General features: G+C 61.2%; 58 protein-coding genes and 1 tRNA gene (2 of these 59 running past the window's edge). 29 read left to right on the plus strand and 30 right to left on the minus strand.

Annotation, left to right across the window (positions count from 1 at the left end):
- The 8 genes from JV241A_RS17890 to JV241A_RS17925 all read left to right on the plus strand — a co-directional run.
- Positions 1-319: the end of a VOC family protein gene (locus JV241A_RS17890; protein WP_134063781.1), read on the plus strand. 647 nt of this gene lie to the left of the window's left edge; 319 of the gene's 966 nt are visible here — the last part of the coding sequence; its start codon lies beyond the left edge, outside the window; its stop codon occupies positions 317-319.
- A gap of 13 nt (positions 320-332) precedes the next feature.
- Entirely contained in the window at positions 333-1475 is a 1143-nt protein-coding gene (locus tag JV241A_RS17895; RefSeq protein WP_115088237.1) for an FAD-dependent monooxygenase, read from the plus strand.
- Positions 1476-1484: 9 nt separating this feature from the next.
- Positions 1485-1802, plus strand: a complete 318-nt coding sequence (locus JV241A_RS17900) for a hypothetical protein (RefSeq protein WP_134063783.1) — start codon at positions 1485-1487, stop codon at positions 1800-1802.
- 1 nt (position 1803) lies between these two features.
- On the plus strand, positions 1804-2031 hold the full coding sequence (locus JV241A_RS17905; RefSeq protein WP_115088239.1) for a recombinase-like helix-turn-helix domain-containing protein: 228 nt from the start codon (positions 1804-1806) through the stop codon (positions 2029-2031).
- 20 nt (positions 2032-2051) lie between these two features.
- The gene (locus tag JV241A_RS17910; protein ID WP_115088240.1) at positions 2052-3083 is read left to right on the plus strand and encodes an aromatic ring-hydroxylating dioxygenase subunit alpha; all 1032 of its coding nucleotides are present in this window, start codon (positions 2052-2054) and stop codon (positions 3081-3083) included.
- Complete coding sequence (locus JV241A_RS17915; RefSeq protein ID WP_115088241.1) at positions 3083-3520, plus strand: Rid family hydrolase; 438 nt, start codon at positions 3083-3085, stop codon at positions 3518-3520. Before JV241A_RS17910 ends, JV241A_RS17915 begins: the two co-directional genes overlap by 1 nt.
- Positions 3521-3523: 3 nt before the next feature.
- Positions 3524-4483 carry a PDR/VanB family oxidoreductase gene (locus tag JV241A_RS17920; protein ID WP_115088242.1) on the plus strand — a complete coding sequence of 320 codons (960 nt, stop codon included), beginning with the start codon at positions 3524-3526 and terminating at the stop codon, positions 4481-4483.
- A gap of 477 nt (positions 4484-4960) precedes the next feature.
- Positions 4961-6196: a hypothetical protein gene (locus JV241A_RS17925; protein ID WP_134063785.1), complete on the plus strand. Its 1236-nt coding sequence runs from the start codon at positions 4961-4963 to the stop codon at positions 6194-6196.
- Positions 6197-6235: 39 nt separating this feature from the next.
- Here JV241A_RS17925 and JV241A_RS17930 read toward each other — a convergent pair whose 3' ends face one another.
- The 3 genes from JV241A_RS17930 to cysK all read right to left on the minus strand — a co-directional run bounded on the left by JV241A_RS17930 (position 6236) and on the right by cysK (position 9600).
- A complete protein-coding gene (locus tag JV241A_RS17930; RefSeq protein WP_134063787.1) occupies positions 6236-7126 on the minus strand; it encodes a DMT family transporter in 891 nt (296 codons plus the stop codon).
- A 402-nt stretch (positions 7127-7528) separates the two neighbouring features.
- Positions 7529-8464, minus strand: a complete 936-nt coding sequence (locus JV241A_RS17935; RefSeq protein ID WP_115088245.1) for an aspartyl/asparaginyl beta-hydroxylase domain-containing protein — start codon at positions 8462-8464, stop codon at positions 7529-7531.
- Positions 8465-8625: 161 nt separating this feature from the next.
- Positions 8626-9600 carry a cysteine synthase A gene (gene cysK / locus JV241A_RS17940; RefSeq protein ID WP_134063789.1) on the minus strand — a complete coding sequence of 325 codons (975 nt, stop codon included), beginning with the start codon at positions 9598-9600 and terminating at the stop codon, positions 8626-8628.
- 130 nt (positions 9601-9730) lie between these two features.
- Between cysK and JV241A_RS17945 the strand changes: the two genes are divergently transcribed.
- The 3 genes from JV241A_RS17945 (at position 9731) to JV241A_RS17955 (ending at position 12982) form a co-directional block, all read left to right on the plus strand.
- On the plus strand, positions 9731-10804 hold the full coding sequence (locus JV241A_RS17945) for a DUF748 domain-containing protein (protein WP_134063791.1): 1074 nt from the start codon (positions 9731-9733) through the stop codon (positions 10802-10804).
- Between the two features lie 137 nt (positions 10805-10941).
- On the plus strand, positions 10942-11787 hold the full coding sequence (locus JV241A_RS17950; protein ID WP_115088248.1) for a MoxR family ATPase: 846 nt from the start codon (positions 10942-10944) through the stop codon (positions 11785-11787).
- A gap of 16 nt (positions 11788-11803) precedes the next feature.
- Complete coding sequence (locus JV241A_RS17955) at positions 11804-12982, plus strand: VWA domain-containing protein (RefSeq protein ID WP_010223112.1); 1179 nt, start codon at positions 11804-11806, stop codon at positions 12980-12982.
- Between the two features lie 96 nt (positions 12983-13078).
- Here the strand turns inward: JV241A_RS17955 and JV241A_RS17960 are convergent, their stop codons facing one another.
- The 4 genes from JV241A_RS17960 to JV241A_RS17975 are packed head-to-tail and all read right to left on the minus strand — an operon-like array spanning position 13079 to position 16761.
- Positions 13079-13999 carry a biotin-dependent carboxyltransferase family protein gene (locus JV241A_RS17960; protein WP_134063793.1) on the minus strand — a complete coding sequence of 307 codons (921 nt, stop codon included), beginning with the start codon at positions 13997-13999 and terminating at the stop codon, positions 13079-13081.
- Positions 13996-14700: a 5-oxoprolinase subunit PxpB gene (gene pxpB, locus JV241A_RS17965; RefSeq protein WP_134063795.1), complete on the minus strand. Its 705-nt coding sequence runs from the start codon at positions 14698-14700 to the stop codon at positions 13996-13998. Before pxpB ends, JV241A_RS17960 begins: the two co-directional genes overlap by 4 nt.
- Complete coding sequence (locus JV241A_RS17970; protein WP_095161870.1) at positions 14697-15449, minus strand: 5-oxoprolinase subunit PxpA; 753 nt, start codon at positions 15447-15449, stop codon at positions 14697-14699. Before JV241A_RS17970 ends, pxpB begins: the two co-directional genes overlap by 4 nt.
- A gap of 25 nt (positions 15450-15474) precedes the next feature.
- Positions 15475-16761: an MFS transporter gene (locus JV241A_RS17975; RefSeq protein ID WP_095161868.1), complete on the minus strand. Its 1287-nt coding sequence runs from the start codon at positions 16759-16761 to the stop codon at positions 15475-15477.
- Positions 16762-16903: 142 nt separating this feature from the next.
- On the opposite strand from JV241A_RS17975, the gene JV241A_RS17980 reads away from it, so the two are divergent.
- Positions 16904-17815 carry a LysR family transcriptional regulator gene (locus tag JV241A_RS17980; protein WP_095161866.1) on the plus strand — a complete coding sequence of 304 codons (912 nt, stop codon included), beginning with the start codon at positions 16904-16906 and terminating at the stop codon, positions 17813-17815.
- Here JV241A_RS17980 and JV241A_RS17985 read toward each other — a convergent pair.
- From JV241A_RS17985 to JV241A_RS17995, 3 genes are read right to left on the minus strand one after another with little or no spacing between them, the layout of a single operon-like run.
- Entirely contained in the window at positions 17812-18333 is a 522-nt protein-coding gene (locus JV241A_RS17985; RefSeq protein WP_095161864.1) for a DUF2937 family protein, read from the minus strand. The two genes, JV241A_RS17980 and JV241A_RS17985, sit on opposite strands and share 4 nt — an antisense overlap.
- A gap of 10 nt (positions 18334-18343) precedes the next feature.
- Complete coding sequence (locus JV241A_RS17990) at positions 18344-19120, minus strand: class II glutamine amidotransferase (RefSeq protein WP_134063797.1); 777 nt, start codon at positions 19118-19120, stop codon at positions 18344-18346.
- A gap of 21 nt (positions 19121-19141) precedes the next feature.
- Complete coding sequence (locus JV241A_RS17995; RefSeq protein ID WP_134063799.1) at positions 19142-19633, minus strand: MFS transporter; 492 nt, start codon at positions 19631-19633, stop codon at positions 19142-19144.
- A gap of 84 nt (positions 19634-19717) precedes the next feature.
- Here JV241A_RS17995 and JV241A_RS18000 point away from each other — a divergent pair, with 84 nt between their 5' ends.
- Both JV241A_RS18000 and JV241A_RS18005 read left to right on the plus strand, forming a co-directional pair.
- Positions 19718-21769 carry a S9 family peptidase gene (locus JV241A_RS18000; protein ID WP_134063801.1) on the plus strand — a complete coding sequence of 684 codons (2052 nt, stop codon included), beginning with the start codon at positions 19718-19720 and terminating at the stop codon, positions 21767-21769.
- Positions 21770-21906: 137 nt separating this feature from the next.
- Complete coding sequence (locus tag JV241A_RS18005; protein WP_115088253.1) at positions 21907-22380, plus strand: cyclic nucleotide-binding domain-containing protein; 474 nt, start codon at positions 21907-21909, stop codon at positions 22378-22380.
- On the opposite strand, the gene JV241A_RS18010 is transcribed toward JV241A_RS18005, so the two are convergent.
- On the minus strand, positions 22377-22649 hold the full coding sequence (locus JV241A_RS18010) for a hypothetical protein (protein WP_115088254.1): 273 nt from the start codon (positions 22647-22649) through the stop codon (positions 22377-22379). The two genes, JV241A_RS18005 and JV241A_RS18010, sit on opposite strands and share 4 nt — an antisense overlap.
- 126 nt (positions 22650-22775) lie before the next feature.
- Between JV241A_RS18010 and JV241A_RS18015 the strand changes: the two genes are divergently transcribed.
- The 3 genes from JV241A_RS18015 to JV241A_RS18025 all read left to right on the plus strand — a co-directional run bounded on the left by JV241A_RS18015 (position 22776) and on the right by JV241A_RS18025 (position 24112).
- Positions 22776-23147, plus strand: a complete 372-nt coding sequence (locus JV241A_RS18015) for a YajD family HNH nuclease (protein ID WP_038996595.1) — start codon at positions 22776-22778, stop codon at positions 23145-23147.
- A 62-nt stretch (positions 23148-23209) separates the two neighbouring features.
- Entirely contained in the window at positions 23210-23680 is a 471-nt protein-coding gene (locus JV241A_RS18020) for an RNA methyltransferase (protein WP_010223125.1), read from the plus strand.
- A gap of 66 nt (positions 23681-23746) precedes the next feature.
- Positions 23747-24112 carry a DUF2892 domain-containing protein gene (locus tag JV241A_RS18025; protein WP_038996596.1) on the plus strand — a complete coding sequence of 122 codons (366 nt, stop codon included), beginning with the start codon at positions 23747-23749 and terminating at the stop codon, positions 24110-24112.
- Here JV241A_RS18025 and JV241A_RS18030 read toward each other — a convergent pair.
- Positions 24109-25329 carry a hypothetical protein gene (locus JV241A_RS18030; protein WP_134063803.1) on the minus strand — a complete coding sequence of 407 codons (1221 nt, stop codon included), beginning with the start codon at positions 25327-25329 and terminating at the stop codon, positions 24109-24111. The genes JV241A_RS18025 and JV241A_RS18030 overlap by 4 nt on opposite strands.
- A gap of 50 nt (positions 25330-25379) precedes the next feature.
- Positions 25380-25829, minus strand: a complete 450-nt coding sequence (locus JV241A_RS18035) for a YcgN family cysteine cluster protein (protein ID WP_045193480.1) — start codon at positions 25827-25829, stop codon at positions 25380-25382.
- Between the two features lie 148 nt (positions 25830-25977).
- Between JV241A_RS18035 and JV241A_RS18040 the strand changes: the two genes are divergently transcribed.
- A complete protein-coding gene (locus JV241A_RS18040; protein WP_115088257.1) occupies positions 25978-26571 on the plus strand; it encodes a nitroreductase family protein in 594 nt (197 codons plus the stop codon).
- 90 nt (positions 26572-26661) lie between these two features.
- Here JV241A_RS18040 and JV241A_RS18045 read toward each other — a convergent pair whose 3' ends face one another.
- The 5 genes from JV241A_RS18045 to JV241A_RS18065 all read right to left on the minus strand — a co-directional run bounded on the left by JV241A_RS18045 (position 26662) and on the right by JV241A_RS18065 (position 31353).
- Entirely contained in the window at positions 26662-27594 is a 933-nt protein-coding gene (locus tag JV241A_RS18045; RefSeq protein ID WP_134063805.1) for a D-2-hydroxyacid dehydrogenase, read from the minus strand.
- 66 nt (positions 27595-27660) lie between these two features.
- Positions 27661-27954, minus strand: a complete 294-nt coding sequence (locus tag JV241A_RS18050; protein WP_115088258.1) for a YcgL domain-containing protein — start codon at positions 27952-27954, stop codon at positions 27661-27663.
- Positions 27951-29084: a ribonuclease D gene (gene rnd / locus JV241A_RS18055; RefSeq protein WP_134063807.1), complete on the minus strand. Its 1134-nt coding sequence runs from the start codon at positions 29082-29084 to the stop codon at positions 27951-27953. Before rnd ends, JV241A_RS18050 begins: the two co-directional genes overlap by 4 nt.
- Before the next feature lie 99 nt (positions 29085-29183).
- Positions 29184-30818, minus strand: coding sequence for a phosphoethanolamine--lipid A transferase (locus tag JV241A_RS18060; RefSeq protein WP_134063809.1), 1635 nt, complete (start codon positions 30816-30818; stop codon positions 29184-29186).
- Positions 30819-30987: 169 nt separating this feature from the next.
- Positions 30988-31353: a 5-carboxymethyl-2-hydroxymuconate Delta-isomerase gene (locus JV241A_RS18065; protein ID WP_115088261.1), complete on the minus strand. Its 366-nt coding sequence runs from the start codon at positions 31351-31353 to the stop codon at positions 30988-30990.
- Positions 31354-31473: 120 nt separating this feature from the next.
- Here JV241A_RS18065 and JV241A_RS18070 point away from each other — a divergent pair, with 120 nt between their 5' ends.
- Positions 31474-31698: a DUF465 domain-containing protein gene (locus tag JV241A_RS18070; protein WP_115088262.1), complete on the plus strand. Its 225-nt coding sequence runs from the start codon at positions 31474-31476 to the stop codon at positions 31696-31698.
- An 84-nt stretch (positions 31699-31782) separates the two neighbouring features.
- On the opposite strand, the gene JV241A_RS18075 is transcribed toward JV241A_RS18070, so the two are convergent.
- Complete coding sequence (locus tag JV241A_RS18075; RefSeq protein ID WP_134063811.1) at positions 31783-32586, minus strand: phytanoyl-CoA dioxygenase family protein; 804 nt, start codon at positions 32584-32586, stop codon at positions 31783-31785.
- Positions 32587-32789: 203 nt separating this feature from the next.
- Here JV241A_RS18075 and JV241A_RS18080 point away from each other — a divergent pair, with 203 nt between their 5' ends.
- Entirely contained in the window at positions 32790-34187 is a 1398-nt protein-coding gene (locus JV241A_RS18080) for an amino acid permease (protein ID WP_134063813.1), read from the plus strand.
- Here the strand turns inward: JV241A_RS18080 and JV241A_RS18085 are convergent, their stop codons facing one another.
- The 8 genes from JV241A_RS18085 to JV241A_RS18115 form a co-directional block, all read right to left on the minus strand.
- Positions 34188-35084: a LysR substrate-binding domain-containing protein gene (locus JV241A_RS18085; protein ID WP_134063815.1), complete on the minus strand. Its 897-nt coding sequence runs from the start codon at positions 35082-35084 to the stop codon at positions 34188-34190.
- 42 nt (positions 35085-35126) lie between these two features.
- Positions 35127-35783, minus strand: a complete 657-nt coding sequence (locus JV241A_RS18090; protein WP_134063817.1) for a DUF1266 domain-containing protein — start codon at positions 35781-35783, stop codon at positions 35127-35129.
- Positions 35784-35793: 10 nt separating this feature from the next.
- Entirely contained in the window at positions 35794-37014 is a 1221-nt protein-coding gene (locus tag JV241A_RS18095) for a hypothetical protein (RefSeq protein WP_134063819.1), read from the minus strand.
- The gene (locus JV241A_RS18100; RefSeq protein WP_134063821.1) at positions 37005-39332 is read right to left on the minus strand and encodes a hypothetical protein; all 2328 of its coding nucleotides are present in this window, start codon (positions 39330-39332) and stop codon (positions 37005-37007) included. The genes JV241A_RS18095 and JV241A_RS18100 overlap by 10 nt, the downstream gene beginning before the upstream one ends.
- A 192-nt stretch (positions 39333-39524) precedes the next feature.
- On the minus strand, positions 39525-39902 hold the full coding sequence (locus tag JV241A_RS18105; RefSeq protein WP_134063823.1) for a type 1 fimbrial protein: 378 nt from the start codon (positions 39900-39902) through the stop codon (positions 39525-39527).
- 245 nt (positions 39903-40147) lie between these two features.
- Positions 40148-40293: transfer RNA gene (locus tag JV241A_RS27480), tRNA-OTHER, on the minus strand.
- A 166-nt stretch (positions 40294-40459) separates the two neighbouring features.
- A complete protein-coding gene (locus JV241A_RS18110; protein ID WP_166675717.1) occupies positions 40460-44026 on the minus strand; it encodes a transporter substrate-binding domain-containing protein in 3567 nt (1188 codons plus the stop codon).
- A gap of 195 nt (positions 44027-44221) precedes the next feature.
- Positions 44222-45415, minus strand: coding sequence for an EAL domain-containing response regulator (locus JV241A_RS18115; protein WP_134063825.1), 1194 nt, complete (start codon positions 45413-45415; stop codon positions 44222-44224).
- Between the two features lie 214 nt (positions 45416-45629).
- Here JV241A_RS18115 and JV241A_RS18120 point away from each other — a divergent pair, with 214 nt between their 5' ends.
- The 9 genes from JV241A_RS18120 to JV241A_RS18160 all read left to right on the plus strand — a co-directional run bounded on the left by JV241A_RS18120 (position 45630) and on the right by JV241A_RS18160 (position 53065).
- The gene (locus tag JV241A_RS18120; RefSeq protein WP_100783445.1) at positions 45630-46256 is read left to right on the plus strand and encodes a response regulator transcription factor; all 627 of its coding nucleotides are present in this window, start codon (positions 45630-45632) and stop codon (positions 46254-46256) included.
- Positions 46257-46431: 175 nt separating this feature from the next.
- On the plus strand, positions 46432-46986 hold the full coding sequence (locus JV241A_RS18125; RefSeq protein WP_134063827.1) for a fimbrial protein: 555 nt from the start codon (positions 46432-46434) through the stop codon (positions 46984-46986).
- Between the two features lie 71 nt (positions 46987-47057).
- Complete coding sequence (locus JV241A_RS18130) at positions 47058-47603, plus strand: fimbrial protein (RefSeq protein WP_134063829.1); 546 nt, start codon at positions 47058-47060, stop codon at positions 47601-47603.
- Positions 47604-47647: 44 nt separating this feature from the next.
- Entirely contained in the window at positions 47648-50137 is a 2490-nt protein-coding gene (locus JV241A_RS18135) for an outer membrane usher protein (RefSeq protein ID WP_134063831.1), read from the plus strand.
- Between the two features lie 20 nt (positions 50138-50157).
- A complete protein-coding gene (locus tag JV241A_RS18140) occupies positions 50158-50916 on the plus strand; it encodes a fimbria/pilus periplasmic chaperone (RefSeq protein WP_134063833.1) in 759 nt (252 codons plus the stop codon).
- Between the two features lie 35 nt (positions 50917-50951).
- Positions 50952-51530 carry a fimbrial protein gene (locus JV241A_RS18145; RefSeq protein WP_134063835.1) on the plus strand — a complete coding sequence of 193 codons (579 nt, stop codon included), beginning with the start codon at positions 50952-50954 and terminating at the stop codon, positions 51528-51530.
- Positions 51523-52023 carry a fimbrial protein gene (locus JV241A_RS18150; RefSeq protein WP_134063837.1) on the plus strand — a complete coding sequence of 167 codons (501 nt, stop codon included), beginning with the start codon at positions 51523-51525 and terminating at the stop codon, positions 52021-52023. The genes JV241A_RS18145 and JV241A_RS18150 overlap by 8 nt, the downstream gene beginning before the upstream one ends.
- A complete protein-coding gene (locus JV241A_RS18155) occupies positions 52020-52523 on the plus strand; it encodes a fimbrial protein (RefSeq protein WP_134063839.1) in 504 nt (167 codons plus the stop codon). The genes JV241A_RS18150 and JV241A_RS18155 overlap by 4 nt, the downstream gene beginning before the upstream one ends.
- Positions 52524-52531: 8 nt before the next feature.
- Positions 52532-53065: a fimbrial protein gene (locus JV241A_RS18160; protein ID WP_134063841.1), complete on the plus strand. Its 534-nt coding sequence runs from the start codon at positions 52532-52534 to the stop codon at positions 53063-53065.
- Between the two features lie 1011 nt (positions 53066-54076).
- Here the strand turns inward: JV241A_RS18160 and JV241A_RS18165 are convergent.
- The 3 genes in view from JV241A_RS18165 to JV241A_RS18175 are tightly spaced (at most 52 nt apart) and all read right to left on the minus strand, a layout consistent with a single transcriptional unit that may run on beyond the window.
- A complete protein-coding gene (locus JV241A_RS18165; RefSeq protein WP_134063843.1) occupies positions 54077-54592 on the minus strand; it encodes a DUF2514 domain-containing protein in 516 nt (171 codons plus the stop codon).
- Positions 54589-55209 carry a glycoside hydrolase family 19 protein gene (locus JV241A_RS18170; RefSeq protein WP_134063845.1) on the minus strand — a complete coding sequence of 207 codons (621 nt, stop codon included), beginning with the start codon at positions 55207-55209 and terminating at the stop codon, positions 54589-54591. Before JV241A_RS18170 ends, JV241A_RS18165 begins: the two co-directional genes overlap by 4 nt.
- Before the next feature lie 52 nt (positions 55210-55261).
- A protein-coding gene (locus JV241A_RS18175) for a tail fiber assembly protein (protein WP_134063847.1) crosses the window boundary here: on the minus strand, positions 55262-55375 show its 3' end. The gene runs 495 nt beyond the window's last position; only the last 114 of its 609 coding nucleotides appear in the window; its start codon lies off the right edge, out of view; its stop codon occupies positions 55262-55264.

The raw sequence follows: 55375 nt of genomic DNA on the forward strand, positions 1-55375 counted from the left end.
CACCGTGCGCGACCTGCACGAAGTGTTTGGCGGCGGCATGCACATCTCGCGCAGTGGCTGGGCCACCGAGATCGGCCCGGGCCGCCACCCGGTGTCGTCGGCGTTCTTCTGGTACTTCAAGAACCCGGCCGGCGCCCTGGTCGAGTACTACGCCGACGAAGACCAACTGACCGGCGAATGGCAGCCGCGCGAGTTCGAACCGGGCCCGACGGTGTTTGCCGAATGGGCGATTGCCGGCGGCATCGATGGCAATACCCGGCGTCAGCAGCATGTCGAGGCGCCGCAAGGCAAGTTCCTTACCGACAAACCCAAACCCTGAGCAGGAGTCGTCCATGTCTTCGCTGAACATTGCCATCAACGGTGCCGGCATCGGCGGCCTCACCGCCGCCATTGCCCTGCGCCAGGCCGGTCACCAGGTCACGGTATTCGAACAGTCCAAAGCGTTTTTGCGGGTTGGTGCCGACATCAACCTCACGCCCAATGCCGTGCGCGCCCTCGACGGCCTCGGTGTAGGCCCGGCCGTGCGTATCCCGGCAGCGCGCCCCACCCATCGCATCAGCCGCCTGTGGAACACCGGCGAAGAAACCTCGCGCCTGGAGATGGCCGATGCCGCCGAAAGCCAGTATGGCGCCCCGCAACTGACCATCCACCGCGCCGACCTGCTGGCCGCCCTGGCCGAAGTGTTCCCGCTGCAGAACGTGCAGTTCGCCAAGCGCGCCGAACAGGTGCTGCAGGATGCCAGCGGCGTCGAGTTGCGCTTCAAGGATGGCAGCCACCATCGTGCCGACCTGCTGATCGGCGCCGACGGCATTCACTCGGTGGTGCGCAACGCCCTGTTCGGTGAAGAGCAGCCACGCTTCACCGGCGTGGTCGCCTACCGCGCCGTGGTCCCGGCCAGCCGTGTGGCCCAGGTGCCGAACATCCAGGCCTTCACCAAATGGTGGGGGCCGAACCCGCAGAGCCAGATCGTCACCTTCCCGCTGAACCAGGGCCGCGACATCTTCATCTTCGCCACCACCGCCCAGGACAGCTGGCACCTGGAGTCCTGGACCACCGCCGGTGACGCCGCCGAGCTGCGCAGCCACTACCAGGACTTCCACGCCGACGCCCGGGCCCTGCTCGACGCCTGCGACGACGTCCTCAAGACTGCGCTGTACGAACGCGACCCGCTGCCGTACTGGTCCGAAGGCGCGATCACCCTGCTCGGTGATGCCTGCCACCCGATGATGCCGTTCATGGCCCAGGGCGCCGGCCAGGCCATCGAGGATGCGGTGGTGCTGGCCCGTCATCTGCAGAACGTAAACAGCCCTGCGCAGATCGCCAGCGCGCTGCAGGGTTATCAGCTGGCACGCCTGGAGCGTACCAGCCAGATCCAGATCGGTTCGCGCGGCAACCAGTGGCTCAAGGCCGGCGGCAACGCCGACTGGGTCTACGGCTATGACGCCTGGGCCGTACCCACCGCCAGCGCCGCCTGAGGCCTGAACATGAGCGAAACAATGCAACTGACGGTGCTGCTCAGGCACGACCAGTCAAAGAACCTGGAAGAGATCCAGGCGCACATGAAAACGATGGGCTGGTGGGACAGCTTCCCGCCTGCGGGCGTCGAGCTGGTGTCCTGGACCGTGGCCATGGGCCTGGGCCAGATCGTCACCCTGCGCCTGCCGCCGAGCCTGCTCGGCAAGGTCAATGTGGAACTGGAGCGCGCCGCCTGGGGCGTGTTCCGCACCGAATGCTATCCGACGTACGACTTTGTCCCGGTCCGCGAAATGATCCGCGAACGGGTCCGCAATGGAGGTCAATGACATGAGCAACAACCAACCGTACCTGGAGCCCCATCAGGCGCGCAAACGGCCCAACACCCCGTTCGAGGAGCTGCTCGGCGACTCCATCGAGCGCGCCTACGGCAACGGCGTGACCCAACTGCCCGAATTGCTGGCGCACCTGAACCTGGCCGGGCCGCCCTGCCCGCTGACCAGTGGCGAGTGGACCGAAGATTCCTATAAAACCCTGATGGCGCGGCTGGGCGCATGACCCGCCGGAGGTAAAACAAGATGAATATGCAATTCACCGTCGATCCTGTTGAGAACCACCTGGCCAACGGCCTCAAAGACCTCTGGTTTCCTGTGTTGCCCTCGCAGCTGCTTGGCGAGAAGCCGGTGTCGGTGCGCCGCCTGGGCTACAAGATCGCCCTGTGGCGCGACAACGATGGCAGCGTGCATGCCCTCGAAGACCACTGCCCGCACCGTGGCGCGCCGCTGTCCCAGGGCCCGGTGCTGGGCGACCGCCTGCAGTGCCCGTACCACGGCGTCGAAGTGCGCTGCGACGGTACCGTGACCAAGGTCCCCGGCAGCCCGGGCTGCAAGCTCGAAGGCAGCCGCCCGACGCGCATGTTTCACACCCGTGAAGCGGCCGGGGCGATCTTCCTCTTCAACGCTACCGAGCCGCACCTGGACACCCCGCCGGAACTGGTGCTGCCCGAGCAGCTGACTTCGCCCGAGTGGAGCAGCTTCCTCTGCTACACCGAGTGGCAAGGCGATTACCGCTACGTGCTCGACAACGTCATGGACCCGATGCACGGCACCTACCTGCACAAGATGTCGCACTCGATGAGCGAAGGCGAAGCCACCGCCAAGTTCGTCACTCGCGATACCGAGCAGGGTTTCTTCTTCGAGAAGGAAGGCCAGCGTGGGGTCAACTTCGACTGGACCGAATTCCTCGACAACGGCTGCCACTGGCTGCGCCTGGAAATTCCTTACCCGAAGACCGGCGGCCCGGGCGGCAACTTCACCATCATCGGCAGCTACACCCCGAGCAGCCGCAGCCTGTCGGCGGTGTTCCACTGGCGCGCGCGGCCACTGACCGGCTGGCAGCGCGACACCTGGCGCTTCCTCTACAAGAACCGCCTGGAAGCCCGTCACTGGGCGGTGCTGGAACAGGACCGGGTGCTGCTGGAGTTCATGGAGTACGACGCCAACCAGCGCGAGAACCTCTACCAGCATGACCTGGGTGTGGTGCGCCTGCGCCGCTACCTGAAAGGCAAGGCCAAGGAACAACTGGCGCTGATCGAAGCGAAACAGCTGTGATGAACCTGGCCGTACAACGTATCCAGGCCCAGGGCTTGACCGAGCCGGCCAGTGCCAGTTGGTCCAACGCCCTGCTGCTCGGCAACGACCTGGTGATGTCCGGCATGACCGGTCATCCCGCCACCCGTCAGGCCGTCGAGCGCGGCACGCCACTGGGTGCTTACCAGCAGACCCTGGTGGTGCTGGACAAGGCCCGGGCACTGGTGGAAGCGGCAGGCGGGCACATCGGCAATATCTATCGGCTGACGGTGTACCTCACCGACATTGCCGACAAGGACGAAGTGGGTCGCGCCCGCCGCGACTTCTTCACAGGTTTTGCCTGCTACCCCACCTCCACCCTGGTTGCAGTGAGCGCCCTGGTGTTCCCTGAACTGCTGGTGGAAATCGAAGCCAGCGCCCGGCTCGACATTGACTTGCGCACTGCGCCATTGAGGTGACCGATGTCCAACTCCTCTACCATCACCGCGCTGGTGCACACCCTGCGCCACGAAGCCGAAGGCATCATCAGCGTCGAACTGCGCCCGTGGGGCGATACCGTGTTCGCGCCGTTCGAAGCCGGCTCGCACATCGACCTGCACCTGCCCAACGGCCTGGTGCGCAGCTATTCATTGCTCAACTCGCCGAGCGACCAGGGCCGTTATGTGGTCGGCATCCTGCGTGATCGCAACAGCCGCGGCGGCTCGGCGTTCGTCCATGAGCAACTGCGCGTTGGCACGCAACTGAACATCTCGCCGCCACGCAACAACTTCGCCCTCGACCCGCACGCCAGCCACAATGTGCTGGTGGCCGGGGGTATCGGCATCACGCCGATCTACTGCATGTTTCGCCAGTTGCTGGCCCTGGGTAAATCCGCCGAGCTGGTCTACTGCGCCCGCTCACGCAAGGAAGCGGCGCTACTGGAAGAGCTCAGCGGGGTCGATGCCAAGGTGCTCTACCACTTCAACGACGAGAAGAACGCGGTGCCGGACCTGGCTCACTACCTGGCCGGGCAGCCCAGTGATACGCACTTCTACTGCTGCGGCCCGACGCCGATGCTCGATGCCTTCGAGAGCACCTGCGAAAGCCTGGGCTACCCCCATGCCCACATCGAACGCTTCACCGCCGCCGAGCTGCCGCCTTCGGAAGATGCCCAGGACAGCTACAGCGTCGAGCTGAAAAAGTCCGGCAAGACGCTGAACATCGAGCCCGGATTGAACCTGCTCGATGTGCTGCTCGAAGCCGGTTGCGATATCGAATACAGCTGCCGCGAGGGTGTATGCGGCTCGTGCGAGACCCGGGTGCTGGAGGGTGATATCGACCACCGCGATGGTGTACTGACCAAGGCCGAACGGGCGGCGAATACATCGATGATGGTCTGTGTGTCGGGCTGCAAGAGCCGGCGCATGGTGCTTGACCTGTAACTGTTGCAACACGCGCAATTGGCCGGCACCGGGTGTGCCGGTTTTTTTTGCGCGGCTTTCAGGACCTGTGGGAGCTGGACTTGCCAGCGATGGGCCGCAAAGCGGCCCCAAAACAGTCAATTACTTATTCATTGATAAAACAACCCACGCACTGTCAACGCGCGCTGTGCAGTTAAACCGCACTGCCATTGCCCACTGCTGTTACTTAAATCCCGGGCTGTTCCACCCACGGCACAACTTCATGTGTTTCAGATATAAATAATTGTTTTACATGATATTTATCTGACAACAAACCGTTTATCCGCACTGGCACAGTTCCTGCTCTTTCCCTCTCGAGTTCAAATATAAAAACAACGTACCACCTATAAAACAATAAAAACCCACCGATGCGCCACCGCTGACTCTCGCTTAACGCCTTGCTCAAGGCGGCGGACAGCTGTTGCCCACAGAAACTGCTCAACCTTGCGGGGCATTGATATGAACAAGTACGTGATAAGCCTGGGCCTGATCATCAGCAGCGCCGCCAGTTTCGCTTCCGAGCCCGGCCCTGCGGCGCCGGACCAGCCGCCAGCAGTGAAAAAACCATTCCCGCACATTGCCTGGCGCAGTGACGACGGCCAGAGTTCGCTGGATATCGGCGGCGCGCTGCGGGTCAACTACCGCGATGAACACTGGGACACCACCGAGAACAACGGGCGTTTCCTCTTTGATACGTTCCGCCTGGATGTCCAGGCCACCCACAAACAACTGTTCAGCGATGTCGGCTACTGGTTCCAGGATGATGGCAAGCGCTCGATCGACCGCGGCTACGTCGGTTATCGCTTCAATACCAATTCCAACGTGCAACTGGGCGCGCCGTTCAAACCCTTTGGCCTTGAGCCGTACCCGCAGTTTGGCTGGAGTTACCACATCCCGTTTTTCATGGGCTATGGCGTCAGCGCCGGCACGGGCCTGAAATACAGCTACAAGGACAAGGACAAGGACTGGGACCTGCAACTGGGCTACTTCCCGCGCATGCTGCCCAGCGGCATTCGCTACTCGCCGGAAGTCGGCCGTTATAGCGATCTCGACGACAACGCCGTGGCCTTCACCCAGTCGCGCCAGGACAACGAGAAGCGCAACCAGGTCAATGCCCGGGTCGCCCGGACTTTTACCGGTGACGGCTGGAAAACTGAAATCGGTGCCTCGCTGGCGGCGGCCGAACTGTACAACGCCACTACCCGTGACGATGGCGACTACTGGGCAGGCGGCGTGCATGCGATCGTCAACGCCGGCAACTGGACCGTGACCAGCCAGGCCATACGTTACGAATACGATCCAGAGAACCCCGACGGCGTCAGCAATGACTCGGTGCTGATGGGCGGCAACGGCCTGACCCCGGCCTACCTGATCGCCTCCAAGGCCACCATCGGCTCGATCAACGTCGGCTACGACATCTTCACCCCGAGCCTGGGCCAGTTGAAGAAGATCAAGGTGTACAACGACTACAGCCGCATGATGAAAGACAAAAGCGGCTGGGATGATTCGCAGATGTTTACCGTGGGCGCGCAGTTTCTGGCCATGCCGATCATGGCCTGGGTCGACTTCACCTGGGCGAAGAACGCCAACCCCTTCGGTGGCGCCGAGAACGGCACGGGCTGGACCAACACCAACTCGGTCGGCAGCAACGACTGGTACTACCGCACCAACATCAACATCGGCTACTACTTCTGAGGGCAGACCGCCCGGCGTTGTGCCGGGCGGCCTGCAGTGCTAGTCAGCTTGCAGTTGCGCCTGTGCGGCAGCCGGCTTGCGGAACACGAACAGCAGGCCAATGACGATCAGCCCCATGCCCAGCAAGCTGAGTGCCGCCAGACGGTTGCCGAAGATCAGGTAGTCCATCACCGCAGTGACGGCCGGCACCAGGTAGAACAGACTGGTGACATTGACCAGATTGCCCTTGGCGATCAGCCGGTACAGCAGCAAGGTCGCCAGCAGCGACACCACCAGTCCCATCCACAACAAGGCGACGATGAAGCTGTCGGTCAGCTCCACCTCCAGCGGCTGAAACGGTGCGAACACTGCACACATCAACAGCCCGGCAAGGTACTGCAGCGGCAAGGTGCCCATAGGGTTGCTGGTGATGCGTTTTTGCATGATCGAACCAAAGGTCATGCTCATCAGCGCCAGCAAGGCAAACAGCATGCCGCCCAGCGACACACCGCCGAGGTTGATGCCCTGGTAGACCACCATGATCAAGCCGCTCAAGCCCAGGCCCAGGCCGAACAGCCGGCTCCAGGAGCGCTGACGCTCCATCAGCACCACGGTGAGGATCGGTTGCACGCCCATGACCGTGGCCATGACCCCGGGAGTGACGTGGGTGTTGAGCGCCAGCAGGTAGAAGATCTGATAGGCACCCAGCAACACGCAACCCGTGGCCAGGGCTTGCAACACCGCCGGGCGGGTGCGCGGCCAGTGCAATCTGAGCAACGGGCTGAGCAACAGCAGGCCCGCCAGGGCCAGGGCCGAACGCAGCAGCAGGAAGGCAAAGGGGCTGGCGTGGGCCAAGCCAAGCTTGGAGACGATCGCCCCGCTACTCCAGAGCAGGACGAACAGGCTGGTAGTGGCCGCCGAGGCCACGGATTGTTTCGATAAAACAGACATGAATGCCACCTGTAATTCGGGCAGATAAGCCGAACGGTGCCACCCGCGAGGGGCAGCCAACCGTATTCAGTAGGGTGCAGGTGTGTGGGGACGCAGCGATTGGCCGCTTAGCCCAGCACTACCACGCTTGGCGGTGCAACGCTGCACACGACCACGCTACTGACAGGTGGGGGGTAGTGACTGATCATGGCCGGCTGCTGAATCCCGCGCACAACGACAACCGCGTCAGGCGCGGTAGCGAATACGGTGGATAGGCAGGAAGCTGGCATGAGCAGGTCTTCGGTGAGGTGAAGTGGGGTGACTATAGACCAGCCTGTTTCAGGCTGGCAAGTCGGTGGTGAATGCAGATCCACTGTGGGAGCCGGCCTTGCCGGCGATGGGCCGCAAAGCGGCCCGAAACAATCAGAACAACCAGCGATACAGCAGGTAGGCAACCACCACCGCCAGCACCGGTCGCAACACCCGGTAGGCTTTGGGATTGGCTCGCTTGAACTGCTTCACGCGGCTGCTGATGACATTGCTGAAACGCTTGCTCCAGGCATAGGCCTGGTTAATCCCGCCAACGCGTTCTTCGTCGGTGTTCTGCGGCGCGGTGGCGCGGCCGAGGAAGGCACTGACCTTGCGGTTGATGCGGGTCATCAGCGGGCTGTTAAGCGGCCGCTCGACGTCGCAGAAGAGGATCACCCGGGTGGTCTCGGTTTCGTTCTTCACCCAGTGCACGTAGGTTTCGTCGAACATCACGTCTTCACCGTCGCGCCAGGCATACACCTGGCCATCGACGTAGATCCGGCAGTCGTCGGAGTTCGGTGTCGACAGGCCCAGGTGATAGCGCAGGGAACCGGCGAACGGGTCACGGTGCGGGTTCAGGTGACTGCCGCCAGGCAGCAAGGCGAACATCGCGCCCTTGACGTTGGGGATGCTGTTGACCAGCTCGACGGTCTTCGGGCACAGCGCCTCGGCCGAGGGCAGCGGCTTGTCATACCACTTCAGGTAAAAACGCTTCCAGCCCTTCTTGAAGAACGAACCGAAACCGGCGTCGTTGTCTTTTTCGGCGGCGCGGATATAACCCTCGTCGAACAGGTGCATGGCCTCTTCGCGAATCACTTCCCAGTTGTCCTTGAGCACGTCGAGTTCAGGGAAGCGGCTGCGGTCCAGGTACGGCTTGGACGGCACACCGGAAAACAGGTACATCAGGGCGTTGTAGGGGGCGAACAGCGCCGAATGGTTGACGAACTGGCGCAACATTGGCAAACGCGCCTTGCCGCGCAGGTGTACATACAGCGTGCTGCCGAAAAACAGCAGCAGTACACCTGCCTTGGCGACAAAGGAAAAGGTCATGCAACACTCCTTGGAATTTCGATCAGGCCATCACTGCCGGATTAATCGAACATATTAACCGATCCGGCCCCGGTGAAAACCTGCGGGGCCGGGATTCAGTGTCAAGGATTGTGCAACAATCGACGCTGGCGGTTATTGCCCGGGATCAGCACCGCCGCGACTTACTGCTGGGTTTCCTGCTCGGTGAACAGGTCGGCGAACAGCATGCTCGACAGGTAACGCTCGCCGGAATCCGGCAGGATCACGACGATGGTCTTGCCTTGCATCTCCGGTTTTTCCGCCAGGCGCACCGCCGCGGCCATGGCCGCCCCGGAGGAAATGCCGCAGAGGATGCCCTCCTCCTGCATCAGGCGCAGGGCCATGGCCTTGGACTCTTCGTCGCTGACCAGCTCGACCTGGTCCACCAGGGACAGGTCGAGGTTCTTCGGCACGAAACCGGCGCCAATGCCCTGGATCTTGTGCGGGCTGGGCTTGATCTCTTCACCGGCGCGGGCCTGGGTGATCACTGGCGATACGATCGGCTCGACCGCTACCGACAGGATCGCCTTGCCCTGGGTCTGCTTGATGTAGCGCGACACGCCGGTAATGGTGCCGCCGGTACCGACGCCGGAAACCAGTACATCGACCGCGCCATCGGTGTCGTTCCAGATTTCAGGGCCCGTGGTCTTCTCGTGGATCGCCGGGTTGGCCGGGTTTTCGAACTGGCCAGGGAGGAAGTACGCCGACGGCTCGCTGGCGACGATCTCGTTGGCCTTTTCGATAGCGCCTTTCATGCCCTTGGCCGGCTCGGTGAGCACCAGTTCCGCGCCCAGGGCCTTGAGCACCTTGCGCCGCTCGATGCTCATCGATGCCGGCATGGTCAGCAGCAGCCTGTAGCCACGGGCAGCGGCGACAAAGGCCAGGCCGATGCCGGTATTGCCCGAGGTGGGCTCGACGATGGTCATGCCCGGCTTGAGTTTGCCGCTGCTTTCGGCGTCCCAGATCATGTTCGCGCCGATCCGGCACTTGACCGAATACCCGGGATTGCGCCCTTCGATCTTGGCCAGCACGGTCACCCCGCGCGGGGCGATGCGGTTGATCTGCACCAGCGGTGTATTGCCGATGGAATGCGCGTTGTCAGCAAAGATACGGCTCATGGCGGGGTCCTTTTATGCACCAGGCGGAAAACTTCAAGGGTAAGCCTGCAACGCCAGTGCGTCCACAACCGGCGAACCCCTGCAACTGACAGGGGTCAACCGATCACCACCTTGCCGGAAACCGCCGCCGATGAAACGCCGCTACCACTGGCCCTTGTGGGGGCTTTTAGGCATCGCCCTGTTGCTGCTGGCCCTGCACCTGACCTTGCCGGTGCTGGTGCGCAACTACCTCAACGATAAACTCGCCGACATGGGCGACTACCGCGGGCAGATCACCGACGTCGACCTGGCGCTGTGGCGCGGCGCCTACAAGATCAACGGCCTGAACATCGTCAAGACCAGCGGCAAGGTCCCGGTGCCGTTCCTGGAGGCACCGTTGATCGACCTGTCGGTCAGCTGGCATGCGCTGTGGCACGACCAGGCAGTGGTGGCTGAAGTGATCTTCCTCAAGCCACAACTGAATTTCGTCGACGGCACCAGCAAGCAGACCTCGCAAACCGGTCAAGGCACCGACTGGCGCCAGCAGCTGGAAAAACTGCTGCCGATCACCCTCAACGAAGTGCGCATCGACGACGGCATCCTGAGCTTTCGCAACTTCAACTCCAAACCGCCGGTCAACCTCAAGGCCACCCAGCTCGACGCCAGCATTCGCAACCTGACCAACGTCGAGGACCGCAAGGGCCGGCGCGATGCCACCTTTGACGGCAAGGCCCGTCTGCTGGGCGATGCCAGCGTCGAAAGCAGCGCCACTTTTGACCCCTTCAGCGATTTCCAAGACTTCAGATTCCGCCTGCGCGCCACCGGTATTGAACTGCGCCGGCTCAACGACTTTGCCAGTGCCTACGGCAAGTTCGATTTCAATGCCGGCCATGGCGACCTGGTGATCGAGGCCGAAGCCGAGAAAGGCCGGCTCAAAGGCTACATCAAGCCGCTGCTGCGCGACGTCGATGTGTTCAACTGGCAACAGGACGTAGAAAGCAAGGACAAGGGCTTTTTCCGCTCGATCTGGGAAGCCCTGGTCGGCGGCGGTGAAACCGTGCTGAAGAACCAGCGCAAGAACCAGTTCGCTACCCGCGTGGAACTCAGCGGCAGCGTGCATAAAAGCGATATCAGCGCCTTCGAGGCGTTCTTGCAGATATTACGCAACGGCTTCGTCCAGGCCTTCAACTCCCGCTATGAACAGCCACCGCCCAAGGCTGACTGAGTCACCGAGTGACGGTCCATTCAGAGACTGAATGGGCCGTCTGCGTTCCCAGTCGCCCGGAGCCCGCGTTATAGTCGTGCATGACAATTTTTCCGCCAGGGGCCATGTACCCCGGCGCTACGTTAGAGGATCGGTTCATGAAGTTCGAAGGCACCAGCGCTTATGTCGCTACAGACGACCTGAAACTGGCGGTCAACGCGGCGATCACCCTGGAGCGGCCGCTGCTGGTCAAGGGCGAGCCGGGCACCGGCAAGACCATGCTTGCCGAGCAACTGGCCGAATCCTTTGGCGCCAAGCTGATCACCTGGCACATCAAGTCGACCACCAAGGCCCACCAGGGCCTCTACGAGTACGACGCGGTCAGCCGCCTGCGTGACTCGCAACTGGGCGTCGACAAGGTTCATGACGTGCGCAACTACCTGAAGAAAGGCAAGCTCTGGGAGGCTTTCGAGTCCGAAGAGCGGGTCATTCTGCTGATCGACGAGATCGACAAGGCCGACATCGAGTTCCCCAACGACCTGTTGCAGGAACTGGACAAGATGGAGTTCTACGTTTACGAGACCGACGAGACGATCAAGGCCAAGCAGCGCCCGATCATCATCATTACCTCGAACAACGAAAAAGAGCTGCCGGACGCCTTCCTGCGCCGCTGCTTCTTCCATTACATCGCCTTCCCCGACCGCACCACCCTGCAGCAGATCGTCGATGTGCACTACCCGAACATCAAGCAGGACCTGGTCAGCGAAGCGCTGGACGTATTCTTCGACGTGCGCAAGGTGCCGGGCCTGAAGAAAAAGCCGTCCACCTCCGAGCTGGTCGACTGGCTCAAGCTGCTGATGGCCGACAACATCGGCGAAGCGGTGCTGCGCGAACGCGACCCGACCAAGGCCATCCCGCCGCTGGCCGGGGCCCTGGTCAAGAACGAACAGGACGTGCAGTTGCTCGAGCGCCTGGCCTTCATGAGCCGTCGCGGTAACCGCTGAGCCGGGAGCAATAGCCATGCTGCTCAATCTGTTCAATGAAATGCGCGCGGCCAAGGTGCCGGTTTCGGTGCGCGAACTGCTCGACTTGCTCAATGCCCTCAAGCAGCGCGTGACCTTTGCCGACATGGACGAGTTCTACTACTTGTCGCGGGCCATCCTGGTCAAGGACGAGCGCCATTTCGACAAGTTCGACCGGGCGTTTTCGGCCTACTTCAAGGGCCTGGAGAACCTCGACCGGCACCTGGAAGCGCTGATTCCCGAAGACTGGCTGCGCAAGGAGTTCGAGCGCTCGCTGACTGACGAGGAGCGCGCGCAGATCCAGTCCCTGGGTGGGCTGGACAAGCTGATCGAAGAGTTCAAGAAGCGCCTTGAAGAGCAAAAGGAACGCCATGCCGGCGGCAACAAGTGGATCGGCACCGGCGGCACCAGCCCGTTCGGCTCGGGCGGCTTCAACCCCGAGGGCATCCGCGTCGGCGATGCCGGCAAGCGCCAGGGCAAGGCGGTCAAGGTCTGGGACCAGCGCGAGTACAAGAACCTCGACGACCAGGTCGAACTGGGCACGCGCAACATCAAGCTGGCCTTGCGCCGGCTGCGCAAGTTCGCCCGCCAGGGTGCGGCCGAAGAGCTGGATATCGACGGCACCATCGACCACACCGCCCGCGATGCCGGCCTGCTCAACATCCAGATGCGCCCGGAGCGGCGCAACAGCGTCAAGTTGCTGCTGCTGTTCGACATCGGCGGCTCGATGGACGCCCACGTGAAGATCTGCGAAGAGCTGTTCTCGGCCTGCAAGACCGAGTTCAAGCACCTGGAGTACTACTACTTCCACAACTTCGTCTACGAGTCGGTGTGGAAGAACAACCTGCGCCGCACCTCGGAGCGCACCTCGACCCTGGACCTGCTGCACAAGTACGGCGCCGACTACAAGGTGGTGTTCGTCGGCGACGCGGCCATGGCGCCCTATGAAATCACCCAGCCGGGCGGCAGCGTCGAGCACTGGAACGAAGAAGCCGGTTACGTGTGGATGCAGCGCTTCATGGAGAAGTACAAGAAGCTCATCTGGATCAACCCCTACCCGAAGGACACCTGGGGCTATACGGCCTCGACCAACATCGTTCGCGAGCTGGTCGAGGACCGGATGTTTCCGCTGACCTTGCGCGGGCTGGAGGAAGGGATGCGGTTTTTGTCCAAGTAGACACGGGGCCGCTACGCGCCCCATCGCCGGCAAGGCCGGCTCCCACAGAGGTTTGCATTCACCTGTGGGAGCTGGCTTGCCAGCGATGAGGCCCTCTCAGCCAACAAACCTTTCAAGAAACGCCCGCTGCTCAAGCCACGCCATCTCCTGCACCACCGGCCGAAACCGCACCACACTCCCCGGCAGCATCTGCGCCATCCTCGCCAGGGCCAGCGGCGTCAACGCGCCCAGGCGTGGATAACCACCAATGGTCTGACGGTCATTGAGCAGCACGATCGGCTGGCCGTCCGGCGGCACCTGCACCGCGCCTAAAGGGATACCTTCAGAGATCATCGCCGGGCCCTGATACTGCAACACCGGCCCCAACAGGCGAATGCCCATGCGATCGGCCCGGCTGTCGAGGGTCCAGTCACGGTTGAACGCTTCGAACAGGCTCATACCGCTGAAGTCGCCGATCTGCGCCCCCAACAGCAGATCAAGCGGCAACCTGTCGGTAAAGTCCGGCCAGAACGCCTCCGGCACTTCTTTAGGCGCCGGTGCCGCACCGCCATATTCCAGCTGTTGGCCCTTGGCCAGCGGCGAACCCAGGCCATCCAGCCCGCCCAGTTCCTCGCGCACCACGCTGGCACAACTACCCAGCACCTGCGGCGCCTTGAAGCCACCCGGCGCGGCGATGTAGGCACGGGCACCGTGCAACGGCGCATTCAAGCGCAGGCGCTGGCCCTTGTTCATGCTGAAGCTGCGCCAGGGCTTGAGCGGCTGGCCGTCGAGCCGTGCGTCCAGGTCGGCACCGGCCAGGGCCAGGCAGCAGTCCTGCTCGGCAATCAGGCTGAAGCCACCGAGGGTGACCTCGACCACGGCGGCCCCAGGCCCATTGCCCAGCAGCCAGTTGGCCCAGCGCATCGACACCCAGTCCAGCGCCCCGCCCTGGGTCACGCCCAGGTGGCGCACGCCAAAGCGCCCGGCATCCTGCAACAGGCACAGCGGCGTGCTGGCCTCGATCGACAAGCGGCTCATGCCTGTGCCTCCAGCGGGGTATCGTCGCCGCCCAGGTTGATGAAGGTCGCGCGCTCGACAGCGACGAAACGTACCCGATCGCCTGGCTGCAGCAGGCTGTAGCCCTCGCGCTGACGGTCAAAGAGTTTGCTCGGGGTGCGCCCGATCAGGTTCCAGCCACCAGGGGAAACCGCTGGATAGGCGGCGGTCTGCCGCTCGGCAATCCCGACACTGCCGGCCGCCACGCGTTTGCGCGGGGTGGCCAGGCGCGGCGCGGCCAGTGCTTCTTCGACCAGGCCCATGAAGGCGAAGCCGGGGGCAAAGCCAAGGGCGAACACCTGATATTCACGCTCGCTGTGGCGGCGAATGATGTCTGCCACCGTTGTGTTGCAACGCTCGGCCAGCAGCTTCAGCTCCGGGCCGACGCTCAGGTCGTACCACACCGGGATCTCATGCTCACGGCCACCGCTGCCAGCGTCCGCTTGCAGGTCACTGAGCGCTTCGCGGATGCACGCCTGTGCCACGGCTGGCGATACCTGGAGCAGGTCGAAATGCACCATCAGCGTGGTATAGGACGGCACCAGATCAACCAGGCGCTCGGCAAAAGCGCTGCGCAGGCGCTGGCTGGCGGCGAGCATCCACGGCATGTTGCTTTCGTCGATGCGGTCGAACAGGCGCACCATCAGGCAGTCGATGGCCACCACCTCAATACGGTAGTTCATGGCACCGCCTGGGCATCAAGGGCCTGACGGATCTGCCGTACAGCGGCGATCGAGCTGTCGTTGTCGCCATGCACGCACAGGGTATGAGCCTGCAACTGCAACGGGCTGCCATCGCTGGCAATCAGCGGCTCGCCCCGGGCCAGGCGCAGGGCCTGCTCGACGATCACCGCCGGATCGTGGTGCACCGCCCCCGGCAAGCGCCGCGACAGCAGGTGGCCGCTGGCGTCATAGGCGCGGTCGGCAAAGGCCTCGAACCACAGGGTCACACCGTACTCATCACCCAGGGCCTGGGCCGCGCTGTTGTCGGCGGTGGCCATCAGCATCAGCGGCAACTGCCGGTCATAGGCGGCCACCGCTTCGAGCACGGCACGCAGCTTGAGCGGGTCGGCCATCATGTCGTTGTACAGCGCGCCGTGGGGTTTGACGTAGGCAACCTGCGTCCCCTGGGTACGGCAAATGCCGTCCAGGGCGCCGATCTGGTAATGCAGCAGGTCGCGGATTTCCTCGGCGCTGCAGGCCATGGAGCGGCGGCCGAAGCCAGCCAGGTCCTGGTAGGCGGGGTGGGCGCCGATGCGCACCTGGCTGGCCACGGCCAGGGCCACGGTCTTGCGCATGATGCCGGGGTCGCCGGCGTGGAAGCCGCAGGCGATGTTGGCGCAATCAACATAGGGCATGACCTGGGCGTCCAGGCCCATGGTCCAGCTGCCAAAACTTTCACCCATATCGCAATTCAATAGCAGGCGGCTCACGACTGACACTCCTTCAGGCTCGGCCTCATTGGGCTTCTAGTTCTTTGCCGCGGGTTTCCGGCAGGCTCAGTGCTGCCAGAATTACCACTCCGTAGGACACCGCGGCAAATCCGCCGATGCCCAGACCCAGGGGGATCTTCTGGCTGAGCAGGCCGATCAGCAGCGGGAAGAACGCTGCCAGGGCACGGCCGATGTTGTAGCAAAAGCCCTGGCCCGAGCCGCGGATGCGGGTGGGGAACAGTTCGGTGAGAAACGCGCCCATCCCGCTGAAGATCCCCGAGGCGAAGAAGCCCAGGGGGAAGCCCAGCCACAACATCACGCCGTCGCTGACCGGCAGCTGGGTGTAAAGCAGGACAATGATGAACGAGCCGACGGCAAACAGGATGAAGTTCTTTTTGCGCCCCAGCAGGTCGGTCAGGTAGGCGCTGATCACATAGCCGATGTAGGAGCCGAAGATCACCATCGCCAGGTAGCCACCGGTGCCGAGCACACTCAGGCCGCGCTCGTTCTTGAGGAAGGTCGGCAGCCACGAGGTGATGGCGTAGTAACCGCCCAGGGCGCCGGTGGTCAGCAACGAGGCGCGAAGGGTGGTGAAGAGCATGCCCGGGGCGAAGATTTCATAGAAGTGCGAAGGCGCTTCGGTCTTTTGCGCAGCCTTGGCCTGCTGGTAGATCTCCGGGTCCTTGACCAGGCGCCGGACGAAAATCACGAACACCGCTGGCACGATGCCCAGCAGGAACAGCGCACGCCAGGCGTCTTCGGGCGGCAACAGCGAGAACAGCACGGCATACAGGATCGCCGTCAGGCCCCAGCCAATGGCCCAGCCGGACTGCACCATGCCCACCGCCTTGCCGCGGTCCTGGGCGCGGATCACTTCACCGATCAGCACCGCGCCAGCCGTCCACTCGCCGCCAAAGCCAAAGCCCATCAGGGTGCGGGCAATCAGCAGCTGTTCGTAGTTCTGGGCAAAGCCGCAGAGGAAGGTGAAAAACGCAAACCACAGCACTGTCAGTTGCAGGGTGCGCACGCGGCCGATACGGTCAGAGAGGATACCGGCAATCCAGCCACCGAGGGCCGAGGCGATCAGGGTGCTGGTGTGGATCAGTCCGGCCTCGGCGGTGGTGATGCCCCACAGGGCGATCAGGGTGGGGATGACGAAGCTGAGCATCTGCGTGTCCATGCCATCCAGGCCGTAGCCGATCTTGCAGCTCCAGAAGGTCCGGCGTTCCTGCTTGTTGATGTTGCGGTACCAGTCGAATGGCCCCGCCACTGACCTGGCTTTGACCTGTTGCTGCACGCCCGATGGGTTCATGGTTGCCTCAGCTTGTTGGTATTGTTTTAACGACGACAACATGTGTCGCGGCCTGAGGATCATTTTTCGACGGGTGCGGGTTGTCGTCCAACGAGAAAAACCAGCTGTCTGGCATAAGAAAAACTTGATCAGTGAGCGCGCCATGAACCTCAAATTCCTCGAAACCTTCGTCTGGGTCGCCCGGCTCAAGAGCTTTCGCCTGACCGCCGAAAAACTCTTCACCACCCAGGCCTCGATCTCCAGCCGCATTGCCGCGCTGGAGGCCGACCTCGGGGTCAGGTTGCTGCTGCGCGACTCACGGGGCGTGAGCCTGACCCCGGAAGGCAGCAAGGTGCTGGAATACGCCGAACAGATGCTCGATACCGCCAAGGCCCTCAAGCAATCGCTGGACAGCGACCGGGCCAAGGTCGGGCGGATTCGCATCGGCGTGATGGACACGGTGATCCACACCTGGATGAGCCCGCTGGTCTCGGAGCTGATGGAGCGCTACCCGCAGGTGGAGATCGAACTGGTCGCCGATACTGCACTGAACTTGCGCGAACAGCTGCAAAAAGGCTTTCTCGATGTGATTCTGCAAACCGACCTGTTACGCCAGGAAACGATCCGCAGCCTGGACCTGGCGCGCTACCCCATGGGCTGGATCGTCGCCAGCCAGTCGATCTACAACCGCGACTACGCGTCGCTGGCGGACCTGGCCCGCGAGCGCATCATCACCTTCTCGAAGAACTCGCGGCCCCACCAGGAAGTGCTCAGCCTGTTGCAGGCCGAAGGCGTCGGCGCGCCACGGCTGAACTGCGTGAACTCGGTGGCGGCTATTACCCGCTTGTTGCGTGATGGTTTTGGTATCGGCGCCCTGCCGCCAGCGCTGGTCAGCGAAGAGCTGGCCCGTGGCGAACTGATTCTGTTGCCGCTGGCCCGGCAACCACCGAGCCTGGAGCTGGTGGTGGCCTGGCAGACCGGCGTCGAGCTGGTCGATGAAGTGGTGCAGCTGTGCCGCAACGTGCTGGAGCGCTACGCTCGCGATGCCGGGCCGCAGCGCATCGTGCTGGTTTAGCGCCAGCTCTCCTGCACGGCCTTGCGTCGCCCGCCGAGTGCCACCCAGCCGAGCAACAGCAGCAGGCTTTCGACCACCAGCGCCAGCACCAGCGCGCAGCTCAGGCCCCAGGCCAGGGCTTCGGGGTTGAGAAGGATCTGGTAGCGATAGCCGTTGAGGGTTTCTTCGCGCAGTTGCGGGTTGGCGGCCGCCAGCACATGCCAGGTTTTTGCCAGCCACGGGCCTTGGAGAATCTGCCACTCCTGCTCGAACTGGCGGTTGCGGATCAGCAGGCTTTCAATGCTGTTGGCATCGCTGGTGAACACCGGATCGTCGCTGCTGCGGTAATGGCGCACCAGCGCCTGCAGGTCGCCGTTGAAGAAGCGCTTGGCGGTGTCTTCAAAGCCCTTGAGGCCCTCACGGGATTCGAGCAGGTGCGCCTCGACCCGCTGGCCGTAATCGACGATATAGCCCGGAACCTGCAGCCCGACCAGCAAGCCGCAGGTAAACAACAGCAAGCGCAGGTAACTTCTGAACATGGACTGATCCTTAGCTGGGCTGACCTTCGGCGATGCATTCGCCACGGCGCCACAGGGCCCACTGGCCAGGCTCGTAGCGGTGCCAGGTTTCGTTCTCGGTGAGGGCCTCGGTGGCGATCACCGTGACCACATCGTTAGGGGTGGTTTCGGCCTGGAAGTCGACGATCACGTCGACGTCCTTCAGCCGTGCCGGGCCGAACGGCGCACGTCGGGTGATGTGCACCAGCTTGGTCGAGCAGAAGCAGAACAGCCAGTCGCCATCGCTGAACAGGCAGTTGAACACGCCCTTGCCACGGTATTCGGCACAGGCCTCGACCAGCACCGGCAGCAACTGCTCGACCTCAACCGGCTCGGGGAAGGCTTCGCGCACGCGGTTGAGCAAGTCGCAGAACGCCGCTTCGCTGTCGGTGTCGCCAATCGGCCGGTAAAAGGTCGCCTGCCCCTTGAACTCACCGAGCTGGCCATTGTGCGCAAAGCACCAGTTGCGGCCCCACAGCTCGCGCACGAACGGATGGGTGTTGGACAGGCAGACCTTGCCGACATTGGCCTGGCGAATGTGGCCGATCACGACTTCGCTCTTGATCGGGTAGCGCTGCACCAGGTTGGCGACTTCCGACTCGCAACTGGCAGCCGGGTCCTGGAACAGGCGCAGGCCACGGCCCTCGTAGAAGGCGATGCCCCAGCCGTCACGGTGCGGGCCGGTGCGCCCGCCGCGCTGCATCAGCCCGGTGAAGCTGAAAACGATGTCGGTCGGCACATTGGCGCTCATGCCCAGTAGTTCACACATGCTTGGCTGCTCCGGGCAATCCTACAGACGCGGCTCGACCCGCGTGCCGCTGCCGCCCAGCGGCGCTGCAGGTGGCGGGTTACGGTAGCGGTCGCTGCGGTCGGCGGCGAACGGCTCATCGCTCACAGGCTCGTCGGCATCACGCTGGGCGGCCGCTTCGGCCTGCTCGCGGCGGGCCTTGGCGCGCCGCTCAAGCGGCCAGCGGATGAGCACGAACAGCGCATACAGGGTGAACGCGAGCATGCCGTACATGGCCAGGTCAGCAGCGGCGCGCAGGGCGTTGTTGCCGACCTTGAACAAGGTATCGAGGGCGGCGATGGCGATGGCCGGGGCGAATTTTTCCTTGACCGGGTCGACGATGGTCGGGGTCAACAGCAGTACCGCCATCAGCACCCGCAGCGGCTCACGCGGCCAGCGCCACATCCATGAGGTCAGGCGAAAGCCCACCAACAGGCATCCCAAGGCGGCAAGGGCGTAGAGGCCCCAGGCGAGCAGATAGTCGTTCTCGGTCATGGTGTCCGTGGCAAGCTAGGCAAATAGATGCTTATGATAAACACTTTTCCGCGCGCAGGCGCCCCCCAGCCAAGAGAACCCCGCATGTCCGCAGACGCCACCGCTCCCCGTGCCCCGATTGCCCGCAAGGCCGAAGGTGCCGATCCCTATGCCTGGCTGCAGCAGCGCGATACCCCTGAGGTGCTGGCTTACCTGACCGCCGAGAACGCTTATCAGGAGGCACAGCTGGCCGATCAGGCGCCGCTGCGCGAACAACTGTTCGAAGAGATCAAGGCGCGCATCCTCGAAACCGACCTGTCGCTGCCCTCGCCCTGGGGCCCGTACCTGTACTACACGCGCACCACGGCCGGTGACGAATACGCCCGCCATTACCGCTGCCCGCGCCCGGCCGATGATTCCAACACGGTTGATGAAAGCCGCGAAGAGCTGCTGCTCGACCCTAATGAGTTGGCCAAGGGTGGCTTTTTGTCGCTGGGCGCATTCAGCATCAGCCCCGACCACCAGCGCCTGGCCTACAGCCTGGACACCACGGGCGACGAGATCTACACCCTGTACGTCAAGGAGCTGGCCGACGGCGCCATCGAGCAGCTGCCGTTCGAGGACTGCGACGGCAGCATGACCTGGGCCAACGACAACCAGACGCTGTTCTTCGCCGAACTGGACGACACCCACCGTCCGCATAAACTGCTGCGCCACCGCCTGGGCAGCGGCGTGGTCGACGCGGTCCATGAAGAAACCGATGGCCGCTTCTTCCTGCACTGCTATCGCGCCAGCTCCGAGCGCCAGCTGATCCTGCTGCTCAACAGCAAGACCACCAGCGAAGCCTGGGTGCTCGATGCCGAACACCCCGAGCAGGCCTTTACCTGCCTGGCGCCCCGGGTCGAGGGCCATGAGTACTACCCTGACCACGGCCAGTTCGAAGGCCAGTGGCGCTGGTTTATCCGCAGCAACCAGGACGGCATCAACTTCGCCCTGTACCAGGCTGTTGCCGACGTAGTGCCCACCCGCGAGCAATGGCAACTGTTGGTGGCCCATCGCGACACGGTGATGCTCGAGGGCCTGACCCTCAACGCCAGCGCCCTGAGCCTGAGCCTGCGCGAAGGCGGCCTGCCGATCATCGAGGTGCACCCGCAGGGCTTGCCGGCCTACCGCGTGGAGCTGCCGGATGCCGCCTACAGCCTGTACGTGCAAGACAGCCTGGAGTTCGTCAGCCCGCGTATCCGCCTGCGTTACCAGTCGCTCAACCGCCCGCCCCAGGTGCGCCAGCTGGAGCTGGCCAACGGCGCCCAGCAGGTGCTCAAGGAAACCCCGGTGCTCGGCCCGTTCGACCCGGATGCCTACGTCAGCCAGCGCCTGTGGGCCACCGCCGCCGATGGCACCCAGGTGCCGATCAGCCTGGTGCAGCGCCGCACCGACGTTGGCAAGCCGGTGCCGCTGTACCTGTACGGTTACGGCGCCTACGGCGAAAGCCTCGACCCGTGGTTTTCCCACGCCCGCCTGAGCCTGCTCGAACGCGGCGTGGCCTTTGCCATCGCCCACGTGCGTGGCGGCGGCGAGCTGGGTGAAGCCTGGTACCGCGCCGGCAAGCAGGAGCACAAGCACAACACCTTCGGCGACTTCATCGCCTGTGCCGAGCACCTGATCGCCCAGGGCGTGACCCGCGCCGAGCAACTGGCGATCAGCGGCGGCAGTGCCGGTGGCCTGCTGATCGGCGCGGTACTCAACCAGCGCCCCGAGCTGTTCAAGGCAGCGATTGCCGAAGTGCCGTTCGTCGACGTGCTCAACACCATGCTCGACCCCGAACTACCGCTGACCGTCACCGAGTACGACGAATGGGGCAACCCTGAAGAACCCGAAGTGTACGAGCGGATCAAGGCCTACGCGCCGTATGAAAACGTCCGTGCCCAGGCCTACCCTGCCCTGCTGGTGATTGCCGGTTACAACGACAGCCGCGTGCAGTATTGGGAAGCGGCGAAGTGGGTGGCGCGCTTGCGGGTGACCAAGAGTGACGACAACCCGCTGCTGCTCAAGACCGAAATGGGCGCCGGCCACGGCGGCATGAGCGGGCGTTACCAGGGGCTGCGCGATGTGGCGCTGGAGTACGCGTTCGTATTTAACGTGCTGGGCGTGGTGTAAATCGGAAAATTTGTTGTCTGATCCACCAAATCGCCGGCAACGCCGGCTTCCACAAATCCTGTGGGAGCTGGCCTTGCCAGCGATGGGCTGCGCAGCAGCCCCAGAACAGACACCATAAATCTAAAAGAACGACGCCAATGCCTGAACCCACCCACCTCAACAACGAAATCCGCGACATGCTCATGGATTGCGGCCTGTTCGACCCGTTGCTGCCTGGCGACTTCCAGGCCGCCGCCGGTTATTTCAGCATCAGCAGCATGAGCGAAGGCACGGAAATCTTTCGCGAAGGCGACGCCGGCACCTTCATGTGCATCATCCACCACGGCGTGGTTTCGGTGCGCAAGACCGATGCCGAGCAGCGCCAGGTCGAAATCGCCACCCTGCGCAAGGGCCGCGCCTTCGGTGAAATGGCCGTGCTCGACGGTGAACGGCGCTCGGCCAGCTGCATTGCCGCCAGCGACTGCCAGTTGCTCAACCTGGGCAAGGACTCGCTGGAAAAGATGCTCAACGACGCCCCGAAGATCGCCGCCAAGATCATCCGCGCCCTGGCCGTGGCCCTGTCCCGGCGCCTACGCATGCAGGACGGTCAGCGCCTGGCACAGCAGGTCTAGTTGCCCTTGCCCTTGCTGTTGTCCGGGTTCAAACCGGGCAGTGGCTGGTCCTTGGGCGGATTGGGCACCGGCATCGGCGGTAGCAAGGGTGCCCCCGGCCGGCTGTCACCCGCCCGGGGAATAGTGCTCGGCGTCACCTGCGGATACGGCGTTGGCGTCGCCGTGCCCGGCGCACCCGGCACCGGCGTGATCAGCCGAGGCTGTACGTCGGCAGCCACGGCAGGTTGCAGGCTGGCACAGATCAGTACGGCAATGATCGAGTAACGCATGCACAGGCTCCTTGAGGGTCCTGCCTACAGGCTACTCCCACGGCGCACGGTTTGCCTGTCCGAATTGCCCGCCATCGGGCTAAACTTCAAGGCATAACCGTAACAAGCCCGAGAAAAGGTAATCCCATGAGTTCGTCATCCTCTGCCGCCGCCACCGCACGGCTAGACCGCATCCTCGCCGACGCCAAGCGCGACAAGGAAATGGGCTACCGTGACAAGGCCCTGCGCATGTACCCGCACGTGTGTGGCCGCTGTGCCCGCGAGTTCGCCGGCAAGCGCCTGAGCGAGCTGACCGTGCACCACCGTGACCACAACCACGACAACAACCCCCAGGACGGCTCCAACTGGGAACTGCTGTGCCTGTACTGTCACGACAACGAGCACTCGCGCTATACCGACCAGCAGTACTTCAGCGAAGGCTCGACCAGCAGCCCGAGCATCGCCAAGGCCACCCACAATCCGTTCGCGGCCCTGGCAGGCATGCTGAAGAAGGACTGAAGCCGCCCACAGTTGCCGGCAAGCCCGTATAATCGCGTCTTTTTTGCGAAGGGCCCCGGCACGTGGCGAACAAACGGTACAGCTGCATTGGTCTGTTCAACCCCAAGTCAGCAGAGAACGTCGGTTCGGTGATGCGCGCTGCGGGTTGCTACGGCGTCAACTCGGTGTTCTACACCGGCAAGCGCTATGAGCGCGCCCGCGACTTCGTCACCGACACCAAGCGTGTGCACTACGACATCCCGCTGATCGGCATCGACGACCTGCAGAAGATCATCCCCCTGGGCTGCACGCCGGTGGCGGTGGAACTGGTCGACGGCGCCCGGCCACTGCCCGAATACACCCACCCGGACCGCGCAATCTACATCTTCGGCCCTGAAGACGGCTCCCTCGACCCGAGCGTGCGCGCCTGGTGCGAAGAGACCATCTACATCCCGACCAACGGCTGCATGAACCTTGCCGCCACCGTCAACGTGGTGCTCTACGACCGCCTGGCCAAAGGCCTGAACACCCGCTCCGGGCCGAAATTCAAGTAAGTCGAATGAACAGGCCGGCTTGCCCGGCGGTCTGCTGTAGACCATCGTCCCTACTGGAGAATGACCATGTCCGAGAAACAGACGCTTATCCCGGCCAATTCAGCGCATATGGCCAGCGAACATAACGTCCACGGCTGGGAGCGCGCAGGTTCCGTCGCCACCGGGGTGATCATGGTCGGCAAGGGCCTGCGCCGCGGCGGCGTGTTTGGTTTGATTCAGGTGGCCATCGGCGGAGTTGCCCTGGCCCGTGGCATCACCGGCCACAGCTCGGTGAAAAGCCTGATCGAGCGCGGCCGTAGCGATCTCGATAACATCCGCGCCAAAATCGAACGCAGCGGCGCCGAGCTGCAAGCACTCAAGGCCAACGCCGAAGCCGCCACCCGCGGTACCACGGTGACCGGCAACGATGCCCTGAAAGACCCCAAGCCTTAACGCAGCAGCTTGCTCTGCAGCACCTCGGAAGATCTACCCAGCACGCTTTCGCTGAGCTGGATGAACTCCGCGGTGCTGACGCTGTTCAGGCGCATCATCGCCCGGGTGACATCATCCAGCGAGCGCTGGTTATGGGTGTGCAGGCGGATTTCCTGGTCCAGCGCCCGCAACAGCAGCACGCCACGGGCGATCACCGCGCTGTCGACCTGCTCGCCGCGCAAACTGCTGACCTTCTTGCCACTGCGCTCAAGGCTCGCCTGCTGGGCCTGATAGCGCTCCTCGGTCATGCCTCCGGCGCGGCGCAGCAGTTCGCTGGCGTAATACTCGGCCAGGCTTTCACCGATCCAGTCGCTGTCCTGGCGGTCGTTGATCTGCGCGAACACATGCACCAGTTCGCGCAGCACCGGGCTTGAGCCGTTCTCGCCGACCAGCGGGCGACTGCTGTGCAGGTATATGGAGTTGTGCCCGGCCCGGACGCCACGCCACAGCTCGTCCCGGGCGCCAACCAGCAGCAGCTTGGGCGGGTTGCGCGGGAACACTGCCTGCAACTGCGGCCAGACGAAGGTCAGCAAGGTCAGGTTGTCCAGGCGCCGCATGGCCTGCCCTTGCGGCGCGGCAACGCTGACTTCGGTTTCGCCCAGGCGCGCGCGGCGGGTGCCGATGGTTCCGGCGAGCATCCAGCCGGTCGGGCGGTCGAACAGGCGCGAGACGTTGTCGATGCGAAAGCGGTTCTTGCCAATGCGCGGCCACGGGGTCTCGACACTTTTCCAGCCCTTGGGCAGCTCGAAGCTCAGGCGCGCCACCAGTTCGGTGCCGTCGTGCTGGTCCAGGCGGGCCGGGGGCACCAGATCGTCACCACGAAACAGCGCCCAGTCCGGGGTCATGCGGGTTTCATAGGCGCCGCCCTTGAGCCGCTGGCTCAGGCGCACCTTATAAGTCAAATGGCTCTTGCCTGGCGCCGGTTGCCAATGGCCGCGCTGATCATCGCCCTGCACCTGCCATTGGCCATCGGCCTGAAAATCGCTGTAGGCGCCGTCCTTGCCCAGGTCGAAGTCCAGGCTGCGCACTGTCGCCCCATCGGCCAGGGTAAGGCGCACCTCGGCCTGCTCGCTTTGCGGCAGCAAGCGCACGTGGTAATCCAGATCGACTTTTTTCGCCCAGGCCGGCGAACTGGCCAGCAGGCCCAACACCAGCCACCAATGGCAATGCACACGCATACAGAAACTCCTTGTTCCCCCAAACGCGATACCCGACAAGCCTGGGCGGCTCAACCGGCGCGGAAAATCAGATAGTCTTCCCAGTCGTCTTCATCGACGCTGTCTTCGCTGAGCATGCGCCCGGATTGTGAAATCCGCTGCTTGTGCACCTGTTCGCGGTCACCGCAAACCAGGTGGTGCCAGTCGGGCAGGTCCTTGCCCTCGCTGACCAGGCGGTAACCGCAGGTGGTCGGCAGCCATTTGAACTGGTCGGCCTTGCCTGGGGTCAGCTGAATGCAGTCCGGTACGATCTGCATCCGCTGCGGATAATCGCTGCACTGGCAGGTCTTGAGGTCCAGCAACTTGCAGGCGATTCGCGTGTAATAGACGCTGTTGTCGTCTTCATCTTCAAGCTTTTGCAGGCAGCACAGGCCACAGCCGTCACACAGCGACTCCCACTCCTGCGGGTCGAGTTGCTCGAGGGTTTTACGCATCCAGAATGGATTGGCGTTGGCAGTCATGTAACGGGTGTCCTGTTTCAATTCGTGCGCGGCGGCGCGGCGGCGCCAGTCTAGGGCCTGTCACCGGCCATTGCCAGACCGCTTGTCAGCGCTGATGCGACACAGTAGTTTGACCAGCGGTCACCACCCCAACTCTCAGGAACTCAAGATGAGTGCAAATCCTCGCGTTGCCGATCACGCCATCAACGAACAGTTCATCCAGCGCTGGTCACCGCGCGCCTTCACCGGCGAGCCGATCGACCAGGCCACCCTGCTGAGCTTCCTTGAGGCTGCCCGCTGGGCACCTTCGGCCTACAACTCGCAGCCTTGGCGCTTTCTCTATGCCCGCCGCGACACGCCGAACTGGGAACGCTTCCTCGGTTTGCTCAACGAGTTCAACCGCAGCTGGGCCCAGCATGCGTCGGCGCTGGTGATCATCATTTCCAAGACCAGCTTCACTGCACCGGGTGCAAGTGAAGAAACTCCGGCCCTGTGGCACACCTTCGACACCGGCTCGGCCTGGGGCCACCTGGCGTTGCAGGCGAGCCTGAGCGGCTGGCACACCCACGGCATGGCCGGTTTCGATCAGGAACTGACCCGCAAGGAGCTGAAGATTCCCGAAGGCTACGCCCTGCACGCGGCAGTGGCGATCGGCAAGCTGGGCGACAAGTCGACCCTTGCTGAAGGCCTGCAGGCGCGGGAAGTACCGAGCCCGCGTCGGCCGTTGAGCGAGTTGGCGGCTGAGGGTGATTTCAGCCTTTGATTTTTCGGGCTGTCTTGCAGCCCATCGCTGGCAAGGCCAGCTCCCACAGGGTCAACGGTGCCTTCAAACCTGTGGGGGCCGGCGTTACTGTTAGTAGCCGCGCTGAAAGTCCACCTCCCCACGCAACCCTTCACCCGCCTGATACGCCCGCAGATTCTCGACAAACAAGCGCACCATCGCCGCCGGCGAGGTCGGTGCCGAGCTGTGCCCGGTCAGCAGCAAGCCCCAGGCAGTCCAGAACGGATGACGTTGCGGCAGCGGCTCCTGCCGACAGACATCGATCACCGCACCTGCCAGATGGCCTTTCTTCAAAGCCTCGACCAGGTCGCCATCGACCACCGCCACGCCGCGCCCGGCATTGATGAACAAGGCCTCGGGGTTGAAGCGCTGGAACAGCGCGGCGTCATACAGGTCATGGGTCGCCGGGGTGTCGGGCAGCAGGTTGATCACATAATCGACCTGGCCGACCAAACGCCCCAGGTCCTCAAGACCGGCCACTTCGATAAACGGCGCCTGCTCGCGCGGCTGGCTGGCGATACCGTACAGCTGCACGCCAAACGGCAGCAGAAACTCCGCCACCCGTTGACCGATATCGCCGGTCCCGACGATCAGCACCCGCCGCCCTTCCAGGCTGCGCCCCGGACGCTCATCCCACTTGCGCTCGACCTGGCTGACCAGGCGCGCCAGCACCTCGCGCTCGTGGCCGAGCATGTAGGTGAGCACGTACTCGGCCATGACCTGGCCAAAGATGCCCACCGCCCGGGTCAGGCGGTAGTCACGCTGCAGGCCGTCAGCCAGCAGCGGCGTAATCCCGGCCCAGGTCGATTGCAGCCACTGCGGCTGATGGCCCTGGCGCAACAAGGTTGCCAACAGGTCCGGCTGGCCCAGCCACACCGGGCTGTCAGCGGCCAGCCGTGCCAATTCGGCCGAGTCACCACTGTTCAGGACTTCCAGGTCCGGTGCCGCCTCGCGCAACAGGCGAGCGTAGAGGGCATGATCCTGTTCAGCGATCAAAACACGCATGTTCATAACAACCTTGGATAACGGCAAAGGCCGCCAGCGGAGGGCGGCACTACAGCGAAAGGGCGGTCAGACCGGGTCGTTGCGACGCAGCAGCTCTTCGGGCAAGTGCTCGATGTACTCGTCCTCGGCCGGTGGCATCTGCAGGTGATAGCCCTGCTGTTCGAGGTTTTCCAGGACCTTGGCGATATCCTCGCGGGCCAGCTGGCGCTCCGGGGTCAGCACCAGGTCGAAGGCATGCACCGGCTTGCCGAAGAACGGCAGCAGGCCTTCGGGCACGCGCTCCAGGCCATCGGCCTTGAGCACGTACAGGTACATTTCGTTCTTGCGCGGGCTCTTGTAGATCGAGCAGATACGTTTCATGACTGGTCTCCGGCGCCCGCCAGGCAATCGAGCAGCGCCTGCCCCATGCGCTCACGGCGCCAGCCGCGCAGCGACTCGGGGAGTTGATAGGGTCCGTTGGGGTAGCCACTCTTGAGCAGCAGTTCCAGGGTTTTCTTGCGCAGCATCAGCTCCGGGGCGATGTTCAGGCGCTCGGCCTCGGCCTGGCCGATGGCGCGCAGTTGCTTGAGCAGCGCCGACGCTTCGATCGGCAGCGGCTCGGGCACCGCCGGCGGCCATTCAGATGGCGGCAGGCTGGCAGCCTGCTTGATCAGGCCGAGCAGGAACTCGCCATCCTGACGGATGGTACGCGGGTGCATGTCTTCGATCTTGGCCAGCGCCGACAGCGAATCCGGCTGGGTGCGGGCCATCGGCCACAAGGCGTTTTCGCGAACGATGCGGTTACGCGGCAGGTCGCGGGCGCGGGCTTCGCGTTCACGCCAGGCGCACAGCTCGCGCAGTACCGCCAGTTGCGCGCGCGACAGCTTCCAGGCCAGCTTGGCATCGCGGTACAGCTCATACGGGTCGATCTCGCGGCGCAACTGGGCAACCAGTTCGGCACCGTCTTCGAGCACCCAGGCATTCTTGTCATCCGACAACTGCGGGCGCAGGCGCTCGTACAGTTCGGCCAGGTGCACGGCGTCTTCGGCGGCGTAGCTGACCTGGGTTTCCGACAGCGGGCGTTGCAGCCAGTCGGAGCGGGTTTCACCCTTGGGCAGGTCGATGCCGAGCACCTCCTGGACCAGGCGCGAATAGCCCATGGAGAAGCCCAGGTTGAGGTAGCCGGCGGCCAGCTGGGTGTCGAACAATGGCGCCGGCAAGCTGCCGGTCAGGCGTGACAGCACTTCGAGGTCTTCGCTGCAGGCATGCAGGACCTTGATCACCTGCGGATCTTCAAGCAGGCCGGCCAGCGGCTGCCAGTCGCCTATGCGCAGCGGATCGATCAGGTAGGCCCGTGTCCCGTCACCGACCTGGATCAAACCGGCTTTCGGATAGAAGGTATCGACCCGCATGAACTCGGTGTCGAGTGCCACGAAGGGCAGCGTGCGCCACTGCAGGCAGTGCTCTGCCAGGCTGCGATCGTCGCAAATCCAGTGAATATCGATGGCCACAAGGCTCTCCCACAAACAATGGCGCGCAGTATATACGGCGCAGGCCATCGTCGGGAAACCACTCGACCGCTATCCCTGCCGCCGCTACCGCGTCGGTGATCAGTGCCTGGCCAACATCGGCCGGCAGCTGGCAAACAGGTCCAGTTCGGGCTTGTACAGGTTGGTGTGCACCTGCAGCAGGCCGAGCATGGAATGAAACAGGTTGTCCTGGCTCAGCGGCTCGTTGCGGACCTTCTGCAGGCAGTCGCTATCGACGCCGAAGCTGGCCTTGTAGCTGTCGGAAAACCATGCCAGCAGCGGCACGTGCTTTTGCTGTTCCGGTGCCAGCATGTAAGGCGTGCCGTGCAGGTACAGGTTGTACTCACCGAGCGATTCGCCATGGTCGGACAGGTACAGCATGGCGGTGTCGACCTTGTCCTGCTTGCTGCGCAGGAGGTCGATCAGCGCGGCCAGGACATGGTCGGTGTACACCAGGGTGTTGTCATAGGCATTGACGATGCTGTCCTGGCTGCACTGGTTCAGGGCATTGCTGCGGCACACCGGGGTGAAGCGCTCGTATTCTTTCGGGTAACGCTTGTAGTAGTCCGGCCCATGGCTGCCCATCTGGTGCAGCACCAGCACGGTATCCTGTTGCAGGCTGTCGATGAAGCTGTCCAGGCCCTTGAGGAGGATTTCGTCGCGGCACTCGTCATCGGCGCACAGTGCCGGGTCCTTGAGGTTGCTGACATTCTCGAACACCACCCGGTCGCAAGTGCCCTTGCAGCCGGACTGATTGTCGCGCCAGCGCACCGCGAGCCCGGCCCGCTGCAGCACATCGAGCAGGCCTTCCTGGTTTTTGGCGGTGCTGGCGTCGTAATCCTTGCGGGTGAAGCCAGAGAACATGCACGGCACCGACACGGCGGTTTCGGTGCCACAGGAGTGCACATCGGTGAAGGCGATCAGGCCCTTTTCCTTGCTCAACTGTGGGGTGGTATCGCGCCCGTAGCCGAGCACCCCGAAGTTCGGCGCGCGGGCGCTCTCGCCGACCACCAGCACGGTCAGCGACTTGCGCGAACGTTGCTGCCAGGCGACGTCGAGCTTGGCGTCCTCGCCGATGGCGCGAAACGGCGTGGCGGCGCTGCCGACCCGCTCGCCGACATAGCCCAGGGAGGCACCGACAAAATTGCTCGGCACCAGCATCAGGCGGATTTCATGGTGATTGCGAAACAGCGAAGCCAGGCCCTGGTAATTAATCAGCGCAACAGTGCCCAGCACCACAATACAGGCGACACTGGCGAGTAACTTGCCGAACAACTCGCGGGCCCAGTTGCGGTATAAAACCGGTACCTTGTACAACAATATAGACGGCAAAACACCTAACACAGCGATATATAAAAAAAGTTTAATCGAGAGCAGGTCACGCACTTCCGTGGCATTGGTCTCCATGGCATTGCGCAGCATGCCGACATCAATCATTACGCCGTACTGGCTCATGAAGTAAGCCACCCCGGCACTGACCATGAACAGGGTGATCAGCAGCGGTTTGAGCAGCATCCGGAAGGCCAGCAGGGTCAATACCAGGTTGAACGCACACAGGATCATCACGCCAAAGGCCACACGCAATAACAGGCCGTGCGCATCGCTCGCAAGTACCGACGCCAGGTGTTGCCACAACAATGAGTTGAAGCCGATCAACAGGTACAGGCTGGCAATCAACGTGACCCATTCGGCCCGCAGGGGTTTGACCTTGAACATGACGATTCGCTTATTTGAACGGCGGGAACAGTGCCCTTGCGGCACCACCTGGAAACTGCCCGAACTTTAAGTAGCGAGTCATCAATTTTTTGTGAAAAAGACGCCAACAAATAGTCGGCTGGCGTCTATTTAAAAGACGTGTTCAGCCTGTGTTCAGCCAGACGATTATTTACGCTGGCAGATGCACTTTTGAATAAGAATCGCGATCGATATCGATCACCTCGACGCACAGCTGGATGTCCAGCCCCGGCGTGCTCGGAACGGCCTCCTTGAGCACCTCCAGCAGGCTGGCCGACAGTTGGCGTTTGATCTCGGCGGAGCGACCGCTGAGGATTGCCAGCTTGATGTGGGCGAACGCGCGTTCCGCAGGGGCAACACCCACCCGGAAACCGGCCAGGGCCACGGCGCGGCTCTTGATGTCCAGCTCTTCGGCGAACTGGCCGCTGCCCACCAGGGCATTGTTGAGACGCAGCAACAGGCGGTCGACCTCAAGGTTTTTCAGGTTGTCGCTGTATTCCACATGAAGATGAGGCATTGCACGGAGTCCTGGGGTGGGCAAATGTTGCAACAGACTACCCCAGCCCCGAAACCCGGCAAAGACGACTATCCTCTAAGTTCATGACTTCCACCCCACAAACCCCGGAGAGGTGAAGAAATGCCGGTCAAGCACGATTTGCTCGCAGACTTGAATCTGACCAAGGAACAGTTCATCGAGAAGAAACAACACGACCCGCGGCTGAGTCAGCTGCATGAAGACTACAACAGCAAAGACGCCGAAGTCGTCGATGCCGAGAACAAAAGCGCCGCCGATGACACGGTCACCCGGCTGCGCAAGGAACGCCTGAAGATCAAGGACGAGATCGTCGCCCATCTGAAGTAAACCCTGTAGGAGCGGGCTTGCCCCGCGATCGCGATCTACCTGCCCCATTGCATCGCGAGGCAAGCTCGCTCCTACGGGCAGCCCTTATGGCCGCGCCCACACCACCGGAAACCAGTCCTCGCGCATGCGATCGCCGGTCTTCAGGTCAATCCCTGGAAACGGCGGCGAGGTCCGCCCAGGGCGCTGGATATAGCGCACATCATCACCCATGAAGCGGGTCGAGAAGGCCCGGCGGCGATTGCTGCCGATGTTGCCGGCGGCGCCATGCACGGTACGAAAATCGAACACCACCGCGTCCCCCGGTTCCAGCTCCGGCGAGAGGATCTGGTACTCGCCGTTCTCCACATCCGGCATGTCCATGAACAGGCTTTCCCCGGAGCCTGCATCGCTGGCGCCATAGAAATCCTTGTTGCTGGCCCAGCTTTTGGGCCGCACCGGCTTGGGCCAGCGATGGGAGCCGAGCACCACGCTCAAGGTGTTGTGACGGCTGACCGGGTCCAGCGGTATCCAGTAGCTGGCGGTTTGCAGGCCGTCGACGCAGTAGTACGGCAGGTCCTGGTGCCAGGGCGTGGGCTTGGAGGTGCCCGGCTCCTTGACCAGGATATGTTCATGAAACACCTGCACTTGCCGTGACTGCATCAGCGCTCCGGCAATCGCCGCCGCCGGCGAATTGAGCACGAACGCCTTGAACGCCGGGATGCGTTGCCAGTTGCAGTAATCCTCGAAGAAGCGCCCGCCTTCGCCATTGCCGACGTTCTCGATGGCAAAGGCGCTGGGCGCGGCCAGGTTCTGTTCAAAACCTTCGCGCAGGGGTTCGATCCAGTCACGGAACACGCCACGCAACACCACTGCACCGTCACGCTGGAACTGTTCGATATCGGCATTCATCGGGGCCACCTCTCTTGTTGTAATGAACAAAAGTATTGGGCGGCCCCGCGCGGCCGGTAAACCACAGATTACCTATGCGCCACTATAGGCAATCTGTATGGCGCGCCGGTTGTCAGCCCGCCACCTTTGGCCGGTTAATGGCCCTGCCTGTGTCCTACGGCGCCTTGCTATCCAAGAATAAGAACAACGAGGAGTTACCTGGGATGAACGAAAACAGCACCGCCATGCGGCGCGGTCTGAGTACCCGCCACATTCGCTTCATGGCGCTCGGTTCTGCCATCGGCACCGGGCTTTTCTATGGCTCCGCAGCCGCCATCAAACTGGCCGGCCCTTCTGTGTTGCTCGCTTACCTGATCGGTGGCGCGGCCATCTACATGATGATGCGCGCCCTCGGCGAGATGGCCGTGCGCAACCCGGTGTCCGGCTCGTTCGGTCAATACGCCAGCCAGTACCTGGGGCGCTTTGCCGGCTTTCTCACAGGCTGGAGCTACGCCTTCTCGATGCTGGTGGTGTGCCTGGCGGATGTCACTGCCTTCGGCGTCTACATGAGCTTCTGGTTCCCCGACACGCCGCGCTGGATCTGGGTGCTGGGCATCGTCTTCTTCATTGGCGCCCTCAACCTGTGCAGCGTCAGGGTGTTTGGTGAACTGGAGTTCTGGTTGTCGCTGCTGAAAGTCACCGCCATCGTCTCGATGATCCTCGCTGGCGCGGCCGTGCTGATGTTCGGCATCCAGTTGGGCGGCAGCGGCGAGCCCCTGGCAGCGGTGAGCAACCTGTGGAGCCATGGCGGTTTCTTCCCCAATGGCGTGGGCGGCATGATCGCCTCGTTCACCGTGGTGATGTTCGCCTTTGGCGGCGTCGAGATGATCGGCATCACCGCCGGCGAAGCCAAGGATCCGCAACGGGTGATTCCACGGGCGATCAACTCGGTGCCGCTGCGCATCCTGCTGTTTTATGTGTTCACCCTGTTCGTGCTGATGTCGATCTATCCCTGGTCGAAGATCGGCAGCGAAGGCAGTCCGTTCGTGCAGATCTTCAGCGGCCTGGGGATCGGTTCGGCGGCCACGCTGCTGAACATCGTGGTGATCTCGGCAGCGGTGTCGGCGATCAACAGTGACATCTTCAGCGCCGGGCGGATGATGTACGGCATGGCCCACAACGGCCAGGCGCCCGCCAGCTTCGCCCTGCTGTCGCGCTTCGGCGTGCCGTGGATGACCGTGGTGGTGATGGCCGTCGCCTTGCTGCTGGGGGTGGTGCTCAATTACCTGGCCCCGGACAACCTGTTCCTGATCCTCGCCGCCGTGGTGACCTTCTCGATCGTCTGGGTGTGGCTGATGATCCTCCTGTCGCAGATCGTCATGCGCCGCGGCATGAGCGCCGACGAGGTGGCCAGGCTGCACTTCCCGGTACCGTTCTGGCCGGTCGGCCCGGCCTGTGCGGTGGTGTTCATGCTGTTCATCTTCGGCGTGCTGGCCTGGTTCCCGGACACGCGCATGGCCCTGTACGTGGGCATCGGCTGGCTGGCCTTGCTGTCGCTGGGCTACTGGCTGTTCGTCGCCCGCCAGCCGCTGGCAACGCTGGCAGATCCGGCCAGCCGCTGATCAGGCCGGAAACTGCTCGCTGGCCCAGTCGAGGAAGGCCTGCGCCGCCGGAGAGGGGCGCATGGCGCTGGACTGGGCCAGCACCACCGGCTGCGGGCTGACCGCTTCCAGCAGCGGCCGGCAGGCCAGGGGTTGGCCGTCATAGCTGCAATCGGCCACCGGCCGGGTGCAGGACAAGGCCACGCCATAGCCATGGGCGACCAGCCCGCGCTGCATCTCGAAGGTCTGGGTCAGTTGCAGGCTTGCCGGTTGCAGGTCGTGGGCCCAGAACAGCGACAGGAAATACTCGCGGGTCCTGGCGATGTCTTCAAGGATCAGGCATTCATTGGCCAGGTCCACCAGCGACACCCGCTCCTGCAACGCCAGGGGGTGGTCCGCCGACAGCAAGGCGTAAGGCGTCAGCTGCGCCAGCACGCGTTTTTCGATCGGCGAATCGAGCCCCACGTCATAGGTCAGCGCCAGCTCCACCTTGCCATCGGCCAGGCGCCGATTGACCTCGGCAAGATCGGCCTCGAACAGGGTGATGGTGACTTCCGGATGGCGCCGGCGAAAGCCGCTCAGCAGGCGTGGCGCGTAATACGGCCCCAGGTCCTGGAAGCAGATCAGGCTCAAGGCGCCGCGCACCACCTGTTGCTGCTCGCCCTTGCCGCCGATTGCCGTGGCCAGGTTGAGCATATCGCGCGCCTGCTCGAGCAATTTGCGCCCCGCCGGGGTCAGTTCCAGGCCACGGCTGACCTGGCGATGAAAGAGCTTTTCGCCCAGGCTCGCCTCCAGCTGCGACAGCGCCAGGGACACCGACGGCTGGGAAATGTGCTTGGTTCGCGCCGCAGCGCTGACACTGCCCTGCTCGGCGGCAGCGACGAAATACTCCAGCTGGCGGAAAGTGAAGCCGATCATCGCTATGCCCCCTCCGGGATGCTTGAACCAACCGCTGCGCCGTTACCCCGCCAGGGCCGGGCTCAACGCCGCTGGCGTACGCCAGGGTATATCGGCCCAGGCGCCGCTGCCGGGCGTCAGCAACTGGTGCAGATGCTGCTCGTTGAACACTTCGCCCAGCGAGTCGACGCGAAACGCCGCGACCCACTGCTCGCGCCCCAGCTTATAGGCCTTGCCGAAATCTTCCCAACTGTCGAAACAATCCTGCGCCCGCTGCGCGTTGAGCAACAGCACGCGCCAGGCGAGCTCGGGCTCGAGCCAATGCATCAGTACCCCACAACGGACCAGAAACGCCACCCGCGCACAGGCAAAGGCCATGGCCGCACGCGGCTCATCGCTGGCCGTCAGCCCTTGCAGGTCGAGGCTGTACCATTGCTGTTCGAGGGTAGCACTGAAGTGCGCACGCACCGCCTCGTCATTGGAGTTGCTGCGAATCCCGGCCTGGTGCAGCAACGCCGCCCGCACGATCGTCTGGGCCTGTTCGGTGAAGTGGTCGCACGCTGGCGAGTAAAAACCCTCGACTTCCATCGCATCGGCCATGGGCCTGGCCAACAGCAGCGACCAGTGCTTGCGTTGGCTGAACAACGGCGCGGCCTCGCGCGGGCGGAATGCACGCCACAACAACCAGGCTGAAATAACCGCCGCGATAAGCAAAAACATGCCGCTCTCCTTACCTTGCCCGGGTCTGCCAGGCCTGGATTTCCTCGGCCTGGGGCGGCGCCATGTCTGGCCACGGCACGCCTTCGGTCAGGTACAGCGGATCATCGGGCAGACGCTGCAAGCGCTTGCTGAAGATATGCCGGGTGGCGTATTTGACCGACACCGCCTGCGGGGCAACCTGCAAGAACTGCTGCGGCTGACGCCCGGCCACCAGCCACTCGACCATGGCTGACGGCGCATCGAGGCGCTCGTACAGCTGGGGGTAGCGGGCCACCAGACGGGTCTGGGCGGTCGGGTCGCTGACCTCTTCGATGCGCAGCCAGCCGGCTTCGGTGCGCACGATGCCGATGGCGATACAGTCAGCGGGCGTCTGCTGGTCGGTGCCCAGGGCATTCAGGCACTGCAGCAGGTCCTGGTAATAGCGCTCGACCGGCGGCCGGTTCTGCTTGCCCTTGACCTGCTCGACGGTCAAGCTGCCGTCGGCCTGGACGATCAGGCTGATGGTGATGTGTGGCTGGCCCTGGCCGTCGCGAAAGCTGAACACGCGCATGCGCCGCTGCTCCACCGCTTCGGCATAACGCTCGCCGTAGCCGCCGGTCAGGGCGCGGCGATCGGCGAACTGGCCCAGGCAGTGGCGCATCACATAGCTTTCAAAGGCCATTTCAGCGCGCAGCAAGGCACTGTCGGGGCGCAGCTCCTGCAAGACGTGCTCAGTGGTGGTCACCAATGTGGCCAAGGCCTCGGGCCGGCTTTGGCGCCAGCCCTGCTCGACCCGCGCGGCCATCTGCGCGTGTTCCTTGTCCCACAGCGCCAGCGCCTGCGGGCAGTTGATGCGATCGAGCTTGCCGGCCAGCGCAGTGCCCTGACGCGAGGTCAGAAACTCCACCAGCAAGGCCTCCTGCGCCAGCAGTGGCGCCTGCTGCGGATCCACCCAGACCAGGGGCGCGAGCGCCTGCTGCGAGCCTTTACCGGCGTCGCTCAAATGCCTGCTCACCCATGGCGGCGGTTCGCCTCCCAGCACCTCGACAGCCTGCTCCAGGGTCAGGATCCGTCGCGCCGGCTCGAAGTTGCCGACCAGATGACGGTAGAAATGGTTGAGCAACCATCTGCCCACCTCCGGCGCATCACCACGGGCTTTGCTGCGTTCGGCAATGCCGCGCTTGAGTTGATCGGCATTGAGTGCGTTGCGCGGGGCGTAACCGGACTGTCGCAGCTCCGGTGTCACTTCCATATCTGCCACCAGGCCTTGCCTGCCGGCTTTTCCGGTGCCTGCAGCTCGGCGATGCTCTGGCGGAAGAGCTCATTGTTGCCCTGGTCGACGGCGTTGTCCGGATCACTGCGCAGGATCGAGCGCTGGTAGTAGGCTATGGCCTCCTCCTTGCGCCCCAGGCCCTTGAGCACATCGCCGGCGCAGCCCAGCAGCGAGCTCTCGTCGCGTTCGTTGATCTGCGGCGCATATCGCAGCCACAGGCTGGTGGCCGCCTCCGGCAGGCTGTAGGACAGGTACATGGCCACTTTCATCCGCGCGAACAGCGGCGAGTACTCCAGGTCCTTGTCGCTGATTTCGCGCTCTTCCTGCCACTTGAGGATGCGCTCCAGCCAGATCAGGATTTCGCGTTCGCGGTCGAGGCGGTACAGGGCGCGGCTGACTTCCAGCAGGTACTCTTCCGGGTCGTGGCGGCTGTAGCCATAGTCGGCTGCGTAGTGCCAGAGCTGTTCGGCGGCTTCGGCGATGCCCGCGTCATCCCCCAGCTCAATGCGGTTTTGCAGGGTGCCATGATAGTGCTCGGCGAACGGACTGGCGGCAATGCCACGGGCATGCAGCTCCAGGGCCTGCTCATACATGCGCTGGTCGTTGTAGCAGCGGTAGTTGATCGCCAGGTTGTTGCAGAGCATCGAGTACATGTGCGCACAGGCATCGTAACGATGCCCGCGACCGGTGGCGAAGCATTGCTCCATGCGAGCCTGGCCGTGTTCGTAGGCCAGCTTTTGTACTTCGCGCAACAACGACCAGGCCTGATCTGCCTCCTCGCTCGAGAGCTTCTCGACTTCCACCTCGACCAGGTCGTCGATGTTGCAAGCGAAACTGTAATAGTTCATGCCACCGGCCATTGTCGGCAGCGGTTGGCGCAAGGCATCGACAATGCCGAACACACTGGCATGAGCGCTGAACAGGCTGTAGGCGCTGCGGTGGTCTTGCATATTGCCGGCCGAAACGGCCTCGCGCAGCATCGTAAGTTCAGTGTTGGCGTCAATGCGCCCGGCCTGGCGTTCACGCACTGCCAGCAGGCGGTTGATCCAAGGGTGGTTCGGCGCGCGGCGGCGGGCTTCTTCCAGGGCCAGAGCGAAAACGTTGTCGAGCTGCTCAAGGTCATCGCGGGCAGCATGCAGCACATCGAGCAACGGGCCCAGGGACGGCGTCGACTCGTCGCGCCATGGCAGCCCGGAAACAAACCGCTCCAACACCTTTTGATCATCACAGGCGCGCATCACGCACAACGGCCACCACGCCGACTGGTCCTCGGCATCGAGCAGGCGATCGTGTACCCAGTAGGCAGTGCCCGGCCACATCTGGCTGCGAACTCCATAGATTTCCATGAATGCACGCTGCCCGGCGTCGTCGATCTGACCGTTTTCAAGCAACCAGGGCAAGTGGAATTCGACAAAGTTGTCACTGCCGCTGGAGTCCAGTTCCAGGGTCGCCACCTCACAGATTTTCAAGGCGCCGGGCAGGTCGCCCTGGGCCTTCAATGAGCGTGCAGCCAGGCGCGCCAGGCGCACTTCCCACTCCCGGCGCTGGGGCAACGACAGCTCGGCGATCAACTGCACTACAGGTTGCTCGAACATCGCCAGGCGCAACGGCACGATTTCGATCAGCGCATCGCCCAGCCACAGCCAGTCGTTGCCGTCGACATCCTGACCTTCGCCAGCGGTACGCAACGCGGTAATTGCCGCCAGCGCCGCTTCGCGAGCCTCTTCGTCACGCTCGTGGGCAGCCAGCACCCGCGCCCGGCGCCGCTGCTGGTCGGCATCGTCCCAGGCCCGCAGGGCATGGCGGCCGGGGTTGATCAACGCCAGGGTGTGACGCACCTCGATGGCCTTGAGGGCGACGTCGAGGGTGGTGTGCTGCAGATCGTCGAAAATGCGGTAGCGCCGGTACTGTTCGATATCGAACGCCAGCGCCTCGTTGCTCAGTTGCTGCAGGGCGTCGAGGGCCTGCAGCAGGCCTTGCTCGTCTTTGAGGTAGTTGCACAGGCGCAGCTGGTAGATCAGCAGGTTGACCTTGAGTTCGTTGCGCGCCTCTTCTGGCGTCGCCTCGATCAGCGCCTGGCCGTCGTCGGCGAGTACCGCCTTGGCCGCGTCAGCGTCACCGGCGTTGACCCACAGCACGTGCAGACGGTCGATCGATTCCAGCGAGGCAGCCTTGAGCGGCTGGACGCGCAGCTGGCCCAGCAGGTAATCGGCACCGTGTTCCTGATGCTCGACCTCAAGACGGTCCATGAATTGATCCAGCTGAATGCCGGACAGCACGGTGCTGTTTTGCGTCATCGTGAACTCCATTTGCGAATGACTTGTGCATCGCCCGGTGCCCCGTACTGGCTCTTCAAGGAGACGACGGGTACCCGCATACGGCTGCACTCAACAGGCAACGATAGCGAAAGGGATCGGGCGATACAGCGGGGGTGCTGCACGCTACCAGTTGGCGTTTGAAAAACCAAGAGCGTGCAGGTGATAGAAGGCTCAGGGCGTGGTCAGGGTAATCAGGAAGGTGCCGGAAGTGACAGGCTTACCGGAGGCATCCACCAGGGCGTACTGCTGATGGTAATAACGATCCGTCTTGCCGCTGTCGGCCATCAGCTTGACGTTGACCGGAGCGTGATCGGGGGCACTGACCGACGCTTGCGGCTCGACCCTGTGCAAATCGATCCGGGTGCCCCGCACCTGCGTCGGGCAGTCATTGAGGTTCAAGGCGCCTGCCTGGGCTGAAGCCGTGCAAGGCGACTCGACGACACTACCGGTGAAATTGATCACCCCCTGGGCGATCGGTGTCTCAGCCACGCAGGCCCCGCTTGCGCCCAACAACAACCCTGCAGCGATAGCAACATACTTGCGATTCATGCTGACACTCCGGCGATAGCGGTTAGTACCTCGAGTATCGGCCAGGCGCGGAAAAATCTAAGGATTGTCTGATAGACAAAGGTGCGCTTTGCCAAGCGCGTCGCAGAACGGTGTAAACAAGCGCCCACTGGTTCGTCAATCAGCCTCCCGAAGCCTATGGTTAAACGTTGGTGGGTGGTTGAGACGCTCAATCAGCGGAAACGAAAAAGCCCCCGGACCTTTCGGTCAGGGGGCTTTCTCTTGTATGGCGGAGAGATAGGGATTTGAACCCTAGGTACTGTTGCCAGTACAACGGATTTCGAATCCGTTTTCGCGCTCAACAGATTCAATAACAAAAGTAAAAAATCCTTAAATTTCAGCAATTTGCCAAATCATACTAAAACATCATTCCACATCATTCGGGGGATCAATTCCCCCAAAATTCCCCCACGCACTACGAGCGGAACGCCATGCTGCTAGTCACCGAGGCATGCTCAGATCTCCTCCGCAGCTGAAAGGAAGCCGAAAAAATCAACAGAGCGGCACGACGTGAGTAAACGCTAGTAAAAATCGACCGCTCAAAGAGTTCCAAGGGCGCGCTCCAACTCGGTTATGGCGAATTCCACCTCATTCACCGCCTTGCTGAGCTCCTCCGGCGAAGCTTGCGGATCCGCACATACAACCTCCATGCGCCGGCAAGATTCGACCAATTGCTCTCCCTTCACCACACGCGCTGCACCTTTAATTCTGTGAGCCAGCTCCCCTAACTTATCAGTCTCACCGTTCTGGAGTAGAACCCTCAGTGACTGACAATCTCTGCGATTATTATTGATCAGCTCGCCGAGTATCTCGCGGAATTTCACCGGGTCGCTGTTGATGAGCAACTCCAAAGGCCCCAGATCAACCAGCAGTTGCGAGTCTGGCGCCATCAGTGGCAATGCGGTCTCAGGATACTCGCCTTCTATTTCCCGATCCTTGTGTAGCGCCAACAACCTTGCGTCCAGTTCGTCGAGACCGATTGGCTTGATCAGGCAATCATTCATGCCCGCTTTAATACACTGCTCTAATTCTTCCGGCTGTGCGTCGGCAGTAAGTCCAATAATCACCGTGGGCTCAAGCCCTTGCTCCTGTTCGACTTTGCGAATTGCTCGTGTGAGGTCAGCACCATTCATGACCGGCATGTGGCAATCGGTAATGACAACATCGAAGGGCTGCTTGCCCCAGCAGTCGAAGGCACACTGACCGTCTTCTGCCTCATAGACATCGTGCCCCAAAAATTCTAGTTGTTGGTGTAAGACTTGGCGGTTGACCTGGTGATCATCCACAACCAGAACTTGCAAACAGTAACGTTGATGAGTCAATGGTAAGGCAGGCAATTGCGTGATACTGATGCGCTCTAATACCTGAAAGCGCAGCTCTACTTCTATCATCGTTCCACGACCTAACTCACTGCTCATAGTTACACGGCCGCCCATCATTTCGCACAGCGAACGACAGATCACTAGCCCCAGTCCCGTACCTTCGGTCTGTTGCACATTGCGTTGCGCCTGGACGAAAGGTCTGAACAAGCGCTGCTGGTCAGTAGGGCTTATGCCAACGCCGGTGTCTTCCACGCGGAGGTGAATATTGAGCAGGCTGGCATCGACCAAAAACCCGGAAATACTGATCTTGATCGAGCCTTCTTCGGTGAACTTGATGGCATTGCTGATCAAGTTAGAGAGGATTTGCTTGAAGCGCAGGGCATCGACCAGCACATCACAGTTGATGCTCGAATCGATGTCGAGGATAAGGGTCAGGCGCTTTTGCCTAGCTAGCCCCTCGAACACTCTGGCCACCGACTCGATCAGTTCGCGCAAGTTGGCACGCTTGGGCGACAGACTAAGTCGTCCGGATTCGATGCGTGCGATGTCGAGGATATCGCCGATCAACTCCAGCAGGCTTTTTGCCGAAGTATGGGCTATTTCAATACTGGCGCGGTCGATCGGCTGGCTTTCGGCGCGCTTAAGCGCCAGTTCAAGGATGCCGATTACGGCGTTCATCGGCGTGCGGATTTCGTGGCTCATGGTCGCCAGAAAGCTGGTCTTGGCACGGCTGGCGTCATCCGCGTGGACCTTCGCTTCTCGCAACTGCTCCACCAACTGACGGTGCTCGGTGATATCCAACCAGCCACAGATAACCCCCTTTATGTCACCTTTGGAGTCCTGGAACGGTTGCACCCAGTGGTTGATCCACGCCTCCCTGCCCTGGAGCTGAATGGCATGCACCGACTCGATCGTCTGGCCGTCGCGCATCGCCTTAAAGTAGATGCGATGAAAGTCCGGGAGGCTCTCGAAGTTTTCCTTGGGTAGCTGGCGCACGGTTTTGTTCAGCACCTGCTGGGCACTTAAGCCGACACTTTTCAGGTAACTGCGATTGCACGAAAGCATGCGCCCCTTGAGATCACGCACGTACAGCGGCGGCGGCATGCAATCAGTCAGCGTTTCGACAAACTGCAGTTGATCGTTGAGCATTCGCTCTGCCCTCACCCGGGCCTTGATCTGGCGACGCAAATAGACCACCCAGACCAGCGATAACAACAGCAACAACGCCGCACCCGCGATGATGTTGATGATCACCCGTTGGTAGTCGACCCAGGTCTGGCCGCTCATCCCTGGTGGTGAACGCCAGCGGTTGGAAATCGCATTGATCTCATCCGGAGCAATGCTTTGCATGACCTTGTTGATAATCGATTGAAGTTCAACATCACTTCGACGCATCGCAAAGTTGAGCGTGGCCGGCCCAACATCAAGCATCTGGTTGATCACCAATTTGTCGCGAAATAAGCGCTCCATGTAATAACGCGCTGCGGGCAACGCCACGATGGCGGCATCGGCCTTGCCTTTAAAGAGCATGTTCATTGTATCCAACGTGGTGCCAGCGTCGATTATCACTGCGTCGGGGTAGCGCTTGCGTAGTTGCTGTGAGCTCACGTGCCCAGTAGGAATCGCCACGCGCTTATCGGCCAGATTTTGTAGCTTGCCTTGCTGCTCTTTGCTGCTAAGCAACACAAAAGGGCTGGCATCCAGTGGTCTGGAAAAGCGCAAGTACGCTTCACGCTCGGGACTAGCGGTCATCAAGGCCAGATCAGCCTCGTTATCTTTCAGTGCTTCGGTCATCTGCGGATAGCCGCCGCGGCGCAAAACGACCTCAAAATTCAGGCCAGTACTTAGTGTTATCACTTCGAGCAGGTCAGCGAACCCACCGGAAAAGACGCCGTTCGAGTCGAAGTAGGCACCCGGTGCCATGTCGTCATTAATCACCAATCGCGCTACCGGGTTACGCTTGATCCAGCGTAACTGCTCTAAGGTGAGGTCTAAGGGTTCTTCACCTGGAATGAAGCTGTTGCCGACCCACCGCTTGGCCAGGTTGTGCAACGTATCGTCGCCGATGGCCTCGATGGCGACGTTGATGAGCCGCTGTAAGCGTGAGTTATCCGTGCGCAAGGCAAAACCGTAGCCGCCTACCGGTAGGTCGCTGAAACGCTCAAAGCGCAAATAACCATAGTACGAGTTGTTGATTCGGTAGTAGGCGCTGTACAGATCGTCTAGGTAAACGTCAGCTTGGCCAAAGGCGGCAGCGGCAATCGCCTCGTCATGCTCGGCAAACACCCGCAAATCAGCCCGCGGATAGCGTTGCTTGAGCTCGGCGCTGTGTTCATCGGTGATCGCTACGCGCAAGCCGGCAAGATCAACGGGAGAATGCCGGGGTTCGGCACTGCGTTTGAACACCGCCAGCCTATCCTGGGCGTAGGGAATGCTCAGTAGCAGGTCCGGGCGTGGCCCAGTGCTGCCGTGAATACTGACCACATCAACGCTTCCGACCTGTAATGCCTTGCGCGCATCCTGCTCATTGGCGAAGACCACGACCTTCACCTGCAATCCCAATAGCTGCGCGATGAGAGCAGTTGCATCGGCACTGATGCCCTCATACAGGTTGTCTTGGGCGTTGATCGAAAACGGCGCGGACGCGGATGCCGACACGCCGACCTTGAGCTCGGACTTGTGCCGCAGCCACTGCCAGTCTTCGCTTGAAACCGCCATATCGGGACGATCAATACGCAACTGGCTGGACAGCACCTGTGGGGCTGGAGGCAACGATGTAGCCATCACCGGGGTGCACCCCAAAAACAGCCCGACGGACAGAAAGAAAAGACGTAGATACATGCGAGATAGAAGACCGAAAGTGCCTGAAGTACGGGAATCCGTTGGCTGACGGCTATTCATTCAAGAACCCAGCATGATGCTGGCGCCCCGTCATGGCTGTGGCAATAATAGTTCAAAGTCGTCTCTGTCGTTCAATCTTCAACGGTCCCAACCCGCTTGAACGCTACAAAAGGCAATGAAATGAGCTTCCGGCATGGGGCGTGCAAAAAGAAAGCCCTGGGCAAGGGTGCCACCTAGCTCAATGAGACGTAGCTGTTGCTCGGTGGTCTCTACACCTTCGATGACCAGCGAGACCCCCAACGCTCTGGCTAAAGCAACAGTACAACTAATGATTGCGGCACATTTGGGCTGGCTTTGCATCTTGCGCGTAAACGTCCGATCGAGCTTGATCTGGCTAAACGGAAGCTCGCTGAGCCGGTCCAGTGAAGAATAACCAGCGCCAAAATCATCCATGGCCAGGCCGCAGCCAAGCATGCGTAGCCGCACTAGGTTCTCCAGGCTACTGGCCGGTGCACTAACGACACCGACTTCAGTGATTTCGAACATCACGCTGCCCGCTGGAACCTGAAATCGCTTGAGCAGAACGGCAATGCGCTCCGCCAGCTCGGCGCAGGCTAGTTGTGCGGCGTGCAGGTTGAACGCCAGGTTGATCATCCGTCCTTGTGTTGCCAGCCTTTGCTGCAGGGCCAGGCCCTGCTCAAAAAGCTGCCAGAACATCCTATCGACCAAATTGTGTTCTTCCATGACTGGCAAAAAATGCGCCGGAGATAACACGCCCCACTGCGGATGCGTCCAGCGCGCCAAAACTTCTGCTCCGGCCAGCAATTGCCCCTCGAGGGTAACCTTGGGTTGGTAATAGGCTTCGAATTCGCCATTATCTAGACCGCGTTGCAAGTCGCTCAAGGTCGGTAACTCTGCAGGTGACAACAGCCTCGGAACGGTACTGCAGCACTCCCGGTAACGTTTGACCAGTAAATTAAATCCATCAAGCTTGAACGGCTTGCCCAGGTCACCCAAAAAAGTTAGGCCCAGACAGCGAATCATCGCGACCGTGGTCTGACGTAGCAGCGGATCCAGCTCGCTGCACAACACCACAGCACCGACTTTGCCGCTGCTGCTAGCATGACGCAGGAATGCCAAGCCATCCATACCGGCCATTTTCAGGTCACAGAGGACTATGTCCACGGCGTCACAAGTGTCGAGGACAGCGATGGCTTCTTCTCCGTCAGCCGCTTGCAAAATGGGTCCCGGCAGCACCTTTTCCAACGCGGTCACGGTGACAAGGCGCTGAAAGGGCTCATCCTCCAGCACCAGAACAGTCAAATTTTGCATTGCAGATCTACACGCACGCGATTAAAGGACGAACAGTCTGCAAGGAGAGCTTCCTGCATCTCCATGAGAGATTTCCCATGTGCACTGGGAAATTTCCTAAGGCTGACACTACCCTGTACGTACAGCTCTGCTGGCAATAGCCAATGGTGTTAACCTTGTACCGCCAAGGCTATACCACTCCGTAACAAACGCTTTTCAAGGTAGAAATCACACTATGCACAGCGTTCTGATAGTTGACGATCATCCAGTCATTCGTCTGGCCGTCCGGGTACTGCTGGAAAAGCACGGTATGCGTGTGGTGGGCGAAGCAGACAATGGTATCGACGCTGTTCAGCTCGTGAGAGACCTGACACCACAAGTGGTTGTCCTCGACATTGGTATTCCAAAGCTGGATGGCTATACCGTTATTTCTAGAATCAAGGCCCTAAATGTGCGCAGCGCGATTCTGATATTGACCTCTCAACCCGCTGACTCTGTGTGCCGACGTTGCATCCAGCTGGGTGCTCGCGGCTTCGTCAATAAAGAAGAAGACTTGGGCAGCCTGATCACCGCGATCAAAGCCGTAGATGCCGGCTATACCTTCTTCCCATCTCTGACCTTTGACAGCGTCAATGCAGCGGAGCAACTTACTGAGCTCGAACAAATTCAGTCCCTGACAGATCGTGAAGTGACGGTATTGCAGTACTTGGCTCAGGGGTACTCCAATAAGCAGATTGGTGAGATGCTCTTTCTCAGCAATAAAACTGTTAGCACCTATAAAACCCGTTTACTACAAAAGCTGGGGGCTGCCTCGCTGGTCGATCTAGCTGAATTCGCCAAACGCAATGCTTTGATTCCCTAGCCGTCAGCCGCAGGCCTGTAGGAAATTTCCCAGGCCTGCATCGGCAACGTCCTACTCACTTCTCCCCCAGTCATTCCTAAAATTACTCCAGCTCAAGGGTGCAGAGATACCCCGGCGTAAAGAGAGTTCAATTGAGTCCCCTTCAAGGACATCAACATCAATTTAGGAGTATAAAATGAAAGTTAGTACGTTGGCCGGCGCGATAATGGCAATCACCTTGGCAGCCACCTCTGCTGTCAGTGTTGCTAAAGATCAGGGCCACGGGGTGATTACCTTCAAGGGTGCGATTATCGATTCGCCGTGCTCGATCTCTCAAGAGTCGCAGTACCAGACTGTCGACATGGATCAAATCTCCAACGTCTCCCTGAAAAACGGTGGTAAATCCAACCCAACCGCTTTCAAAATCGAACTGCGTGGCTGTGATCTGGGCGCTCTGAAGTCCGCGACAGCCACATTCACCGGTTCACCCTCGTCGAACCCTGACCTGCTGGCGCTTAAAGGTACTGCCCAAGGTGCAAGCCTGGCCATTGCCGATCACACCGGCGCGCTGATCAAACTCGGCAGTACTTCGCCTGCGCAGTCGCTGTCCAATGGCGACACCTACCTGCAGTTCAATGCTTATCTGCAGGGCGACATGGTTGCTCCGGAAGGCGGCGGTGAAGCAGCCGCGGCCGAAATCGTACCGGGCAACTTCGAAACTTTCGCTAATTTCACCCTCGCTTATCAGTAACGGATCACGTCACTGAGACGCCCCGTAGTTCGCACTTGCTGCGTACTGCGGGGAAACTTGCGGAGGTGTAGATGAGTCGCTCAACCGCATTGTTACTGCCCCTGGCGCTTTGCACCTTAAGCGTGCCTTTCTGTTTTGCTGAGCCTGTGGTTACCACCGCGCTCAAGGGACGAGTGCAAATGACCGGGAGCATTGTCGATAGCGCCTGCACCATCCGTGTGGGTAATGACAGCCAGACGATTGCGTTTAAGCCTACAGCGCTCAACGGTTTAGTTAATGGAGACACTTCTTCTAAACAGCCACTTAACATTTATATAAATGATTGTATTGAATACCGCACGAACGACGACACAGAACCTTCGCAGCGCTTCAAGCTGACATTTGAAGGTGCATCCGAAGGCAAATATTTCAGCATCCAAGGTGCCGCACAGGGTATTGCCTTGCAAATAAAAGACTCTCAAGGACAGTTAATTTCACCCGGCATGTTACTTCAGCTCAACAGCGCGTCTGCCGACATGCTGACGCTTAACTACTCACTGTCACTCGTCGGCAGTGGGCATGCACTGGAAGCGGGCGACTATCACGCCACTATCAAGCTGAGTATTCAGCACTTCTGAACTGCCGTCACTCAGTGTGCAGTTTCGCTCAAGGATTTAGTCACGTGGATCTCCGTAAGGCATTGGCTACTACGGCGTTGTGTTGTATCGCGACGTGGGTAAGTGGCGCCGAAGAATTCCAATTCAACACCGATGTACTGGACCTCAAGGATCGCGAGAACCTTGATCTTGGGGTGTTTGCGTCGGCTAACTTCATCATGCCCGGCCAGTACAGCCTGACGGTCCATGTGAACCGCGATGCGTTGACAGAACTCCCGATCGATTATTTCCCCGCCGAGGACGATCCGAAAAGCAGCGTTGCCTGTCTTTCCCCGGTACTGGTCAATGAACTGGGTCTGAAAGAACACGTCCTCAAGTCCCTGACTTGGTGGCATGACGGCGCCTGTCTGGACCTCATTAGCGTTCCTGGCATGCAGGCACGTGGCAACCTGGGCACTTCGGCGCTTTACGTGAGTATCCCCCAGGATCAGCTGGAGTACACCGCGGCAAACTGGGATCCGCCTTCACGCTGGGACGAAGGCATTGCCGGCGTGCTGTTCGATTACAACCTCAATGCCCAGACTACCGAACGCAAGCAGGGTAAAGGTCGCACCGATAACCTCAGCGGCAACGGTACCGCCGGCATCAACCTGGGTGCCTGGCGCTTTCGCGGCGACTGGCAAAGCCAGCTGCAACGCAGTGCCGACCAGCCTTCACAACAGCAATTTGCCTGGAGCCGCTTTTACGCTTTGCGCGCTGTGCCGTCGCTGCGCTCGAACCTGATCGTCGGTGAAGACTACCTGGACTCGAACCTGTTCGGCAGTTTCCGCTATACCGGGGGCAACCTGAGCAGTAACGACAACATGCTGCCACCCAACCTCAGGGGGTATGCCCCGGAGGTCAGCGGTGTGGCCCGCACCAACGCACGCGTGGTGATTCGCCAGCAAGGCCGGGTGCTCTACGACACCCAGGTACCCCCCGGCGCTTTTCGTATCCAGGACCTCAACGATGCAGTCTCTGGCCAACTTGACGTGCGCGTCGAAGAGCAGGACGGCAGCATCCAGGAGTTCCAGATAGACACCGCCAGCATCCCCTACCTGACCCGTCCGGGTACGGTGCGCTACAAGCTAGCTGCCGGCAAACCCTCCGACTGGGAGCATCAGCTTGATGGCCCGGCCTTCGCCACTGGTGAGTTTTCCTGGGGTGTCAGTAATGGCTGGTCGCTGTATGGCGGTGGCCTCGGCGCCAAGGACTACGGTTCCTTGGCTGTGGGCGTAGGACGCGACCTGATGGCGTTCGGTGCGCTGTCGGTCGACGTCACCCAATCGCGCGCGACGTTGCCGGAGCGCGACACATTGAGCGGCAAGTCCTACCGCGCCAGTTACTCCAAACGCTTCGATGAGTACGACAGCCAGGTCACCTTCGCCGGCTACCGATTCTCCGAGGAGAACTACATGAGCATGAACGAATTCATCGAAGCTCGGCGAGGTGGCCAGCCACTAAACCAGAGCAAGGAGATGTATACCGCTACATTGAGCAAACAGTTTCGCGACTCCGCGCTCAGCGTGTACTTGAACTACAACCACCAGACCTACTGGAACAGCCAGGCGAGCGATCGCTACAGCCTGTCGTTGTCGCGTTACTTCGATGTTGGAGGATTGAAAAACCTTAGCCTGTCGCTGACCGCCTACCAGAACAAGGCCAACGGCACCTCCGACGACGGTGCCTACCTGTCGGTCAGCATTCCGTGGGGCAGCACAGGCTCATTCAGCTACAGCTCATCGGTCAACCAAGGTGAAAGCAGCCATAGCCTGAGTTACTACGACCGTATCGATGAGCGTAACAACTACATGCTCAGCGCCGGCAAGGCCGCAAGCGGTGAAACGGCCAGCGGCTTCCTCTCCCATGATGGTGACCAGGCCCAGGTAACGGCCAGCGCCAGCTACCAGGCCGGTGAGTACACCTCGGCTAGCCTGTCTCTGCAAGGCGGCGCAACCTTGACCGGTCAAGGCGCGGCCCTGCACCGCAGCGGCGTCATGGGCGGCACTCGCCTGCTTGTCGATACCCAGGGCGTCGCCGATGTACCGGTTCGCGGCAACGGCGGAGTCACCCGTACCAACCGGTTCGGTAAGGCGGTGGTAGCCGATGTCAATAGCTATTATCGCAACCAGGCCAGCATCGTGCTGGACAGCTTGGCCGAAGACGTCGAAGCCACCCAGTCAGTCACCCAGGCGACCCTGACCGAGGGGGCCATTGGCTATCGCCGTTTCGACGTTATCGCCGGCCACAAGTCCATGGTCATCATTCGCATGGCCAACCACCGCGCTCCGCCCTTTGGCGCGACAGCCCAGAACAGCCGCGGCCAGGAAACCGGCATTGTCGGTGAAGAAGGATCGACTTACCTGAGCGGCATGAAGCCTGGCGAAACGATGTCGCTGCATTGGGATGGCAGCGCACGATGCACCTTCACCCTGCCCGACCGGGTGACATCGTTTGAGCGACAACTGGAGCTGCTTTGTCAGCCCGTCAGCGAGGCGGATAACTCCGCCGCTTAATCTATTCAACAGGTACCTTTATGAATACCAGCTTCAAGCGTAACACCCTGCCCCTGCTCGCCTTGATCGGCGTGTGCAGCGCACAAACCTGCCTGGCCGCCGTGTCGCTGGACCGCACCCGGGTGATTTTCTCCGGCAGCGAGAAATCGGTCAGCCTCAGCGTCAGCAACCAGAATACACAACTGCCCTATTTGGCCCAGGCGTGGATTGAAAATGAACAGTCCGAGAAGATCACCAGCCCCCTGGTGGTGCTGCCACCGATCCAGCGCTTGGAAGCCGGCGCCAACAGTCAAGTGAAAATTCAGGGCTTGCCTGAACTGGGCCTGCTGGCCCAGGACCGCGAATCACTGTTCTACTTCAACCTTCGCGAAATTCCGCCGCGCAGTGATAAACCCAACACCTTGCAGATCGCGCTGCAAACGCGCGTGAAGCTTTTCTATCGACCTGCGGCTATTGCCCCAAAAGCCGGTCTCAATGAAGCCCCCTGGCAGGAAAAGCTAACCCTTACCCGCCAGAACGACCGCTATGTAGTTAACAACCCGACGCCCTACTACATCACCGTGATCGATGCCACGCCCGACCTCAAAACCGCCAGCGCAACGGACTTCAAGCCCTTGATGATCGCCCCCAGAGGTCAGCTCGATCTGGGTGTCAGCAGCAAGGTTCTGGGCGACAAACCTGTACTGACCTACGTAAATGACTACGGTGGCCGCCCGCAACTGCAGTTCAGCTGTACCGCAGGCACCTGCACCGCCAGCCCCGTCACCAGCAAACACTGACACCAAGCCATGACCTGTTCAAGTGAGGGCAAACCATGATGCCTGTAACCCGTAACCGCCTAGTAGCCTTGCTCTGCAGTGCCAGTGTTTCGAGCTGGTCTCACGCCGCTGGCATCCTTGCACAGACGGCCGAATTCCAGGTGACCGGAACCTTGCTTGAAAGCGCCTGTTACCTGGACCCGAGCTCCGCCTATCAGACCTTGGCGCTGGGCGACCTGAGCACTGCACGCCTGTCACGCATTGGCGATCAGGGCACGCCTGTGGCCTTGCACCTCAAGTTGCAAGGCTGTGTGCGCAGCGATGGCGGTCGACGTGATGATCAGCAAGGCACTCTGGTTTGGAGCGCGATCGAGCCGGTGGCTACGCTGGCCTTCAACGCGGTGGCTGATGCCGATACCCCCGAATTGATCAAGGTGGTTGGCGCCGAGGGTTTCGGGCTGCGTGTGCTCGATACCCAGGGCAGCGACGTGCGCTTGGGCCGCAATGCGCCGGCCTGGTTCGTCTCGCCAGGAGAAAGTCAGCTGACGTATTACATCCGTCCTGAGCGCACCGCAGCCACTTTGCGCCCAGGTGCCTTTCACGCTAGCCTAAATGTGTACCTGACGTATGATTGAGTTTCCCGCGTTGAATGTCGGGAGCACTGCACTTCTCATCGCTCTAATTAGTTGTGCATCCACTTCCCCCGCTGCCGAACAAACACTAAAAATTCAAGGTTTTGTATACGCCGCAATTCCTTGTGTAATTAACAAAAACGAGCCTATTACTCAGTCTTTTGGCGATGTGCAGACCGCCAGAATAAATGAAAACTACAAGACCATTACCTTGGATTACTCCCTAGACTGCACACGTTCATTGACAAACGATCTACGTTTGCAGGTGCGCGGTAGCTTCGCTGATTTCGACTACTCGCTTCTGAGAGTCCCGAACCACGAAAACCTCGGCATTGCCATAAAAAAAGACGGTGAACAACTTGCGGTCAACACATGGTCTAACTTCGACGCTCGCAAGCAACCATTATTACAAGCGGTGCTGGTCAAGCGTCAGAATAGCGAGATCAAGGCTGGTCCGTTTAGAGCAGGCGCAACCTTAGTGGTCGACTATCAATGAAGACGTTATATTGCATGTTATGGACACTATTGTTCGCAGCCTTAAGCTTACCGAGCCTGGGCGAGGAAAATCTACAATTTACTGGAAATCTACTGGCGCCTCCCGCCTGCATTATTAGCAATAATGGTGGCCGTATAGACGTGCGGTTCGAGCGCAATATCGCCGTCAATCGCATTGATGGCGAGCTATATCGCCAGGCTATCGCTTACCAGATCGAATGTCCGAATGCGGATGGCACTGGTATTGCCTGGCACATGCGCCTGACCCTAAAAGGAGCTTATGCGGACTTCGACCCTACAGTCCTGAAGACCTCGGTGGAACATTTAGGCATCAAAGTACTGCTCGGTGGCACTGTGCTGATACCTAACGAATCCCGAGAGATCGATGTCAGCACATCGACACCACCGCAACTCGAAGCCGTACCGGTGAAGCTGGCCGCTGCTCAGTTGCCCAGCACTGACTTTACCGCTTCAGCGCTTTTGATGGCCGAACTATATTAGGGGTATCTATGGGTAAGTGCGCAACAACCTTAAGTGCCTGGGTAGTCGTAAGCCTGTGGCTGCCTGCAGTACAGGCGACACCGGATAACCTGTACTTTTCTGGCACGCTGGTAAATGAACCTTGCGTGCTCGCGGAAAATGACAAACAGATTCTGCTGGACTTCAGCACCGTAATCGACAAGGAACTTTACCTGTATGGCAGAACTAAGGGCTTCCCGATTGATCTGCACCTGATGAATTGTGACCCGGATGTCGGCAAGCGCATGGTCAGCATCACGTTCAACGGCAATGAAAGCAACGAACCTACCGGGCTGCTGGTGCTTCAAGGCGCCACAGTACAAGGTCTGCTGGTCGGGCTAGAAACTAAAAGTGGCACTGCCCTGCCGTTGAACAAAACCCACCGCATGGGGGAGCTTGCTAAAGGTGACAATCTTCTCAGCTTCAATGCGTACCTGCAAGGCGAGCCCAAGGCACTTACCGATCACGCCCTAGGGCTAGGTGATTTTGAAGCGTCACTTACTTTCTCCCTAAGTTACGAGTAAACATCATGAAAAAATCATCTGCAACTACGCCGCAAATAATAATAGCATCGATACTATTATGTGGCTCAGTGCTAGAAGCACAGGCCTACAGTATCACCACAACACAAAGCTACGTAGAGCCTGGCGGAGTGCGCTATTATTTCGTAGTAAGCGGGTGGACCACTAGCGATAACAGCCCAAGCCCTTGCGCAAGGGACGATCCAGCGTTCAACGAATGCGCGCTTTACCTAGTTGCAATACAGCCATATACGATGAGGTCTGTAGGAGAGTATAACTCTTGGTCCGTACCTACTCGCCCGGGCTCGTCCACTTTGGGCCAATTACTCTCAGACCTTCAGATGAAAGGATTCAGAATTCCCCTTAACGGATCGATTCTAGTTCCTCATCAATATGCCAAAAATGATCTCTGCATAGGCTTTAAGTACTCTATAACTGGCCCCGCTACCGGAGGTGGCTTTGGTTTTTATGGGCCATGTCCCACAGTAGCCCCTGCAGCAGTTCAATGCGATATTTCGGGAAATATAACTATCGACCATAAAAGCCTTCCTGACAATAAATTAGACGGGGCAAAGGCTTCAACCCAGCTCAATTTGCAGTGCAAGGGCACGACCAGCGTGAGTGTCTCGGCCTCCAGAACAAATACATATGGCGTACGACTCAGAGACGACAACAGTCTGTACTCGAAGATTACGGTCAATGGCAGGGACGCCACGGCGGGCATCAATGTCCCGGTTAACAATAACGTGGTCAGCCCACTTAACATCACCTCGACCTTGGTCAGTCGCGGGACCGTCACCCCAGGTGCGTTCTCCGGCTCGACGGTGATTACGGTGTCACCACCTTAAGCCCGGCGTGAACGAAACATTTTGACAAGGAGTGCACTCAGCCGCCGCCAGCTTTCTGGGATTTTGCCGCGAGTGGCTTTCTGTCACGCTGATTAATATCTGTATCGATGGCCTGTCGAATAAGGGGCTCGCCAGCTCGATAATTCCCACCTGAGTCTTCTTCACGCTATTGCTCCGTAGGTTTGATCAGCGCAGTATAGGACGCCTCGCACGCCAGCCCGGCTATTCGGGCTCGGTCATAAGCTTTCGCCAGCTCTCCCGCTCGTGCATCAACCCGTGCGAGCAAGTCGGAGAGCACCATGGCGGCGCGGGTAGCTGCCTGGCTTCGAGCGGCAATGGCGGGATCCGGGGCGGGGCAACTGACGGTGGCGGCGAGCTTGCCGGCTTCGTCGAGCAGCCGCTTGCCAGCAGCATCAGCCCCAACAGCAGCCTCATCGGCATTCTTTCGTTGTTCTTGAGCATGGACCCTCACCTCCCCTTGTGCCATGTTGCGGCGCTGTTCTTCTTCCCTAGCGCTGCGCTCAACAAGCACCTCTGCCAGGCGATCACCACTATCCCGATTCGCTGAAGCCAGCGCAGCGCTAGCGCGCTCAACCGATCGGCCGTGCTCGTAGGCGCCCCAGAACGCCGAGGCCACCAGTGCCAGCGATACCGCCGCGCCGATCGTGCGCACGCTGATCATGCCAGCACCTTCAGCGCGCGGTCATGTAGGGCCTTTCGCTCAGCGGCACCGTGCGGCACGCGGCCAGGCTTGCCGGTGTTGATCACGCTGCCGATATCCTGAAAGCGCCCAGCGTCGGCCAGTTCGTTCAGGCCGTGGGTCGACCACCACCAGGCGGCGGACATGGCGGCGTGTTCGGGCTGCTCGAGCAGTTCGGGCTTCTCTTCCAGCGGCAGGGCCAGGCCGGCGCCAGCGCCGGCATAGTTCGCCCGCCCGGTGAGCTGGATCAGCCCGCGTCCACGGTACCGCCAGCCATCCCCCGGGCGGGTATTTCCCATGCGCCCGCTGTACACGATGTTGGCGATCTTCTCCGGCTGTCGCGCGCAGGCGGCCGCCGACTCCGGAGTGAACCGGCTGGGCCAGGTGCGCACTAACGCTTCGGCGCTGTAGTTCAGGTTCTCCACCAGGTTGCGCAACTGGCCGGACTCATGGCCGACCTGGGCCAAGAACGCAGCCCCGCGCACCGGGCTATCGATCTTGTAGCGGGCCATGGCCCGGTTCAGCGCAGGCAAAAAAATGCCCGCGACTGGGCGGGCGTTCGGGAAGATCTGCAGCAACTGCTGCATTGTAATTGGCATGGGCTTCAAACCTCGGATTACAGGAAAGAAAAAACCCCGACAGTGCGGGGCTTTATTGGTCTTGCTCAGCGGCCGGGGGTGGCGTCGCGGCGTCTTCCGGGCTTGCTGGCCAGTCGATCGACAAGGGGTAGCCTGGCTGTTTCTCCAAGCGGTTCAGCTCGATGCG

The sequence above is a fragment of the Pseudomonas sp. JV241A genome (assembly GCF_900275665.1).
Taxonomy (GTDB): Bacteria; Pseudomonadota; Gammaproteobacteria; order Pseudomonadales; family Pseudomonadaceae; genus Aquipseudomonas; species Aquipseudomonas wadenswilerensis.

What these genes read in the sequence shown, in the direction of transcription:
- JV241A_RS17975 (WP_095161868.1), bottom strand. Translation starts at nt 16,761, where the DNA reads ATGAACCCATCGGGCGTGCAGCAACAGGTCAAAGCCAGGTCAGTGGCG.
- cysK (WP_134063789.1), bottom strand. Translation starts at nt 9,600, where the DNA reads ATGAGCCGTATCTTTGCTGACAACGCGCATTCCATCGGCAATACACCG.
- JV241A_RS18045 (WP_134063805.1), bottom strand. Translation starts at nt 27,594, where the DNA reads ATGCGTGTTTTGATCGCTGAACAGGATCATGCCCTCTACGCTCGCCTG.
- JV241A_RS18085 (WP_134063815.1), bottom strand. Translation starts at nt 35,084, where the DNA reads ATGATCGGCTTCACTTTCCGCCAGCTGGAGTATTTCGTCGCTGCCGCC.
- JV241A_RS18120 (WP_100783445.1), top strand. Translation starts at nt 45,630, where the DNA reads ATGCACAGCGTTCTGATAGTTGACGATCATCCAGTCATTCGTCTGGCC.
- JV241A_RS18010 (WP_115088254.1), bottom strand. Translation starts at nt 22,649, where the DNA reads ATGCGTTACTCGATCATTGCCGTACTGATCTGTGCCAGCCTGCAACCT.
- JV241A_RS18090 (WP_134063817.1), bottom strand. Translation starts at nt 35,783, where the DNA reads ATGTTTTTGCTTATCGCGGCGGTTATTTCAGCCTGGTTGTTGTGGCGT.
- JV241A_RS18105 (WP_134063823.1), bottom strand. Translation starts at nt 39,902, where the DNA reads ATGAATCGCAAGTATGTTGCTATCGCTGCAGGGTTGTTGTTGGGCGCA.
- JV241A_RS18115 (WP_134063825.1), bottom strand. Translation starts at nt 45,415, where the DNA reads ATGCAAAATTTGACTGTTCTGGTGCTGGAGGATGAGCCCTTTCAGCGC.
- JV241A_RS18170 (WP_134063845.1), bottom strand. Translation starts at nt 55,209, where the DNA reads ATGCCAATTACAATGCAGCAGTTGCTGCAGATCTTCCCGAACGCCCGC.
- JV241A_RS17995 (WP_134063799.1), bottom strand. Translation starts at nt 19,633, where the DNA reads ATGACCGAGAACGACTATCTGCTCGCCTGGGGCCTCTACGCCCTTGCC.
- JV241A_RS17950 (WP_115088248.1), top strand. Translation starts at nt 10,942, where the DNA reads ATGAAGTTCGAAGGCACCAGCGCTTATGTCGCTACAGACGACCTGAAA.
- JV241A_RS18025 (WP_038996596.1), top strand. Translation starts at nt 23,747, where the DNA reads ATGTCCGAGAAACAGACGCTTATCCCGGCCAATTCAGCGCATATGGCC.
- JV241A_RS17980 (WP_095161866.1), top strand. Translation starts at nt 16,904, where the DNA reads ATGAACCTCAAATTCCTCGAAACCTTCGTCTGGGTCGCCCGGCTCAAG.
- JV241A_RS18150 (WP_134063837.1), top strand. Translation starts at nt 51,523, where the DNA reads ATGATTGAGTTTCCCGCGTTGAATGTCGGGAGCACTGCACTTCTCATC.
- JV241A_RS18015 (WP_038996595.1), top strand. Translation starts at nt 22,776, where the DNA reads ATGAGTTCGTCATCCTCTGCCGCCGCCACCGCACGGCTAGACCGCATC.
- JV241A_RS17955 (WP_010223112.1), top strand. Translation starts at nt 11,804, where the DNA reads ATGCTGCTCAATCTGTTCAATGAAATGCGCGCGGCCAAGGTGCCGGTT.
- JV241A_RS18140 (WP_134063833.1), top strand. Translation starts at nt 50,158, where the DNA reads ATGAATACCAGCTTCAAGCGTAACACCCTGCCCCTGCTCGCCTTGATC.
- JV241A_RS18095 (WP_134063819.1), bottom strand. Translation starts at nt 37,014, where the DNA reads ATGGAAGTGACACCGGAGCTGCGACAGTCCGGTTACGCCCCGCGCAAC.
- JV241A_RS18070 (WP_115088262.1), top strand. Translation starts at nt 31,474, where the DNA reads ATGCCGGTCAAGCACGATTTGCTCGCAGACTTGAATCTGACCAAGGAA.
- JV241A_RS17935 (WP_115088245.1), bottom strand. Translation starts at nt 8,464, where the DNA reads ATGACCTTTTCCTTTGTCGCCAAGGCAGGTGTACTGCTGCTGTTTTTC.
- JV241A_RS18160 (WP_134063841.1), top strand. Translation starts at nt 52,532, where the DNA reads ATGGGTAAGTGCGCAACAACCTTAAGTGCCTGGGTAGTCGTAAGCCTG.
- JV241A_RS18100 (WP_134063821.1), bottom strand. Translation starts at nt 39,332, where the DNA reads ATGACGCAAAACAGCACCGTGCTGTCCGGCATTCAGCTGGATCAATTC.
- JV241A_RS18125 (WP_134063827.1), top strand. Translation starts at nt 46,432, where the DNA reads ATGAAAGTTAGTACGTTGGCCGGCGCGATAATGGCAATCACCTTGGCA.
- JV241A_RS17915 (WP_115088241.1), top strand. Translation starts at nt 3,083, where the DNA reads ATGAACCTGGCCGTACAACGTATCCAGGCCCAGGGCTTGACCGAGCCG.
- JV241A_RS17990 (WP_134063797.1), bottom strand. Translation starts at nt 19,120, where the DNA reads ATGTGTGAACTACTGGGCATGAGCGCCAATGTGCCGACCGACATCGTT.
- JV241A_RS17910 (WP_115088240.1), top strand. Translation starts at nt 2,052, where the DNA reads ATGAATATGCAATTCACCGTCGATCCTGTTGAGAACCACCTGGCCAAC.
- JV241A_RS18060 (WP_134063809.1), bottom strand. Translation starts at nt 30,818, where the DNA reads ATGTTCAAGGTCAAACCCCTGCGGGCCGAATGGGTCACGTTGATTGCC.
- JV241A_RS18000 (WP_134063801.1), top strand. Translation starts at nt 19,718, where the DNA reads ATGTCCGCAGACGCCACCGCTCCCCGTGCCCCGATTGCCCGCAAGGCC.
- JV241A_RS17930 (WP_134063787.1), bottom strand. Translation starts at nt 7,126, where the DNA reads ATGTCTGTTTTATCGAAACAATCCGTGGCCTCGGCGGCCACTACCAGC.
- JV241A_RS18065 (WP_115088261.1), bottom strand. Translation starts at nt 31,353, where the DNA reads ATGCCTCATCTTCATGTGGAATACAGCGACAACCTGAAAAACCTTGAG.
- JV241A_RS17925 (WP_134063785.1), top strand. Translation starts at nt 4,961, where the DNA reads ATGAACAAGTACGTGATAAGCCTGGGCCTGATCATCAGCAGCGCCGCC.
- JV241A_RS18080 (WP_134063813.1), top strand. Translation starts at nt 32,790, where the DNA reads ATGAACGAAAACAGCACCGCCATGCGGCGCGGTCTGAGTACCCGCCAC.
- JV241A_RS18075 (WP_134063811.1), bottom strand. Translation starts at nt 32,586, where the DNA reads ATGAATGCCGATATCGAACAGTTCCAGCGTGACGGTGCAGTGGTGTTG.
- JV241A_RS18155 (WP_134063839.1), top strand. Translation starts at nt 52,020, where the DNA reads ATGAAGACGTTATATTGCATGTTATGGACACTATTGTTCGCAGCCTTA.
- JV241A_RS18110 (WP_166675717.1), bottom strand. Translation starts at nt 44,026, where the DNA reads ATGGCTACATCGTTGCCTCCAGCCCCACAGGTGCTGTCCAGCCAGTTG.
- JV241A_RS17945 (WP_134063791.1), top strand. Translation starts at nt 9,731, where the DNA reads ATGAAACGCCGCTACCACTGGCCCTTGTGGGGGCTTTTAGGCATCGCC.
- JV241A_RS18130 (WP_134063829.1), top strand. Translation starts at nt 47,058, where the DNA reads ATGAGTCGCTCAACCGCATTGTTACTGCCCCTGGCGCTTTGCACCTTA.
- JV241A_RS18040 (WP_115088257.1), top strand. Translation starts at nt 25,978, where the DNA reads ATGAGTGCAAATCCTCGCGTTGCCGATCACGCCATCAACGAACAGTTC.
- JV241A_RS17960 (WP_134063793.1), bottom strand. Translation starts at nt 13,999, where the DNA reads ATGAGCCGCTTGTCGATCGAGGCCAGCACGCCGCTGTGCCTGTTGCAG.
- JV241A_RS17920 (WP_115088242.1), top strand. Translation starts at nt 3,524, where the DNA reads ATGTCCAACTCCTCTACCATCACCGCGCTGGTGCACACCCTGCGCCAC.
- JV241A_RS18050 (WP_115088258.1), bottom strand. Translation starts at nt 27,954, where the DNA reads ATGAAACGTATCTGCTCGATCTACAAGAGCCCGCGCAAGAACGAAATG.
- JV241A_RS17905 (WP_115088239.1), top strand. Translation starts at nt 1,804, where the DNA reads ATGAGCAACAACCAACCGTACCTGGAGCCCCATCAGGCGCGCAAACGG.
- JV241A_RS18005 (WP_115088253.1), top strand. Translation starts at nt 21,907, where the DNA reads ATGCCTGAACCCACCCACCTCAACAACGAAATCCGCGACATGCTCATG.
- JV241A_RS18145 (WP_134063835.1), top strand. Translation starts at nt 50,952, where the DNA reads ATGATGCCTGTAACCCGTAACCGCCTAGTAGCCTTGCTCTGCAGTGCC.
- JV241A_RS17985 (WP_095161864.1), bottom strand. Translation starts at nt 18,333, where the DNA reads ATGTTCAGAAGTTACCTGCGCTTGCTGTTGTTTACCTGCGGCTTGCTG.
- JV241A_RS18035 (WP_045193480.1), bottom strand. Translation starts at nt 25,829, where the DNA reads ATGACTGCCAACGCCAATCCATTCTGGATGCGTAAAACCCTCGAGCAA.
- JV241A_RS17900 (WP_134063783.1), top strand. Translation starts at nt 1,485, where the DNA reads ATGAGCGAAACAATGCAACTGACGGTGCTGCTCAGGCACGACCAGTCA.
- JV241A_RS18165 (WP_134063843.1), bottom strand. Translation starts at nt 54,592, where the DNA reads ATGATCAGCGTGCGCACGATCGGCGCGGCGGTATCGCTGGCACTGGTG.
- JV241A_RS18030 (WP_134063803.1), bottom strand. Translation starts at nt 25,329, where the DNA reads ATGCGTGTGCATTGCCATTGGTGGCTGGTGTTGGGCCTGCTGGCCAGT.
- pxpB (WP_134063795.1), bottom strand. Translation starts at nt 14,700, where the DNA reads ATGAACTACCGTATTGAGGTGGTGGCCATCGACTGCCTGATGGTGCGC.
- JV241A_RS17895 (WP_115088237.1), top strand. Translation starts at nt 333, where the DNA reads ATGTCTTCGCTGAACATTGCCATCAACGGTGCCGGCATCGGCGGCCTC.